We start from the raw sequence: 57,671 nt of genomic DNA, 5'->3' as shown, positions 1-57,671 counted from the left end.
GCGTTCTGCGTGGAGCAGTTGCCGCAGGAGCGGACCAGCTTGCCGAAGTCGTCGACCTGGAAGTTCTTGACGACCAGCGTGCCGACGCCGTTGTGCTGGAAGACCTTGTCCTCGGCCAGCTTCGCGCCGCCGCCGTCGATGGTGCGGACCGTCGAGGAGGAGCCGCCGCGGAAGGTCGCGGCGTCCTCGCCCACGTCCTCCCACCAGACGTTCTTGAGGGTGCAGGTGCCCGCGCAGTGCACACCGTCCGCGGCCGGGGCGCCGAGGATGACGTTCTGCAGGGTGGCGCCGTCCGCCAGTTTGATCATCGGGGGCTGGTCCTCGTCCTGACCGCCACTGCCCAGGTCACCGGTGCCGTACAGGCGCTTCAACCCACCGTCGTACGTGCCCGAGACCTCGATCGTCGCGGAGACGGCCTGGCTGCCGTTGGCCGTCGGCCACGACGGCGGCGAGTCCGGGTCGGTCGGCGGGTCGGTGGGCGGGTCGGTCGGGTCGGTGGGCGGGTCCGTGGGAACCGTGCCCGAGGCGGTGAAGGTCCAGTTCTTGCTGGTCACCGAGTCGCAGGAGTTCTGCTGGATCAGCGCGCCCGACGCGGTCGAACTGTCCTTCACGTTCAGGCACTTGCCGCCGTTGCTGTTGACCACCCGGTAGGTGCTGCCGCTGACCGCCGTCAGCGTCCAGACCTGGGTCGCGGCACCGCTGCAGGTCTGCTGTTCCACCGCCTTGCCGGCGCTGGTGGAGGCATCCTTCACCCCGGCGCACTTGGAGCTGTGCGCGGCGGCCAGCGTGTAGCCGCTTCCGGAAGCGGTCAGCTTCCAGGTCTGGCTGGTGGCCGCGTTGCAGGCGCTCTGGGCGAGCTGCACGCCGGCGGAGGTGCTCGATCCGGGCACGCCCAGACACAGTCCGCTGGCCGCGTTCTTCAGTGTGTACGAGCCGGTCGCCGGGGCGGCTGTCGCCGAACCCGTCGCGAACAGCGCGGTGAGGCCTGCGGCGATCACGGAGGTGATGGCGACGAGTGAGGCGGCCGCGCGGCCGCCTCGTCTCCTGACGTGCTGATTCCTTGTGCGCACTAGGTATTCCTTTCACCGCCTGCGGCATCGTCCGCAGGCACCTGTCGGGGGTGTGGTGCGGTGGTGAAGGCCGTTCCCGATTCCAGAAGAGAATTCAGTACATGAATCAGGTTCGTGTATGTGAACTGCGGTGACGGTACGTCACCCGCTCCGAGCGGTCAAGAAGTTGGGACGAAGGATCAGTCGGCAGGGTGCGCCGGGGCGGCTGTGGAGTCCCGGACGACCAGGGAGGTCGCCAGAGTGGTCTGTGCCGTGGCCGGACCGCCGCCCGATGTCTCCACGGTCTGGATGAGCAGATCGACCGCCGTGCGACCCGCCGCTGCTGTGGGCATGGCGACGGTGGTCAGCCGGGGGCGGTTCAGCCGGCCGGCCACGGTGTCGTCCACGCCGATCACGCTGATGTCCCCGGGTACCCGTACGTTCCGGTCGTCGAACCCTTCGATGAGCCCTATGGCGACCAGATCGTTGTAGGCGATCACCCCGGTGGCTCCCGTCCTCAGGACGGCGGGCGTCGCCGCGATACCGCCGTGCTGCGTCGGCCGGTTGGGGCCGAGCACGTCCAGCCTGACCCCCTGGTCCGCAGCCGCCCGCCCGGCGGCCCTGCGCATCTGCGCGCTGGTCCACGAGCCACGGGGGCCGCCGACCAGGGCGAGATGCTCGTGGCCCAGCCCGGCCAGGTGTTCCACCGCGAGCGTCGCACCGTGCGCCACGTCCATCAGTACGGCGGACAGCCCCGTCACGGACCGGTTGACCAGGACGAACGGAAGTTCCCCGCTCAGTCGGCCGATGACGTCGTTGGCCAGCCTGGGGCTGACCAGGACCACTCCGTCCACCTGGCGGGCCAGGGTCTGGATCAGTTCCTCCTCGGCGGCCACGTCCTCGTCGGTGTCGGCCACGAAGACCTGGTAGCCGCGGACCCTGGCGTACGCCTGGGCGGCCTTGATGAGCGGCGGGTAGAAGGGGTTGGCGATATCGGAGACGATCAGCCCCAGATTCCGGGTGCGCCCCGTGGTCAGGGCGCGCGCGGTCTCGTTGGGCTGGTAGCCCAGTTCCGCGGCGATGGCGAGGACCCGGTCCCGGGTCTCCCGCTTGACCAGGTGGGAGGCCGAGAAGGCCCGGGAGACGGTCGAGACATGAACCCCGGCTGCCTGTGCGACGTCACGGATGGTCATGGCCACGGTTGTCTTCCCCTTGCCCGCCCTGCGCCGCCGCCCGCTCTGTTCCTCGCCGCGTGCCGGTCGACACTTCTCCCCAGGATCCTCAGCCTAGTCCGCGCGGTCCGGCCCGTGCGGATCAGGGGGCGGCCCCGGGATATGTGCAACCGGTTGCACAACTGGGCAGCCGTCAGGTGGCCGGCTCGACCTCGGCGGTGAAGGCCGGACCGGAGCGGGTGGGCGAGCGTGGTGTGCCGGACATGAACAGTCCTCTCTGCGGGTGAGGTCGGGGGTGGGCGCGAGGTGGTGGGGCCTGGTACCTCGCTCCTGCGGTGTGCGGCTCGTGCTGGCGGAATGCAACCGGTTGCATTCGCGGCTGGCAATCAGCGTGGCGGTGGGTTCTGAACATGTCAATGCTTCGGGCAACACCCGTTCCATGTAACGGTCTTGTTCCCCGTAGCCGGGCGGTCCCTGGGCGAGGCAAAGGAAACGGGCGGACAGGAAGAGCTCCTGTCCGCCCGCTCCGTCGCCTCAGCGCTTACGGCCGCCCCGGTCGGGACCCGTCAGCCCCGCACGCCGCAACGCGTCGGCCATCGCACTGTTGGCCGGTGCGGCCGCCGGACGGGGGGCAGCGCCCTGGCCGTCGCCCCGCCGGTCACGGCCCTGGCCGCCACCGCCCTGACGGCCTCCCTGCGCCTGCCGCTGTCCCTGGCCGCCCTGCCCCTGTCCCTGCCGCTGTCCCGGGCTGCCCTGCCGCTGGCGCGGAGGCCGCTCGCCGTCGCCCTGCCCGTTCCTCTCGCGCCGCAGGCCCTGCCCACCGCCCTGCCCGTCCGAGGCCTCGTCGTCCAGCCGCAGCGTCAGCGAGATCCGCTTGCGCGGGATGTCGACCTCCATGACCTTCACCTTCACGATGTCGCCCGGCTTGACGACATCCCTCGGGTCCTTGACGAACGTCCGCGACATCGCCGACACATGCACCAGGCCGTCCTGGTGGACGCCGATGTCCACGAACGCGCCGAAGGCCGCGACGTTCGTGACGACACCCTCGAGCACCATCCCGGAGGCCAGGTCGCCGATCTTCTCGACGCCCTCCTTGAACGTGGCCGTCTTGAAGGCGGGGCGCGGGTCGCGGCCCGGCTTCTCCAGTTCCTTGAGGATGTCCGTGACCGTCGGCAGGCCGAACTTCTCGTCCACGAAGTCATCGGCCCGCAGCGAGCGCAGGACGCCCGTGTTGCCGATGAGCGAGGCGACGTCCCCGCCCGTCGTCTTCGCCATCGTCCGCACCACGGGGTAGGCCTCCGGGTGCACACTCGACGCGTCCAGGGGGTCGTCGCCCCTGATCCGGAGGAAGCCCGCGCACTGCTCGTACGCCTTCGGGCCCAGCCGTGCCACATCCTTCAGCGCCCGGCGCGACCGGAACGGGCCGTTGGTGTCCCGGTGCGCCACGATGTTCTCGGCGAGCCCGGAGCCGATGCCCGACACCCGCGAGAGCAGCGGCGCCGACGCGGTGTTGACGTCGACACCGACACCGTTCACACAGTCCTCGACCACCGCGTCCAGCGAACGCGACAGCTTCACCTCGGACAGGTCGTGCTGGTACTGGCCGACGCCGATCGACTTCGGGTCGATCTTCACGAGCTCGGCCAGCGGGTCCTGCAGGCGGCGCGCGATCGAGACCGCGCCGCGCAACGACACGTCCATGTCCGGGAGTTCCTGCGAAGCGAAGGCCGAGGCCGAGTACACGGACGCGCCCGCCTCGGACACCATCACCTTGGTGAGCTTCAGCTCCGGGTGCTTGTCGCACAGTTCACCGGCGAGCTTGTCGGTCTCGCGGGACGCGGTGCCGTTGCCGATCGCGATCAGATCGACGTCGTGCTCCTTCGCCAGCCGCTCGAGCGTGGCCAGCGACTGGTCCCACTTGTTCGCCGGAACGTGCGGGTAGATGACGTCCGTCGCGACGACCTTGCCGGTGGCGTCCACCACGGCGACCTTCACACCCGTGCGGAAGCCGGGGTCGAGCCCCAGCGTCGACCGGGTGCCGGCCGGTGCGGCGAGCAGCAGATCGCGCAGGTTCGACGCGAAGACGCGTACCGCCTCGTCCTCCGCGCCCGTACGCAGCCGCAGTCGCAGATCGATCCCGAGATGGACGAGGATCCGCGTCCGCCAGGCCCAGCGCACCGTGTCGCCCAGCCACTTGTCACCCGGCCTGCCGCGGTCGGCGACACCGAAACGGCGGGCGATCATGTTCTCGTACGTCGACGGGCCGGGCTGCTCGGTGCCCGCGGGCTCCTCGGGCTCCAGGACCAGGTCGAGCACGTCCTCCTTCTCGCCCCGGAGCATCGCGAGGACCCGGTGCGAGGGCAGCGCGGTGAACGGCTCCGCGAAGTCGAAGTAGTCGGCGAACTTCGCACCGGCCTCCTCCTTGCCGTCGCGGACCTTCGCGGCCAGCCGGCCGCGCGACCACATGCGCTCACGCAGCTCACCGGTCAGATCGGCGTCCTCCGAGAACCGCTCGGTCAGGATGGAGCGGGCGCCGTCCAGGGCCGCCGCCGGGTCCGCCACACCCTTGTCCGCGTCGACGAACGCGGCTGCCGCGGCGAGCGGGTCCTTCGACGGGTCACCGAGCAGTCCGTCCGCCAGCGGCTCCAGACCCGCCTCGCGAGCGATCTGCGCCTTCGTCCGGCGTTTCGGCTTGAAGGGCAGATAGATGTCCTCCAGCCGCGCCTTGGTGTCGGCCGCGCGGATCTGCGCCTCCAGGGCGGCATCGAGCTTGCCCTGCTCGCGTACGGAATCGAGGACCGCCGCTCGACGGTCCTCCAGTTCCCGCAGGTACCGCAGTCGTTCCTCGAGCGTGCGCAGCTGCGCATCGTCGAGCATCTCGGTCGCTTCCTTGCGGTAGCGCGCGATGAACGGCACGGTCGACCCGCCGTCGAGCAGCTCGACGGCCGCCTTCACCTGACGCTCACGTACGCCGAGTTCCTCGGCGATCCTGCCTTCGATGGACGTCGTCACGGTTTTCCCGACTCGCCTTCTCGTACTGGCTGTGCTGGCTGTGTGCCACGGAGTGGTCCACATCCGGTGTGGTCACCTTCGCCTGCATTGTGCCGGGTGGCCGGGTGCCGTGTCGCGTGACCTCGTCGGGCGGGCCCGCGGACCGCCCGCTCAGGCGCGCCGGGCCCGGCCGCCGCGCGACGCGCCACCGAAGACCTTGGCCACCAGCCGGAAGGGGAGCGTCACCACGGTGCCCACGGCGGAGCCGATGGTGCGGAAGACGTCTGCGATCGTGCGCATGGTGTTCTCCTTCGTCGGGGTCTGTGTGCCCTGTGCGCCTGACCCCGACCGCGGCCCGTAAACGTTCCGGGGCTCAGCCCTTTCCGACGAGGTCGTCCGGGAACGCGCCGGCGGCTGCCGCGGCGAACAGGTATCCGCGCCCCAGCTCGGTGAGCCGTTCCACGCCCTCCGCGCCCAGGTGCTCGTACGGTGCGGCGTCCATGCGGTCCGTCGCCTCCTCCAGGCCGGCCCTGAGGGCGGTGCCCGCGTCCGTCAGCTCGCCCGCGTCGTCCAGCAGGCCGCGCCCGCGCAGCCGCGCCACCGCCGCGTCCCAGTCGGCGCGCCGCCAGCCGCGGGTGCCCATGATCCAGCGGGGCGCCATGCCCTTGCCGGTCGCGGTGTGGCTGACCAGGGCCTCGACCGGGTCGAGACCGGCCGAGAGCAGGGCGGCGAGGTGGGCGTCGCCCCGGTGCTCGCGCAGCAGCGTCGCCGCGTGCCAGAACGCCAGGTGCGGCTCGTCCGGCACCGGCAGGTCGGCGTGCGCGGCGTACAACGGCCGGGCGTGGCGGGTGCAGGCCTCCGCGGCGCGCAGGGCCAGCGCGGCAGCCTCCGCCATCTCGGGGGAGGCGACGACCTCCTCGCCGAGCAGCCGGCGCAGTGTCGAGTCGGCGGCGCGCAGACGTGCGTCGAGCGCCGCCTGGGGCGAGGCCACGGACCACACGGCGGGCAGATGGCGGGACACCAGCTCGTGGTTGAAGTTGTAGAAGGTGGACGTGACCGCTCCGGCCCCGACGGCGCCCAGCGCGGCGCCGCGGGCGGCGAAGTAGGCCGCGCTCGCGTCGTCGATGCCGAGCTTGCCGAACTCCTCGCCCAGGTCGGGGGAGAAGTAGACGCAGGAGTGCAGGGGGTTGACCGAGTTGTGGCAGCGGCGCCCGGCGCGGGGCGGAAGAGTACTCATGCCGGTACGTTACCGACTGGTCAGTACGCCGCGAAACCCCGGCGCGGGGGTGACATGGCCCGCGCCCCCGGTATGGCAGGAAAGGTGGGGAACCCGTCATTGCAGCCATCGGGCCGGACCGCCCAGGATGGCAGACATGAAGCAGCGATCCGTACTCGTCGTCCTCTTCGAGGACGTGCTGAGCCTCGATGTGAGCGGCCCGATGGAGGTCTTCGCCGGGGCCTCCCATACCCCCGGTGTCTCCTACGGGCTGCGCACCGCCTCCCTGACCGGTGCGCCGGTCCGCTGCTCCAACGGCCTCACCCTGATCCCCGACGGTTCTCTCGCCGAGGCGGACGTGCCCGACATGCTCCTCGTCCCCGGCGGGTCCGGGACCCGAGCACCCGACCCGGCGCTGATCGACTGGCTGCGTGAGAACGCCCCGCGCGCCGGGCAGTTGGTCTCCGTCTGTTCCGGGGCCCTGCTGCTCGCGGAGGCCGGGCAGCTCGACGGCCACCGCGTGACCACCCACTGGTCCGTCTGCGAGACCCTCGCCCGTGACCACCCGGCGGTCGAGGTGGACCCGGACCCGATCTTCGTACGTGACGGAAGGCTGGCCACCTCGGCCGGTGTCACCGCCGGCATCGATCTCGCCCTGGCCCTCGTCGAGGAGGACCACGGCCGCGACGTGGCGCTCGCGGTGGCCCGCCATCTCGTCGTGTTCCTGCGGCGCCCCGGGAACCAGGCCCAGTTCAGCGCCCAGCTCACCGCCCAGACGGCCGTCCGCGAACCCCTGCGGGCCGTTCAGCACTGGATCACCGAGCACCCGGACGCCGACCTCTGCGTGGAGGCACTGGCGGCCCGGGCCAGGCCCTCACCCCGCCACTTCGCCCGGGCCTTCCAGGCCGAGACCGGTCTGACACCGGGCCGGTACGTCGAGCGCGTCCGCCTCGAACAGGCCCGCCGGCTCCTGGAGGACACCACCGACGGCGTCGCGGGAATCTCCCGCGCCAGCGGCTACGGCACCCCGGAGGCCATGCGCCGCGCCTTCGTCAAGGCGCTCGGTACGGCGCCCGCCGAATACCGCCGCCGCTTCCACTCCCCGCCCGTGTGCATCAACCCGCCCGCAACGTAAGGAACACCGTGCAGATCGCCATCGTGCTCTTCGACCGCTTCACCGCCCTCGACGCCGTGGGCCCCTACGAGATCCTAAGCCGCACTCCCGGCGCCGAGACCGTCTTCGTCGCCGAGCGGACCGGGGCCGTGCGCAACGACAACGGGAGCCTCGCACTCCACGCCGACCGCTCGCTCGCCGAAGTCCCCGCCCCCGACCTGGTGATCGTGCCCGGCGGTCCCGGACAGAGCGCCCAGATGGAGAACGAGACCCTGCTCGACTGGCTGCGCACCGCCGATGCGACCAGCACCTGGACGACCTCGGTGTGTACCGGTTCACTGCTGCTCGCCGCTGCCGGACTGCTCGACGGCCGGCGAGCCACCTCGCACTGGCTCGCCCTCGACATGCTCAAGACGTACGGGGCCGAGCCGACCGGCGAGCGCGTCGTATTCGACGGCAAGTACGTCACGGCCGCCGGGGTGTCGTCCGGCATCGACATGGGCCTCACCCTGCTCGGCCGGATCGCCGGGGACGAGCACGCCCAGGCCGTCCAGCTGCTCACCGAGTACGACCCCCAGCCGCCGTACGACGCCGGATCCCCCGAAAAGGCCCCGGCCGCCCTGGTCGAGGAGTTCCGTGGGAGCAGCCGGTTCAGCCTGAAGTAGGAGCGGCCCGGGCAGATCCCGTCACCCAGGTGAAGCGGGGCGTACGGCGCTCCATGAAGGCGGCGACACCCTCCGCGGTGTCGCCGCTTCCGCGCGCCTGCTCCGACCAGTACGCGTCCCGGTCCTCGCGGCCGTCGGCGAACTCCTTCGCGGCGGCCTGGGTCAGCTGCGAACGCGACGCCAGTACCTGCGCGAACGACCGCACCCGGGCGTCCAGTCCGCCCGTCGGCAGCACCTCGTCCACCAGCCCCGTGCGCAGGGCCCGTTCCGCGGCGATCAGCTCGCCGGAGAAGAGCAGGAACTTCGCGGCGGCCGGGCCGACCAGGGCGACCAGCCGCCGGGTCGACGACGCGGGGTAGACGATCCCGAGCTTGGCCGGAGTCACACCGAACGACGCCCCCTCCTCGGCGAACCGCAGATCACAGGCGGCCGCGAGCTGGCTGCCGCCGCCCACGCAGTATCCGCGCACGGCGGCCAGCGTGGGCCGGGGAAAGGCGGCCAGCGCCTCCTCCGCCCGCACGGCGAGCTCCTGCGCACGGCTGCCCGGCTCCCGGAGCGAGGTGATGTCGGCGCCGGCGCAGAAGGTGTCCCCGGCGCCGGTGAGCACCAGCACCCGTACCGCCGGGTCGGTGGCCAGCTTCTCCAGCAGTCCGGGCAGCGACCGCCACATGTCCGCGGTCATCGCGTTCCGCTTGGCGGAGTTGCTGATGACGACGGTGGCGACGCCGTCCGCGACGGTGTGCTCCAGCCGCGCCTGCTCCCTGGGATCCATGCGCCGGATGCTATCCGTACGGCCCGTACCTAAGATCAAGAAGGGGTCGCGAAGCGGGCGCACCATGAGGTGCTGTCGATGCTCTGATCGGCGGCCGACGGATCGTCAGCCTGGTGACGGACCAGATGACGCCCGAAGAAGACGAGAAGTAGTCCAATCACCTGACGCTGTCATACCCACTCGGTCACATTGCTTCTATAACCGACTACTTATGGTCAGAAGCCCGGTCCGGACCAAGCTGTTCCCGACACTCATTACTCGATAGTCAGTGACGTGCGAGTCGAGAGCGGGTACCGGTCTATGGAGAGCCGCGGGAGTGTACCGGCCCATCCCGTGCCGTACGAGGGGGTGTGGCGATTCACCGCCCCCGCCGTCGACGTCTCGGTACCGCAGGCCCGGCACGCGGTACGGGACCTGCTGAACCGGCAGGGCGTGCCCGTGGAGGACGACGTCCTCCAGGGCCTGCTGCTGATCGTCTCGGAACTGGTCACCAACGCGGTGAAGCACGCCGCACTGCTCTCGCCCGAGCTCGCGGTCGAGGTCGCCATCGGGGCTGAATGGATCAGGGTGTCCGTCGAGGACAACCACCCCTACCGCCCGACCGCCCTGGTGACCGACTACGCGCAGACGGGCGGGCGTGGACTGCTGCTGGTCCGGGAGGTCACGGCGGAGGCGGGCGGCACCTGCGACGTGGAGCACACGGCGGGTGGCGGGAAGATCATCTGGGCGGCGCTGCCGCTGAGGGCCCAGTTCTGACCGCCCCCGCACCCGCCGGGCGGCGTCTCACCAGCCCGCGGACGGCCCCGTCAGCTCCCTGATCGCGGGCCGCGCGGCATCCAGCACCGTCATGAACCAGGCCGAGAACGGCGCGGCGGCGTGCCGCTCCGCGAGCTCACCCGCGGTCACGAAGGCCGTCTCGCCGACCTCCTCCGGATCCGGCCGCAGCTGCTCCTGCGCCATCCCGACGAACAGATGGTTGAACTCCTGCTCCACCAGGCCCGAGACGGGGTCCGGATGGTTGTAGCGGACCGTGCCCGCGGCCGCGAGCAGCGAGGGCGAGATCCCGAGCTCCTCGTACGTACGCCGGGCGGCGGCCGCGAAGGGCGCCTCGCCGGGGTACGGATGACCGCAGCAGGTGTTGGACCACACGCCGGGGGAGTGGTACTTGCCGAGCGCACGGCGCTGCAGCAGCAGACGTCCCTGTTCGTCGAAGAGGAACACGGAGAACGCCCGGTGCAGCTGGCCCGGTGCCTGGTGGGCGGCGAGTTTCTCCGCGATGCCGATGGTGGTGCCGTCCTCGTCGACCAGTTCGAGCATGATCGCTTCTGCTGTGCCGTTCGACGAGCTGTGCGCCGCGGTGGCTGGTGTGGTCGGCATACCCATCCTTCGCTTTGGTTCCCGGCCTCGTGCGCCGGACCCCTCGAGTCCGGTCAAGTCTGCCGCACAAAAGCCGCTTGTCCGTACTTCGGGTGCTGGCATGTCCGGCCCGCCGCACCCTGACGGCGCGGCGGACCGGACACCGCGTCAGACTCCGAAGGCGTCCGGATACTGGATGCTGCCCATGGGCACCGGCGCGGAATCGTCGAGCCGCAGGGCCATCAGGGCCTCGTCGGGAACATCGAAAGCGACCCCGATCCCGAACCGCGACGCCGGTACGAAGCCGAACGCCGGGTAGTACCGCGGATGGCCGAGCACCAGCACGAGCGGCTCACCCCGCAGCCGGGCCGCGTCCAGCACGGCACGCACCACGGCACGGCCCGCGCCCCCGCGCTGATGCGAGGGCGAGGTCGCCACCGGGGCCAGCGCCAGCGCCGGCGCGTCCCCGACCCGGCACCGGGTCAGCAGCGCGTGCGCGGCGACGGAACCGTCCGGTGCCTCGGCCACGTACGAGAGACCGGGCAGCCAGGCGCCGGGATCCAGGCGCAGGGCATCGACCAGATCGGCCTCGGCCCGCGTCGGGAACGCCGCCGTGTTGACGGCGTGCACGGCATCGCGGTCCGCGGAGGTCTCCGGACGGGTCCGCCACCGGGAGTCGGCCGGCCGCAGGACGTAGCCGGCGTAGCCGTACTCCTTGCCGTGGTCGCGGCGCATCGCCAGCTCCTCGGCGGTGGCCGCGAGGGCCTGCGCCATACCGGGAGCCGTGGGATCGGTGGCCGCAGCCCGTTCGGCGAGGGGGACGTAGTACTCGTCCCAGTCGCTCCCCGGCTGCAGCAGCACGCCGAGCACATGGCAGCCCGCCGCCACGGCAGCAGCCGTGTTGGCGGCGACCGGGCGCAGGGAGCCGTGCCGCTCCCAGAACGCACGGGCTTCGTCGGCCGGCGCGTCCGTGGTCCAGACGCACTCGGTGATCACCATCGAGCCACCGGGAGCGAGCAGCCGCTGCCAGTCACGCAGCGCCGTGTCGAACCCGATGATGTACGCGGAACCCTCGGCCCAGACCAGGTCGAAGGAGCCGTCGGCGAACCTGCCGAGGTCCGCCATGTCGGCCCTGACGGTGTGGATCCGGTCACCGAGGCCACGCGCCTCGGCCGCCTCGCGCAGTTCGTCGAGGAACGGCTGGTGCAGATCGACCGCGGTCACCTCGGCACCCGCCTCGGCGGCGAGCAGGAGGGCGGCCCTGCCGGGACCGCAGCCCAGGTCCAGGACGCGCGGGCGGTCCGGCTGCGGGCCCGCGAGGGCGAGCAGCCGCCGGGTGGTCGCGTCCGAGCCCGGACTCTGCCGGGGCAGGCGGTGGTGCAGTGCGAAGAAAGCGTTGAATGTGTGGTCGGTCAACGTGGGAAACCCTTGGGTGAGAGGGCTCCGGCCGACGCGGCGACGTGGAGACAGCCGAGCAGCTAGCCGAGAACCCGGGAGATGAGGAAGGACCGATTGCTGCGCGGGGCAGCCGTCGTCGCGACAGTCATCAACCTCAGCTCCTTCTCTCCCACGGGCTTCGCACTCGAAGCACTCGAAGCGCTCGAACGTACGCCGGAGACCCTAACACCCGGTCCCGCTCAGTGGCAGAGCCTCGCCTCGTGCTCCGCATGCCCGCTCGGCTCCAGCTGGAAGGTGCAGTGCTCCACGTCGAAGTGATGGCCGAGGCAGCCCTGCAGGTCGTGCAGGAGCTTCTCGTGGCCGATCGAGTCCAGCATCTCCTGGTGCACGACCACGTGCGCGGAGAGCACCGGCATCCCGGAGGTGATCGTCCAGGCGTGCAGGTCGTGGACGTCCAGCACCCCGGGAAGGGCGGTGATGTGGGCGCGCACCTCCGCCATGTCGACACCCTTGGGCGCCGACTCCAGAAGCACGTCGAGCGTCTCGCGCAGCAGTTTCACCGTACGGGGGACGATCATGAGACCGATCAGCAACGAGGCGATCGGGTCGGCGGCCTGCCAGCCCGTGGCCATGATGATGCCCGCCGACACCAGGACGGTGACCGAGCCGAGGGTGTCCGCGACGACCTCGAGATAGGCGCCCCGCACATTGAGGCTGTCCTTCTGTCCGCGCATCAGCAGGGACAGCGAGACGATGTTGGCGACCAGACCGACGGAGGCGAACACGATGGCCAGACCGCCCCTGGTCTCGGCCGGGGTGATGAAACGGTCGACCGCCTCGAAGACCAGGTAGCCGCCGACTCCCAGGAGCAGCAGGCAGTTGGCCAGCGCGGCGAGGATCTCCGCGCGGGCGAGGCCGAAGGTGCGGTTGGGCCCCGAGGGTCTGTTGGCGAAGTGGATCGCGAGCAGGGCCATGCCGAGGCCGAGTGCGTCCGTGGCCATATGGGCCGCGTCGGCGATCAGTGCGAGCGAGTCGGAGAGCAGTCCGCCGACGATCTCCATGACCATGACGCCGAGCGTGATGCCCAGGGCGACCTTGAGCCGGCCCCTGTACGCGGCGGCGGCCGTGCCCGTCGGGGGCGGCCCTCCGTGCGTATGCCCGTGATCGTGGCCAGCCCCCATGGGAACGCCTCCGGAACGCGTCGTACCACTCGGGCGCCGATCGCCCGATGTGGCCAGTGAACTACGGGCGGGGGGTACCGGGCAACACGGCACTGAACACCGTTGTCATGTGCCCTGACCTGCGGAAACGTTCGCAGGTCAGAGGCGTCGGCAGAGTGCCGCGGACTACTTCGCGCGGGCCTCGGGGTGGCGCAGGCACCAGCCCTCCCAGGCCGACTCGACCATCTCGCGCATCCCGCGCCGGGCCGTCCAGCCCAGTTCCTCGGTCATCCGCGCGGCAGAGGCGACGGCCCTGGCCGCGTCACCGGGCCTGCGCGGTTCGATCACGGGCTCCGTGGGCAGGCCGCTGACCTCGCCCACCAGATCGGCGAGCTCTCGCACCGAGACGCCTTCACCGCGGCCGATGTTCACGGTCAGATCCCCGGCGAAGCCGGGCTCCGCCAGCTTCCGGGCCACCGCGAGGTGCGCGTCTGCGAGGTCGGCGACGTGGATGTAGTCGCGGACGCAGGTGCCGTCGGGCGTCGGGTAGTCGTCACCGAAGATCCGCGGGGCCTCGCCGCGCGTCAGCCGGTCGAAGATCATGGGCACGACGTTGAAGACGCCCGTGTCCGACAGCTCGGGCTCCGCGGCCCCGGCCACGTTGAAGTAGCGCAGACAGGCGGTCGAGACCGAGTGCGCCCGGCCCGTCGCCCGCACCAGCCATTCACCGGCCAGCTTGGTCTCGCCGTAGGGGTTGATCGGGGCGCACGGAGTCTCTTCGGTGATGAGCTCCGTGTCCGGAACCCCGTACACCGCGGCCGAGGAGGAGAAGAGGAAACGCCGCACACCGGCCGCGACCACCGCCTCCAGCAGCACGGCGAGGCCGGTCACGTTCTCCCGGTAGTAGACGAGGGGCTTCTCGACGGACTCGCCGACCTGCTTCTTCGCCGCGAGGTGCACCACACCGGTCACCTGGTGCTCGGCCAGCACCCGGTCGAGCAGCGCACGGTCGGAGGCCGAGCCGCGCACCAGGGGAACGTCCGCGGGCAGGCGCCCCTCGATGCCCGTGGAGATGTCGTCGAGCACCACGACTCTCTCGCCGGCCCCCGTCATGGCCTTCGCCACATGTGCTCCGATGTAACCGGCCCCGCCAGTGATCAACCACGTCATACGTGTCAGCTTATGCGCTGACCCTGCGCGGTTTGTGGGGCGAGGTGTTGATCGACGATGATGATCGCGAACAGCGCCGCATGATGGCCGGTTCGCCCGAACGGAGCACAAACGGGCGGTGAACTCGGTCTTCCGTTCATCCGATAGCCTCAGCCGACGCGCCGCCGGCCCGCCCGAGGGCCGCACTGTCGCGCGCCTTTCCCGTCAGCACCAAGGAGTGAGTTCGTCTGTCGACCGCCATCCTCACCGGTGCGCCGGTACCCGGATCGTCGCTCGAGGACGATCTGCGGTCACTCGGCTTTGACGTACGGGCAGCCGCCGACGCCTCCGAGGCCGCCGAGCTGCTCGCCGCGGTCCCCGCGAGCCGTCGCGTCGCGCTCGTGGACCCACGCTTCGTCGGCCACGTCCATGCCCTCAGGCTCGGACTGACCGACCCCCGCTTCGCCGCCGCCACCGTCCCCGGAGCGCTCACCGCGCAGCCCGAGGCGCGGGACGCGCTGCTCCGAGCCCTGCGCAGGGCCGTGGCAGCCGTGGGCGCGGGAAGCCCCGTCGCGCCCGCCGGCGCCGAACCCGTCGCCGAGGACCGCACGGTCCCCGGCCGGCTCGCCGTCGCCCTGGACGCCGAGGGCACCGCCGTGCAGCGCCCCGAGCTCGGTTCGCTCACCGCCGAGGTGCCCACCGGCCCCGAGGACCGGAGTGCCGCACAGGCCGCCGTCGACGCCGTCGACGACGAGGCCGTACGGCTGCGCAGCGCGGTGAAGGCCCACGACGGCTTCTTCACGACGTTCTTCATCAGCCCGTACTCGCGCTACATCGCCCGCTGGTGCGCCCGCCGGGGCTTCACCCCGAACCAGGTCACCACCGCCTCGCTGATCACCGCCCTCATCGCGGCCGGCAGCGCGGCGACCGGCACCCGCGGCGGCTATGTCGCGGCCGGGGTGCTGCTGCTCCTGTCCTTCGTCCTGGACTGCACCGACGGGCAGCTCGCCCGCTACTCGCTGCAGTACTCGACGATGGGTGCCTGGCTGGACGCCACCTTCGACCGGGCCAAGGAGTACGCGTACTACGCGGGCCTCGCCCTCGGTGCCGCCCGCGGCGGCGACGACGTATGGGTCCTCGCGCTCGGCGCGATGGTGCTCCAGGCCTGCCGGCATGTCGTCGACTTCTCGTTCAACGAGGCCAATCACGACGCGGTCTCCAACACGAGCCCCACCGCCGCGCTCTCCGACCGGCTCGACAGCGTCGGCTGGACCGTCTGGCTGCGCCGGATGATAGTCCTGCCCATCGGTGAACGCTGGGCCATGATCGCCGTTCTCACCGCGGTGACCACCCCCCGGATCGTCTTCTACGCCCTGCTCGTCGGATGCGCGCTGGCCGCCAGTTACACCACGGCGGGGCGGCTGCTGCGCTCGCTGACCCGCAAGGCGCAGCGCACCGACCGGGCCGCCGTCGCACTGGCCGACCTCGCCGACTCGGGACCCCTCGCGCAGGCCGTGGCCGGCGCGGTCCGCCGCCCGGGCGGCGGTTTCACCGCCCCGCTGCTGGCCCTCGTCGGCGCAGTGGTGATCGTCGCCACCGCCCTGTTCGCTACGTACGGCAGCTGGCTGACCGTCGGCGCGGCAGCGGTGTACGCGGTCGTCTCCGGCCTGGCGGTCTCGCGGCCGCTCAAGGGCGCGCTCGACTGGCTCGTGCCCCCGGTCTTCCGGGCCGCGGAGTACTGCACGATTCTGGTGCTGGCGGCCCGCAGTGACGTGCCGCACGCCGTTCCCGCGGCATTCGGCCTCGTTTCGGCCGTCGCCTACCATCACTACGACACGGTGTACCGCATCCGAGGCGGTACCGGCGCACCGCCCCGGTGGCTGGTGCGCGCCATCGGCGGGCACGAGGGCCGGACCCTGGTCGTGGCCGTACTCGCCGCCGTACTGACCCGGAGTTCAGGATTTACCACGGCTCTCACCGCGCTCGCGGCAGCCGTGGCTCTGGTGGTGCTCGTGGAGTCCATCCGCTTCTGGGTGTCCTCCTCGGCCCCCGCTGTACACGACGAAGGAGAACTCGCATGATCGGCCTCGTACTGGCTGCCGGTGCAGGACGACGTCTGCGTCCGTACACGGACACGCTGCCCAAGGCACTCGTGCCCGTGGACGGCGAGAAGACGGTCCTGGACCTGACGCTGGCCAACTTCGCCGAGGTCGGACTCACCGAGGTCGCGATCGTCGTCGGTTACCGCAAGGAAGCCGTCTACGCCCGCAAGGCCGAGTTCGAGGCGACGTACGGCGTGACCCTGACGCTCATCGACAACGACAAGGCCGAGGAGTGGAACAACGCCTACTCCCTCTGGTGCGCCCGTGACGTCCTGAAGAAGGGCGTCATCCTCGCCAACGGCGACACCGTGCACCCGGTCTCCGTCGAGAAGACCCTCCTGGACGCCCGCGGCAAGGGCCAGAAGATCATCCTCGCCCTCGACACGGTGAAGAACCTCGCCGACGAGGAGATGAAGGTCATCACGGACGGCGAGAAGGGTGTGCAGCGGATCACCAAGCTGATGGACCCGGCCACCGCGACCGGCGAGTACATCGGCGTCACGCTGATCGAGCCCGAGGCCGCCGAGGAGCTCGCGGACGCGCTGAAGGTCACCTTCGAGCGCGACCCCGACCTCTACTACGAGGACGGCTACCAGGAGCTCGTGAACCGCGGCTTCACGGTCGACGTGGCCCCCATCGGTGAGGTCACCTGGGTCGAGATCGACAACCACGACGACCTCGCCCGCGGCAGGGAGATCGCGTGCCGGTACTGACCCGCCTCATCCCGTCCCCGGTCGTCGTCGACATCCGGCGCGGCGCCATGGACGATCTGGCCGGTCTCCTTGCCGACCAGCGGATCTCCGCGTCGGGCAAGCTCGCCATCGCGATCAGCGGCGGTTCCGGGCGCGCCCTGCGCGAGCGGCTCGCTCCGGTGCTGCCGGGGGCCGACTGGTACCCGGTCACCGACGGCACGATCGACTCCGCGGTGCGGCTCGCCGACGGCATCAAGGGCAACCGCTACGACGCCGTCGTCGGCCTCGGCGGCGGCAAGATCATCGACGTGGCGAAGTACGCCGCGGCGCGGGTCGGCATGCCCATGGTCGCCGTCGCGACGAACCTGTCCCACGACGGGCTCTGCTCCCCGGTCGCGACCCTTGACAACGACAACGGGCGCGGCTCCTACGGGGTCCCCACCCCGATCGCGGTGGTCATCGACCTCGACGTGATCCGCCAGGCCCCCGCACGCTACGTGCGCTCGGGCATCGGCGACGCGGTCTCCAACATCTCCTGCGTCGCCGACTGGGAGCTCGCCCACGAGATCCAGGGCGAGGAGATCGACGGACTCGCGGCGGCCATGGCACGACAGGCCGGCGAAGCCGTACTGCGCCACCCCGGCACCGTCGGCGACGACGCCTTCCTCAAGGTGCTGGCCGAGGGACTCGTCCTGACCGGCATCTCGATGTCGGTCGCCGGGGACTCCCGGCCCGCCTCGGGCGGCTGCCACGAGATCAACCACGCCTTCGACCTGCTGTACCCGAAGCGTGCGGCCAGCCACGGCGAGCAGGTCGGCCTCGGCGCCTGCTTCGCCATGCACCTGCGGGGTGCACGCGAGGAGTCGCTGCACATGGCGTCCGTACTGCGGCGCCACGGGCTGCCCGTGCTGCCCGACGAGATCGGCTTCACCGCCGAAGAGTTCGTCCGGGCCGTCGAGTACGCCCCGCAGACGCGCCCGGGACGCTTCACGATCCTGGAACACCTCAACCTGTCCACCGACCAGATCAGGGACGCGTACGCCGACTATGCAAAAGCCATCCATAGCTGAACTCCGTCCGGTCGTGCACCCTCCGGGTGTGAAGGACCGGCGCAGCGGCGAGCACTGGGCTGGTCGGCTGTACATGCGCGAGATCTCGCTGCGCATCACCCGCCGCCTGGTGACCACCAAGGTCACGCCCAACCAGCTGACCTACGTGATGACGGTCGCCGGCGTGCTCGCGGCGCCCGCCCTGCTGGTCCCGGGCATTCCCGGGGCCCTGCTCGGCGTGCTCGCCGTCCAGCTCTACCTGCTGTTCGACTGTGTCGACGGCGAGGTGGCCCGTTGGAAGAAGCAGTTCTCGCTGGGCGGGGTCTACCTGGACCGGGTGGCCGCCTATCTGTGCGACGCGGCGGTGCTGGTCGGCTTCGGCCTGCGTGCCGCCGACCTGTGGGGCCCGGGACGCATCGACTGGCTGTGGGCCTTCCTGGGCACGCTCGCCGCGCTGGGCGCCATCCTGATCAAGGCCGAGACCGACCTCGTCGGCGTCGCACGCCACCAGGGCGGGCTGCCGCCCGTCAAGGAGTCCGCGTCCGAGCCGCGCTCCTCCGGCATGGCGCTCGCCCGCCGGGCCGCCGGTGCGCTCAAGTTCCACCGGCTGATCCTCGGCATCGAGGCGTCGCTGGTCATCCTGGTGGTGGCCGTACTCGACACGGTCAGGGACGACCTCTTCTTCAGCCGTCTCGCCGTCGCGGTCATGGCCGGCATCGCCCTTCTCCAGACCGTCCTGCACCTGGTGTCGATCCTCGCGTCCAGCAGGCTGAAGTGAGCTCCCCCATGAAACTCGGCGCGGTCATCATCACCATGGGCAACCGTCCGGACGAGCTGCGCGCCCTCCTCGACTCGGTCGCCAAGCAGGACGGCGACCGGATCGAGGTCGTCGTGGTCGGCAACGGCGCCGCGGTCCCCGACGTCCCCGCGGGCGTGCGAACCGTGGAGCTGCCCGAGAACCTGGGCATCCCCGGAGGCCGCAACGTCGGTATCGAGGCGTTCGGCCCTTCCGGCGCCGACGTGGACGCCCTGCTCTTCCTCGACGACGACGGGCTGCTGCCGAACACCGACACCGCCGAGCTCTGCCGGCAGGCGTTCGGGACGGATCCCGAGCTCGGCATCGTCACCTTCCGCATCGCCGACCCGGACACCGGGGCCACCCAGCGCCGGCACGTGCCGCGGCTGCGTGCCTCCGACCCGATGCGCTCGTCCCGGGTGACGACGTTCCTGGGCGGTGCGAACGCCGTACGCACCCAGGTGATCGCCGAGGTCGGCGGACTGCCGGACGAGTTCTTCTACGCGCACGAGGAGACCGATCTGGCCTGGCGTGCCCTGGACGCCGGCTGGATGATCGACTACCGCGCGGACATGGTGCTCAACCACCCCACCACCGCTCCCTCGCGGCATGCCGTGTATCACCGCATGGTGGCCCGGAACCGGGTCTGGCTCGCACGCCGGAACCTGCCCGCGCCGCTCGTGCCCGTGTACGTCGGTGTCTGGCTGCTGCTCACCCTGGTCCGCAGGCCGTCCGTGCCCGCGCTCAAGGCGTGGTTCGGCGGTTTCCGGGAAGGCTGGGCGAAGCCCTGCGGTCCCCGGCGCCCCATGAAATGGCGTACGGTCTGGCGGCTGACCAGACTGGGCCGACCACCGGTGATCTGAGAAGCTCTTCTCTGAGACCATGAGGCGTATTTTTCGTACGGGACCCTGTCCGCCTTGGCCGCGCCCGCGACCGGCTGCGCATTGTGAAGACGAGAGTTTCAACTTGTGAGTGAGACAACCCACGACGGTGGGGTCGCGTTGAGCACCCCACCGTCCGCCGACGAGGGACTCAGCGCGTCCCAGGTGGCCGCCAAGTACGGCCTGACCGTGAGCGGCGCCAGGCCCGGGCTGTTCGAGTACATTCGTCAGCTCTGGGGCCGCCGCCACTTCATCCTGGCCTTCTCCAGGGCGAAACTGACCGCGCAGTACAGCCAGGCCAAGCTCGGCCAGCTGTGGCAGGTGGCCACGCCCCTGCTGAACGCGATGGTCTACTTCCTGATCTTCGGGCTCATCCTGGGCACCGCGAGGGGGATGAGCCAGGAGGTCTTCATCCCGTTCCTGGTGACGGGGGTCTTCGTCTTCACCTTCACCCAGAGCTCGGTCATGGCGGGGGTGCGGTCCATCGCCGGCAACCTCGGCCTCGTCCGGGCCCTGCACTTCCCCCGCGCCTCACTGCCCATCTCCTTCTCGCTGCAGCAGCTCCAGCAGCTGATGTACTCGATGATCGTGCTGGTGGCCGTGGCGGTGGGATTCGGCAGTTATCCCTCGCTCTCGTGGCTGCTGGTGATCCCGGCGCTGGCCATGCAGTTCCTGTTCAACACGGGCCTGGCCCTGGTCATGGCGCGCATGGGCAGCAAGACTCCCGACCTGGCGCAGCTGATGCCGTTCGTCATGCGGACCTGGATGTACGCCTCGGGCGTCATGTTCTCCATCCCGGTCATGCTGGCGGACAAGCCGCAGTGGATCGCCGACGTGCTGCAGTACAACCCGGCGGCCATCTACATGGACCTGGTCCGCTTCGCGCTCATCGACGGCTACGGCTCCGAGAACCTGCCGCAGCACGTCTGGGCCGTCGGGCTCGCCTGGTCGCTCCTGGTGGGCGTCGCGGGCTTTGTGTACTTCTGGAAGGCAGAGGAACGGTACGGCCGTGGCTGAGGAAACGTCCCAGGGGCACATCCCCACCGTCATCGCCGACGACGTGCACATCGTGTACCGGGTCAACGGCACGGGCGGCGGCAAGGGCAGCGCCACCGCGGCGCTGAGCCGGATCATGCGCCGGGGCAAGGGCGAGCCGCGCGGCGTCCGCAAGGTGCACGCGGTGCGGGGTGTCTCCTTCACCGCGTACCGGGGCCAGGCGATCGGCCTCATCGGCACCAACGGCTCGGGCAAGTCCACTCTGCTGCGGGCCATCGCCGGACTCCTGCCCACGGAGCACGGCAAGGTGTACACGGACGGCCAGCCGTCCCTGCTCGGGGTCAACGCCGCGCTCATGAGCGATCTCACCGGTGAGCGCAACGTCGTGCTCGGCGGTCTCGCGATGGGCATGAGCCGTGAGGAGATCCGCGATCGGTACAACGACATCGTGGAGTTCTCCGGGATCAACGAGAAGGGCGACTTCATCACGCTGCCGATGAGGACGTACTCCTCGGGCATGGCGGCGCGACTTCGTTTCTCGATCGCCGCGGCCAAGAACCACGACGTCCTCATGATCGACGAGGCTCTCGCCACCGGTGACCGCAAGTTCCGGGTCCGCTCGGAGGAGCGGATCCGTGAGCTGCGCAAGGAAGCGGGCACCGTCTTCCTGGTCAGCCACAACAACACCACCATCCGGGAGACCTGTGACCGGGTGCTGTGGCTGGAGAAGGGCGAGCTCCTGATGGACGGCTCCACCGACGAGGTCCTCAAGGCCTACGAGCGGGAGACCGGCAAGTAGTCCCGTACGACCGAGTGGCCCCCGCCGGAGCGCAGCGGCGGGGGCCACTGCGGCGTCCGGCTCCCGGGCAGCGGGGACGTACGACGGGTCCCGGGGGCATCTCCTCCCGTCGGATGACGTCAATTGCCCTGAATCCGGGGAAGGTTGGCGGAGATCGAAGTGTTGTACCGGGGTGCGTCGCACCCCTGCGCGGGCTTGTGCGCTGTACAACGTAAGCTGTACCGGTGCTGATTCGCGGCAATGTGGGGGGATACGCCCCCCGCGCATCGCCCCTGGTGAGCCCGTCGCACTCGGGAGAATGAGCGGCGTGTCCGAAAAGGGATGTTTTGGGTCAGCAGTGTAGAACGGGAGATATGACGGCAATGATGGAAAATCTCCAGCTCCGACGTGGTTTCGCCGTCCCCGCGTCGGGCGGTACGCAGTGATCCGTACCCAGCAGGCGCGTACCGACGCCGCCGCAACCGGCACGCTCGACAAGGCCGCGGACGAGAACTTCCCCGTGGCCCCCTTCTTCCTGCCCCGCGCCTGGCGCGACGACCTGATGGCGGTCTACGGCTTCGCCCGCCTCGTCGACGACATCGGTGACGGCGACCTCGCCCCCGGCGGCGCCGACGCGCGCCACCTCGGCCTCGAGCCGGGGCAGACCGAGGACCGGGTCGCCATGCTCGACGCACTCGAAACCGATCTGCACCGGGTCTTCGCCGGCTCGGCCGAAATGCCGCGCCACCCCCTGCTGCGTGCCCTGCGCCCCACCGTGCGAGCCTGCGCGCTCACCCCCGAACCCTTCCTCGCACTCATCGAGGCCAACCGGCAGGACCAGAAGATCCGCCGCTACGGGACGTACGCGGAGCTCCGGTCCTACTGCGAGCTCTCCGCCAACCCCGTCGGCCGGCTGGTCCTGCAGATCACCGGCACCGCGAGCCCGGAGCGGATCCGGCGCTCCGACGCCGTCTGCACCGCGCTGCAGATCGCCGAGCACCTCCAGGACGTCGCCGAGGACCTCGGCCGCGACCGGATCTATCTCCCCGCCGACGACATGGCCCGTTTCCATGTCCGTGAATCAGACCTGGCCGTACCGTCCGGGGGCGCATCGCTGCGCGCCCTGGTCGCGTTCGAAGCGGAACGCGCTCATGCCCTGCTGGACGAAGGCATTCCCCTGGTGGGTAGTGTCAACGGCAGGCTCAAGCTGCTGCTCGCCGGATTCGTCGCCGGAGGGCGAGCCGCCCTCACCGCGATCTCGGCCGCCGGGTTCGACGTACTGCCCGGACCGCCCAGGCCCACCGCGCCCAGACTGCTGCGCGAAGTGGGAGTTGTCCTGCGAAGAGCGCACAGAGAGGGGTGAGCCGGACCGTGGAGGGACAGACGACGTACATGTCGGCACCGGTACAGGCCGCATACAGCTACTGCGAGGCCGTCACCGGACAGCAGGCCCGTAACTTCGCGTACGGCATCAGGCTGCTGCCGTACGACAAGCGGCAGGCCATGTCGGCGCTGTACGCCTTCTCCCGTCGGGTCGACGACATCGGCGACGGAGAGCTGGCCCCGGAGACCAAGCGGTCCCGGCTGGAGAGCACCCGCGAGCTGCTCGACCGGGTCAGGAGCGGCGCGGTCGACGAGGACGACACCGACCCGGTGGCCGTAGCGCTCGCCGACGCGGCGCGCCGGTTCCCGCTGCCCCTCGGCGGGCTCGACGAACTCATCGACGGCGTGCTGATGGACGTGCGCGGCGCGAGCTACGAGACCTGGGACGACCTCAGGACCTACTGCCGGTGTGTCGCGGGTGCCATCGGGCGGCTCAGCCTGGGCGTTTTCGGGACGGAACCGGGCGCACCGGGTGCCGACCGTGCCGCGGAGTACGCGGACACGCTCGGCCTGGCGCTCCAGCTCACCAACATCCTCCGCGACGTCCGCGAGGACGCGGGCAACGGGCGTACGTACCTGCCCGCGGACGATCTCGCCAAGTTCGGCTGCTCCGCCGGATTCCACCGGGCCACCCCGCCGGCCGGCTCCGACTTCGCCGGCCTGGTGCACTTCGAGGTCCGGCGCGCCCGTGCCCTGTTCGCCGAGGGCTACCGGCTGCTGCCGATGCTGGACCGGCGCAGCGGTGCCTGTGTCGCCGCCATGGCGGGCATCTACCGCCGGCTCCTCGACCGGATCGAACGCGACCCCGAGGCCGTACTGCGCGGCAGGGTCTCCCTGCCCGGGCACGAGAAGGCCTACGTGGCGGTACGCGGACTGTCGGGCCTCGACGCGCGGTACATCTCACGCCGGACGGCCAGGGGGCGGGTCTGATGTGCCCCATGAGCGGTACCGGGCGGCGGGCAACCCTCCGCCCGCCTGCTGCGTCCCTGACTGCGATGTTTCCGATCTCCGTGACCCGGGCCCGTACGGCCCGGACTCCCGCCCGGCGAAAGGGGGACGCATGAGTGGCCGGAACCTGGACCGCTCACGCGCGGTCGTCGTCGGCGGCGGCCTGGCCGGAGTCACCTCGGCCCTCCGCCTCGCCGACGCCGGGCTTGACGTGACCCTGCTCGAAGGCCGGCCCAGGCTCGGCGGGCTGGCCTTCTCCTTCCGCCGCGGCGAGCTGTCCGTCGACAACGGCCAGCACGTCTACCTGCGCTGCTGCACCGCCTACCGCTGGTTCCTGGACCGGATCGACGGCGCCCACCTCGCCCCGCTCCAGGACCGCCTCGACGTGCCCGTACTCGACGTCGGAAGGCAGGCAGGGCCGCGGCTCGGACGGCTGCGCCGCACCGGACTTCCCGTACCCCTGCACCTCGCCGCCGGACTCGCCGCGTACCCGCACCTCTCGCTCGCGGAGAAGGCGGGCGTCGCGCGGGCGGCACTGGCACTCGGCCGCCTCGACCCGGCCGACCCCGCGCTCGACGGCATCGACTTCGCGACCTGGCTGCGACGGCACGGCCAGTCCGGGCGCACCATCGAGGCGCTCTGGGACCTCGTCGGTGTCGCCACCCTCAACGCGACCGCGCCCAACGCCTCCATGGCACTGGCCGCCATGGTCTTCAAGACGGGACTGCTCTCCGAGCCGGGCGCCGCGGACATCGGCTGGGCCGCGGTCCCGCTCGGCGACCTGCACGACACCCTCGCCCGCAAGGCGCTCGACTCGGCCGGTGTCAGGACCCAGCTGCGCACCCGGGTCGGCTCGCTCACCCGGACCGACGACGGCCGCTGGGCCGTCGGGACGGACAGCGAGCTGATCGAGGCGGAGACCGTCGTGCTCGCCGTACCGCAGGGCGAGGCACACGGGCTGCTGCCCGACGGGGCGATCGACTCTCCCGGACGTCTCCTGGACATCGCCGACGCGCCGATCCTCAACGTTCACGTCGTCTACGACCGCAAGGTGCTGCGCAGGCCGTTCTTCGCAGCCATCGGATCGCCCGTGCAATGGGTCTTCGACCGCACCGAGCAGTCGGGACTCCAGGGCGAGGGGCAGTACCTCGCCCTCTCCCAGTCCGCGGCCCAGGACGAGATCGACCTGCCCGTCGCCGAACTGCGCAAGCGCTACCTGCCCGAGCTCGAACGGCTCCTCCCGGCCGCACGCGGTGCCGGGATCCGCGACTTCTTCGTCACCCGGGAGCGCACCGCGACCTTCGCGCCCGCCCCGGGAGTGGGACGCCTGAGGCCGGGAGCGGGCACCCGCGCCCCCGGCCTCCACCTGGCGGGGGCATGGACCGCCACCGGCTGGCCCGCCACGATGGAGGGCGCTGTCCGCAGTGGCTTCAGCGCCGCGGACGGCGCACTCCAGGCTCTCGGGCGGCCCCACGAACATCCGCTGCAGGAGGCGGCATGAGCAGTACCACCGGAACAAGAGGAGAGTCTGTGACCCCGGCGAATCCGGCTTACGACACCGTGGCGGAAACCACGGACGTCACCGCGCTTCTGGAGCGCGGAAGGGCCCTGTCAGCGCCGGTGCTGCGAGCTGCCGTGGACCGGCTGGCGCCGCCCATGGACACCGTCGCGGCCTATCACTTCGGCTGGATCGACGCCCAGGGACTGCCCGCCGACGGCGACGGCGGCAAGGCCGTGCGCCCCGCGCTCGCCCTGCTGTCCGCCGAAGCGGCGGGCGCCCCGGCCGAAGCCGGGATCCCCGGCGCGGTCGCCGTCGAACTCGTGCACAACTTCTCGCTGCTGCACGACGACCTGATGGACGGCGACGAACAGCGCCGCCACCGGGACACCGTGTGGAAGGTGTACGGCCCGGCCCAGGCGATCCTCGTCGGCGACGCGCTCTTCGCGCTGGCCAACGAGGTCCTGCTGGAGCTCGGTACCGTCGAGGCGGGCCGAGCGGCCCGCCGCCTGACCACCGCCTCCCGCAAGCTCATCGACGGGCAGGCCCAGGACATCTCCTACGAGCACCGCGAACGGGTCACCGTCGAGGAGTGCCTGGAGATGGAGGGCAACAAGACGGGCGCCCTGCTCGCCTGCGCCGTCTCCATCGGTGCCGTGCTCGGCGGCGCGGACGACCGCACCGCCGACATCCTGGAGGCGTACGGCTACCACCTCGGCCTCGCCTTCCAGGCGGTCGACGACCTGCTCGGGATCTGGGGCGACCCGGAGGCCACCGGAAAGCAGACGTGGAGCGATCTGCGCCAGCGCAAGAAGTCCCTGCCCGTCGTCGCCGCGCTCGCCGCGGGCGGACCCGCGTCCGCCCGGCTGGGCGACCTCCTCGCCGCCGACGCCAAGAGCAGCGACTTCGACAGCTTCTCCGAAGAGGAGTTCGCCGCGCGAGCGGCACTCATCGAGGAGGCGGGCGGTCGCGAATGGACCGCTCAGGAAGCCCGCCGTCAGCATGCGGTAGCCATCGAGGCGCTGCATGGTGTCGACATGCCGGAACGTGTGCGGGCGCAGCTCACCGCGCTCGCCGACTTCGTTGTCGTCCGAAAGAGATGATCACCATCCTCATATGAATCGCAGTCGCCGGCGGGCGCCCGAACAGGACGCCCGCCGACGGAGACCCCAGCACAGCAGAGGACCAACTGCACGAAGGGGAAGCCATGACAGCGACGACCGACGGAAGCACCGGGGCCGCGAACCTCCGCGCAGCCTCGGCCAGCGATCCGACCGACACAACCACTGCCGCGGACGACGGTCTGGCCGCCGCGCGGCGGGCCGCGGAACGCTCGGTGGAGCACCTCCTCGGCAGACAGGACGAGCAGGGCTGGTGGAAGGGGGACCTCGCCACCAACGTCACGATGGACGCCGAGGACCTGCTGCTCCGTCAGTTCCTGGGGATCCAGGACCCGGCCACGGTGCAGGCGGCAGCCCGTTTCATCCGCGGCGAACAGCTCGGCGACGGCACCTGGGCCACCTTCCACGGCGGCCCCGGCGACCTCTCCGCCACCATCGAGGGGTACGTCGCCCTCAGGCTGGCCGGAGACCGGACCGACGACCCGCACATGATCCGGGCGGCACGCTTCGTCCGGGAACAGGGCGGCATCGCGGCGGCCCGGGTCTTCACCCGGATCTGGCTGGCCCTCTTCGGCTGGTGGAAGTGGGACGACCTGCCCGAGCTTCCGCCCGAGCTGATGTTCTTCCCGAAGTGGGTCCCGCTCAACATCTACGACTTCGGCTGCTGGGCCCGCCAGACCATCGTCCCGCTCACCATCGTCTCCGCCGAACGGCCGGTACGTCCCGCTCCGTTCGCCCTCGACGAGCTCCACACCGACCCGGAGCACCCGAACCCGCCGGGGCGCATGGCGCCGGTGGCCAGCTGGGACGGTGTCTTCCAACGGCTCGACAAGGCCCTGCACGCCTATCACCGGGTCGCCCCGCGCCGGCTGCGCCGCATCGCCAAGAACGCCGCGGCCCGCTGGATCATCGAGCGCCAGGAGAACGACGGCTGCTGGGGCGGCATCCAGCCACCCGCCGTGTACTCCGTCATCGCCCTGCACCTGCTGGGCTACGACCTCGACCACCCGGTGATGAAGGCAGGGCTGGCCTCGCTCGACCGGTTCACCGTGTGGCGCGAGGACGGCGCCCGCATGATCGAGGCCTGCCAGTCGCCGGTCTGGGACACCTGCCTCGCCACCATCGCGCTCGCCGACGCCGGTTTGCCCGCCGACCATCCGGCGCTCGTGAGGGCAGCCGACTGGATGCTCGGCGAGGAGATCGTACGACCCGGCGACTGGTCCGTCCGCAAGCCCGAACTCGCCCCAGGCGGCTGGGCGTTCGAGTTCCACAACGACAACTACCCCGACATCGACGACACCGCCGAGGTCGTGTTGGCGCTGCGCCGGGTCCGGCACCCGGACCCTGCCAGGCTCGAGGCCGCCATCGAACGCGGGGTGCGCTGGAACCTCGGCATGCAGTCGCGCAACGGGGCCTGGGGCGCCTTCGACGCGGACAACACCAGCCCCTTCCCGAACCGGCTGCCGTTCTGCGACTTCGGTGAGGTCATCGACCCGCCGTCCGCCGATGTCACCGGGCATGTCGTGGAGATGCTCGCCATCGAGGGCCGCTCCGACCACCCCCGTACCCGGCGCGGCATCGAGTGGCTGCTCGCCGAACAGGAGGCGTGCGGCGCATGGTTCGGCCGGTGGGGTGTCAACTACATCTACGGCACCGGCTCCGTGGTGCCCGCCCTCGTGGCGGCGGGGCTGCCGGCCGCCCATCCTTCGGTCCGCCGGGCCGTCGGGTGGCTGGAGTCGGTCCAGAACGACGACGGCGGCTGGGGCGAGGACCTGCGCTCCTACCAGGAGGAGAAGTGGATCGGCCACGGCACGTCGACCGCCTCCCAGACGGCCTGGGCGCTCCTCGCGCTCCTCGCCGCCGGGGAGCGTGAGAGCAGGTCCGTGGAGCGCGGCATCGCCTGGCTGGCCGAGACCCAGCAGGCGGACGGCTCGTGGGACGAGCCGTACTTCACCGGGACCGGTTTCCCCTGGGACTTCTCCATCAACTACCACCTCTACCGTCAGGTCTTCCCCCTCACCGCACTCGGGCGGTACGTCTACGGAGACCCGTTCGCGAACGGCACGACCACCGGCGCCGCCACGGGCAAGGGGGCCTGATGGGCGAGGCCCAGGGGCCTCCCGGCCCCGTCACGCCGCTGCTGATCGCCTGCGCACTGGGCATCGAGCACCTGGCCCTGCGCAGCGGCAGGGCCGGCGGCGGCGCCGGCCCCGTGACCGTCATCAGGACGGGCATGGGGCCCAAGGCCGCCGAGAGCGCCGTCATGCGTGCGTTGGGCCGGGACGGAGCCGGGGGCGCGGCGGTCATCGCCTCCGGCTTCTGTGCCGGTCTGGCCCCCGGAATGCACCCCGGGGACCTCGTGGTGGCGGAGGAGACCCGGGACCCCGGCGGCACCACTGCCTGCACGGGCGCCGGTCTGCTGGTCGATGCCCTGGCCAGGGCCGTGCCGGGACGCAAGGTCCACACGGGCCCGCTGACCGGCTCCGACCATGTGGTCCGGGGGCCGGAGCGCGCCGCGCTGCGGGCCACCGGCGCCATCGCGGTGGACATGGAATCCGCCGCCACACTCCGTACCGCTGTACGGAGCGGACCACGCCCGGTTGCGGCCGTACGGGTGGTCGTGGATGCTCCGGAGCATGAGCTCGTCCGCATTGGCACAGTGCGCGGTGGAATATCAGCTTTCCGCGTTCTTCGTGCTGTCCTTCCGGCTTTCCATGAATGGCACCGATCTTTGCTGCTCCCCAGGAGGTGAGCCCAGATGGCCATGCCGCTCCGTCAGTCCATCAAGGTTGCGACGTATCTCATCGAACAGAAGATCCGCAAGCGGGACAAATTTCCGCTGATTGTCGAGCTGGAACCCTTGTTCGCCTGCAATCTGGCATGCGAGGGATGTGGCAAGATCCAGCACCCCGCCGGGGTGCTCAAGCAGCGCATGCCCGTCGCCCAGGCGGTCGGGGCAGTGCTCGAATCAGGTGCCCCGATGGTGTCCATCGCCGGCGGCGAGCCGCTGATGCACCCTCAGATCGACGAGATCGTGCGCCAGTTGGTCGCGAAGAAGAAGTACGTGTTCCTCTGCACCAACGCCATGCTGATGCGCAAGAAGCTCGAGAAGTTCACGCCGTCGCCGTACTTCGCCTTCGCCGTGCACATCGACGGACTGCGCGAGCGGCACGACGAGTCGGTCGCCAAGGAAGGCGTGTTCGACGAGGCGGTGGAGGCGATGAAGGAGGCCAAGCGGCTCGGCTTCCGGGTCACCACCAACTCCACCTTCTTCAACACCGACACCCCGCAGACCGTCATCGAGGTCCTCAACTACCTCAATGACGAACTGAAGGTCGACGAGATGATGATCTCGCCCGCCTACGCCTATGAGAAGGCACCCGACCAGGAGCACTTCCTGGGCGTCGAACAGACCCGCCAGCTCTTCAAGAAGTCCTTCGCCGGCGGCAACCGGAACCGCTGGAGGCTGAACCACTCGCCGCTCTTCCTCGACTTCCTGGAGGGCAAGGCGGACTTCCCGTGCACGGCCTGGGCCATTCCCAACTACTCGCTCTTCGGGTGGCAGCGGCCCTGCTACCTGATGAGCGACGGGTACGTGCCGACGTACCGTGAGCTCATCGAGGACACCGACTGGGACAAGTACGGCCGGGGCAAGGACCCGCGCTGCGCCAACTGCATGGCGCACTGCGGCTACGAGCCCACCGCCGTACTCGCCACGATGGGGTCCCTGAAGGAATCCCTGCGAGCGATGCGGGAGACCGTCGGCGGGAACCGGTGACGTCATGACCACTGGAGAGCCAGTCGCACTGGGTCTCCCCGAGCTGCCGGCCCGGCCGCTCGCGGTGCGCCGCCCTTCGCGGCGCATCCAGGTCGGGTCGGTGGCGGTCGGTGGGGACGCACCGGTGTCGGTGCAGTCTATGACGACGACGCGTACGTCGGACATCGGTGCGACGTTGCAGCAGATCGCGGAGCTGACTGCGTCGGGTTGTCAGATCGTGCGGGTGGCGTGTCCGACGCAGGATGACGCGGATGCGCTGTCGACGATCGCCCGGAAGTCGCAGATCCCGGTGATCGCGGATATTCATTTCCAGCCGAAGTACGTGTTCGCGGCGATCGACGCGGGCTGTGCGGCGGTGCGGGTGAACCCGGGCAACATCAAGCAGTTCGACGACAAGGTCAAGGAGATCGCGAAGGCGGCCGGTGACGCCGGTACGCCGATCCGGATCGGCGTGAACGCGGGCTCCCTGGACGCGCGGCTGCTGAAGAAGTACGGCAAGGCGACGCCGGAGGCTCTGGTGGAGTCGGCGCTGTGGGAGGCGTCGCTGTTCGAGGAGCACGGCTTCCGGGACATCAAGATCTCGGTGAAGCACAACGACCCGGTCGTGATGGTGAACGCCTACCGTCTGCTGGCGGCGCAGTCCGACTACCCGCTGCACCTGGGTGTGACCGAGGCCGGCCCCGCGTTCCAGGGGACGATCAAGTCCGCGGTGGCGTTCGGCGCGCTGCTCTCCGAGGGGATCGGGGACACGATCCGCGTCTCGCTGTCGGCTCCGCCGGCGGAGGAGGTCAAGGTCGGTCTGCAGATCCTCGAGGCCCTGAATCTGAAGCAGCGGCGTCTGGAGATCGTGTCGTGCCCGTCGTGCGGGCGTGCGCAGGTGGATGTGTACAAGCTGGCCGACCAGGTCAGTGCGGGGCTGGAGGGCATGGAGGTCCCGCTGCGGGTCGCCGTGATGGGCTGCGTCGTGAACGGTCCCGGCGAGGCCCGTGAGGCGGACCTGGGTGTGGCGTCCGGCAACGGCAAGGGCCAGATCTTCGTGAAGGGCGAGGTCATCAAGACCGTCCCGGAGTCGAAGATCGTGGAGACCCTCATCGAGGAAGCCATGAAGATCGCCGACGGTATGGAGGAGGCGGGAGTCCCCTCAGGGGCTCCGGCCGTGACCGTGAGCTGAAACAGGACCAGAGAGGGGGCCCGAGCGTGACGATGCTGGAATCCATCAAGGGGCCGCAGGATCTCAAGGGCTTGAGCGGACCGGAACTCGACGAACTCGCCGGTGACATCAGGGCGTTCCTGATCCGGGCCGTCACGAGGACGGGAGGCCATCTGGGGCCCAACCTGGGGGTGGTCGAGCTCACCATCGCCCTGCACCGGGCCTTCGACTCACCCGTCGACCGCATCCTGTGGGACACCGGGCACCAGAGTTATGTGCACAAGCTCCTGACGGGACGTCAGGATTTCTCCAAGCTGCGGAGCAAGGGCGGTCTGTCCGGCTACCCCTCCCGGGAGGAGTCCGAGCACGATGTCATCGAGAACTCCCACGCCTCCACCGTGCTGGGCTGGGCCGACGGACTGGCCAAGGCCAACGAGGTACGCGGCAGCCACGGCCACGTCGTCGCGGTCATCGGCGACGGGGCACTCACCGGCGGCATGGCCTGGGAGGCGCTCAACAACATCGCCGCGGCCAAGGACCGTCCGCTGATCATCGTGGTGAACGACAACGAACGCTCGTACGCCCCGACCATCGGCGGCCTCGCCAACCACCTCGCCATCCTCCGTACGACCGACGGGTACGAGCGCTTCCTGAGCTGGGGCAAGGGAGTGCTCCAGCAGACACCGGTCATCGGGCAGCCGCTGTACGGGTCGCTGCACGGTGCGAAGAAGGGGTTCAAGGACACCTTCGCCCCGCAGGGCATGTTCGAGGACCTGGGGCTCAAGTACGTGGGCCCGGTCGACGGACACGACACCGCGGCGGTCGAGTCCGCGCTGAACCGGGCGAAGCGCTTCCACGGTCCGGTGCTGGTGCACTGCATCACCGAGAAGGGCCGCGGCTACCCGCCGGCGCTGGCCGACGACGCCGACCGCTTCCATACGGTCGGCGCGATGGACCCGCTGACCTGCGAGCCGCTCGTGGTGCCCGCGGCGCCTTCCTGGACCTCGGTGTTCGGTGACGAGATCGCACGGATCGGGGCCGAACGCCCGGACGTCGTCGCGATCACCGCGGCGATGCTGCACCCAGTCGGTCTGACCCGCTTCGCCGAGGAGTTCCCCGACCGGGTCTGGGACGTGGGGATCGCCGAACAGCACGCGGCCGTTTCCGCCGCGGGACTGGCCACCGGCGGTCTGCACCCGGTCGTGGCCGTCTACGCCACCTTCCTCAACAGAGCCTTCGACCAGTTGCTGATGGATGTCGCCCTGCACAGGTGCGGGGTCACCTTCGTGCTCGACCGGGCGGGTGTGACCGGCGTCGACGGACCCTCGCACAACGGCATGTGGGACATGTCCCTGCTGCAGGTCGTTCCCGGCCTGCGGATCGCGGCACCGCGCGATGCCGACCGGCTTCGCGAGGAACTGCGCGAGGCCCTCGACGTGGACGACGCGCCGACCGTGATCCGCTTCCCGAAGGAGTCGGTGGGGGAGCCGGTCGCGGCCATCGGCCGGATCGGCGGTATGGACGTCCTGCACCGGGCCGAGAACCCCGACGTACTGCTGGTCGCGGTAGGTGTGCTCGCCCAGGTCTGTCTGCACGCGGCCGACCTGCTCGCGGGAGCCGGAATCCGCTGCACGGTCGTCGATCCGCGCTGGGTCAAACCGGTCGACGACCAGCTGCCCGCGCTGGCCGCGCAGCACCGGCTGGTGGCCGTCGTCGAGGACAACAGCCGGGCGGGCGGCGTCGGTTCGGCCGTCGGGCAGGCACTGCGGGACGCGGGAACCGACGTACCGCTGCGGACGTTCGGCATCCCCGAGCAGTTCCTGGCGCACGCCAAGCGCGGTGAGGTGCTGGCCGATATCGGGCTGACTCCCGTGGAGATCGCCGGACGGATCGGTGCGGCGCTCGCCGGCCGCAAGCCAGAAACGGAGCACGTGGTGCCGAGGGAGAACAGGCCGTGAAGGACGACGGGCCCAAGGGCTTCGATCTGGCGCAGCTCCTCGCGGAACGTGGCGCCGAGCGCTACGAGCTGCACGCCAGACACCTGAACCACCAGCTTCCGCGCATGCTCCGCACCATCGGGTTCGACAAGGTCTACGAGCGGGCCGAGGGTGCGTACTTCTGGGACGCGGAAGGCAACGACTACCTCGACATGCTGGCCGGCTTCGGCGTGATGGGGCTCGGCCGGCACCACCCGGTCGTACGCAAGGCCCTGCACGACGTCCTCGACGCCTCGCTCGCCGACCTGACCCGCTTCGACTGCCAGCCGCTGCCCGGACTCCTGGCCGAGCGGCTGCTGGCGCACAGCCCCCATCTGGACCGGGTGTTCTTCGGCAACAGCGGCACCGAGGCCGTCGAGACCGCGCTGAAATTCGCCCGGTACGCCACCGGCAAGCCCCGGATCCTCTACTGCACCCATGCCTTCCACGGCCTGACGACCGGCTCGCTCTCGGTCAACGGTGAAGCGGGGTTCCGGGACGGCTTCGCACCCCTGCTTCCCGACACGGCGATCGCCCTCGGTGATCTGGATGCCCTGCGGCGCGAGCTCAAGCGCGGAGACGTGGCGGGCCTGGTGGTCGAGCCGATCCAGGGCAAGGGGGTGCACGCCTCGCCACCGGGCTTCCTGCGGTCCGCGCAGGAGCTGCTGCACCGGCACAAGGCGGTGCTCATCGTCGACGAGGTGCAGACCGGTCTGGGCAGGACCGGCGACTTCTACGCGTATCAGCACGAGGAGGGCGTCGAACCCGATCTCGTCTGCGTGGCCAAGGCGCTCTCCGGCGGCTACGTGCCGGTCGGCGCGACGCTCGGCAAGGACTGGATCTTCAAACGCGTCTACTCCTCCATGGACCGGGTGCTCGTGCACTCGGCGAGCTTCGGCTCCAACGCCCAGGCCATGGCAGCCGGGCTCGCGGTCCTCGCGGTGATGGAGGACGAGGAGACGGTCGCGAACGCCCGCCGCACGGGTGACCTGCTGCGCGAGCGGCTCGCCGCGCTCGTCGGCCGCTACGAGCTGCTGCACGAGGTGCGCGGGCGGGGGCTGATGATCGGGATCGAGTTCGGCCGGCCGTCCTCGTTGAAGCTCCGCAGCCGCTGGACCATGCTGCAGGCGGCCAGGAAGGGGCTCTTCGCCCAGATGGTGGTCGTGCCGCTGCTGCAGAAGCACCGGATCCTCACGCAGGTCTCCGGCGACCACCTGGAAGTGATCAAGCTGATCCCGCCGCTGGTCATCGGTGAGCCCGAGGTGGACCGCTTCGTGTCCGCCTTCACGGCCGTCATGGACGACGCTCACAGCGGTGGCGGGCTGATGTGGGACTTCGGCAGGACGCTGGTCAAGCAGGCCGTCGCCAACCGCTGACTCTTTGCCTCGGAGGCAAGAAAGTTGCCTCCGAGGAAAGTTCCTGGCCCAATGGAGTCATGAATCCTCCTGACGGAGGGGCGGCCGACGAACTGCCCGGAGTCGCGCCGCGCCTGCGTGAACTGCGCCGCGACCGGGGTCTGACCCTGGAGGCCGCCGCTCGGCGGGCCGATCTCTCCCCGGCCCACCTCTCCCGGCTCGAGACGGGCCGCAGACAGCCCTCGCTGCCGATGCTGCTCGGGCTCGCCCGCATCTACGGTACGACGGTTTCCGAGCTGCTCGGAGAGATGCCGCCCGAGCGTGACGCGATCATCCGCGGCGGCCCGTTCGCGGGCGCTCCGGTCGGCGCATTCGGCGGGACACCGGGTGGTGCCTCGGGTGGCGCTTCCGGCAGTGCCTCCGGTGGCGCCGAGGCCGACGGCTGGGTGTACCAGCAGGCCGGTGGCTCAGGCCGGGCGATGCAGGCGTTGCGTGTCCTGGTTCCCCACGGGGCACAGGGTGATCTTGTACGCGTCCATCCCGGCGAGGAGTGGCTGTACGTCCTCGACGGGCGGCTGCGACTGAGCCTGGGGGAGACCGTGCACGACCTCGACCCGGGGGACAGCGCGCACTTCGACTCGCTCACCCCGCACCGGATCGCGGCACTCGACCGCGGTGGCGCCGAGCTGCTCTTCGTCCACACCCTGCTGCAGAGCCCCTCGGCGGAGCTGTGCCTCGGCAGTGGGACGCGCCTTCGCTGACCTCCCACGCCCCACCGCACCTGCCGCACACCGGCCACCTCGGCCCGAGGGCCGAAAGAGAGGACTGCCATGTCCGATTCGGAGCACTACGACCCGCTCACCCCGCGCCTGCGGGAGAACAAGGACACGCACGAGCGGAAGATGCCCCGTGGTGTCGTCATCCGGCTCGTCGCCTATCTGGTGGCCGGCCACGTCGTCGCGGCCTTCCTCTTTCTCCTGTTCACCGTGGCGGGCAAAGGCTGACCGCCTGCGCTACGCCTCCTCGACGAGGCGCTCGCGCAGCCTCTCGCGGGTTTCGGGCGCCAGCTTCAGCCCCTCGCTGAGGTAGCGGTCCGTACCGCCCCAGGTCTCCTCGATCGCGGCGAAGGCGGCGGCGAGGTAGTCGGAGTGCGCACCGAAGAGCGGGTTGAGGAGCTCCATCACCTCGTCCGACATCCCCGCCGACGACGTGTCGCTGCGCCGCACCTTGTAGCGGCGGTGGGCGTCGTTGGACTTGAGGTAGTCGGCCTCGACGGCCTCCTTCTCGACGCCGACGGCCAGCAGCGAGATCGCGATCGACAGACCGGCCCGGTCCTTGCCCGCCGCGCAGTGCATCAGCGCCGGCACGCTGTCCTCGGCCAGCGCGTGCAGGACCCTGCTGTGCTCCGCGGTGCGGTCCGTGATGATCGACCGGTAGGACGCGATCATGCGGGCCGTCCCCTTGCCGTCGGCGAGGATCGAGCGCAGCTGCTGGATGTCGCCGTCGCGCACCAGTCGCCAGAACTCGGCGCCGTCGGCCGGGTCGGAGAGAGGAATGCTGACATTCCGGACACCGGGGAGTTCCACGTCAAGGCCGTCGAGCTTGTGGTCGGCGGCATTGCGGAAGTCGAAGACCGTGTGCAGGCCGAGTCCGGCCAGGAATGCCGCGTCCGTCTCGGTGGCGTGCGCCAGGTGGCCGCTGCGGTAGAGGCGCCCGTAGCGCACCCTGCCGCCGTCCGTGGTCGGCAGGCCGCCCACGTCGCGGAAGTTGCGGACACCGGTCAGCTCGGCGTCTGTCGACGGAACCTCTGGCAGCTGCTGCGTCACAAGGACTCCTGGAGTGTCTGGCGTCGGCGCCGCTCGCCGACAGGGGCACGCCCGCGACGATACGACATGGATTCATCGGGCAATCGTTTCGCCCTCCGGTGCCTTCCCGGTCGCGGTGGCCGGGGGTGGCGGCCATGACATGTCCGTATTGGTGTATTTAGCAGAACATGCCCCGCTTATACGGGAGATGGGATGCGACAGGTGAGCGGGATCATATCCGTGACGGTGTGTGGCGAATCTGCCGAGAGGTAATCCATACGCCGCGCGGAAAGCCAAGATCCGTAATCCACGGAGTGTGACCGGAATTCGGAAGCGGAATTGAACCGCCCATTCCGGTACGCAACCGGTGGCTTGTTCCCGGCGTCCTGACTCGCTTACGGTCACCGTCAATCCGGACGGAACGCCTAATCCTGCCGCCGCCCGGAATCCGCACCGACTCACGTGTGGCAGGAGCGGGGGAACCAGGTAAGCCGCCGACCGGAGTGATCCGGAACGGCTTGGGGTCAAGACGCGCTCAGCGCGGCCGGGCATCTCCAGTCCGAACCCGACAGCTCACCTCGCAGGCGCCGGAGAGGAATTCCCCATGCCCGCAAAGGGTAAGCACCGTCGTACGAAGGCCAGCCCGATCTCCCGCGGCGTCCTCGCCGCAGGGACCGGCGGCGCCGTCCTCGCCCTTCCGCTGATCGGCGCCACCGGCGCCTTCGCCGCGGAGCAGTCCGCGCCCGCCGCCAAGCCCGCGGCGGCCAGTGCGGCGCACCACGCGCCGGCCGCCTCCGTGGCGAAGAAGCAGAGCGCATCCAAGACCTACTCCGTGGTGGCCGGTGACTATCTGGCGAAGATCGCGGCCGAGAAGAAGGTCAAGGGCGGCTGGGAGAAGCTGTACAAGGACAACCGTGAGGTCGTCGGCGACAACCCGAGCCTGATCTTCCCGGGCATGAAGCTGACCCTCGGCGTCAAGGCATCCGGCTCCACCACGGAGTCCGCGCCCAAGGCCGCTCCCTCCAAGGCCGCCCCCTCGAAGGCGGAGTCGGCCCCGAAGGCCGCCGCTCCGGCCGAGAAGGCGTCGACGGCCACCAACGCCGCCGACACCACCGGTGCTTCGGAGAGCAACAGCTCCGGCTACACCACCCCGGTGGCCAACGCCAGCGTCTCCACCCAGTACCGCGTCGCCGGTGCCAGCTGGTCCAGCGGTTACCACACCGGCTCCGACTTCCAGGCCGCCTCCGGCACCAGCGTCCGGTCCATCGGCCCGGGCACCGTGGTCTCCGCGGGCTGGAGCGGTGCGTACGGCAACGAGGTCGTCATCCAGCACGAGGACGGCATGTACTCCCAGTACGCCCACCTGTCGTCCCTCGGCGTCTCGGCCGGCCAGACCGTCACCGGCGGCCAGCAGATCGGCCTCTCCGGGTCCACCGGCAACTCCACCGGCCCGCACCTCCACTTCGAGGTCCGCACCGGCCCGAGCTACGGCTCGGACGTCGACCCGATCGCCTACCTGCGCTCGCACGGCGTCTCCATCTGACGCAATCGGGCGGCTCGGTGAGCTCAAGAGGGGCGGTGCGCGGCGGCGCACCGCCCCTCTGCTTATTCCGGCTTTACCAAAACCTGACCGGGTGGTCTATCTCACCACCCGTCAACCCCTTATTACGGTCGCGTAGGTCACATTCGAAGGTGCAGGATATGCGCTTGTGGCAGACGATTCGAGAAACAAACAACGAGGCACCATCGGGTCGTACGCAGCGATTGGCGACAGCTTCACCGAGGGCGTCGGAGACCCCGGCCCCGACGGGACGCTCGTCGGCTGGGCGGACCGCTTCGCGGTCATTCTGGCGGACCAGCTCCCCCTCCCCGATGCAGCGGCCGGCCCCGCGGACGGCCCGCACGGGAACTTCCGGTACGCCAATCTCGCCGTACGCGGACGCCTCCTCGACCAGATAGTCGAGGAGCAGGTCCCCCGCGCCAAGGAACTCGCACCGGATCTGGTGAGCTTCTGCGCGGGCGGCAACGACATCATCCGGCCCGGTAGCGATCCGGACGACGTGGCCGAGCGCTTCGAGCGCGCGGTCGCCGACCTGACCCGTTCGGTCGGCACCGTCATGATCACCACCGGCTTCGACACCCGCGGCGTTCCGGTGCTCCGGCACCTGCGGGGCAAGATCGCCACGTACACCGCCCATGTACGGTCCATCGCCGACCGCTACGACTGCCCGGTCCTGGACCTGTGGTCGCTCCGGTCCGTGCAGGACAGGCGTGCCTGGGACAACGACCGGCTGCACCTCTCGGCGGAGGGACACACCCGGGTCGCCTTGCGCGCCGCCCAGGTCCTCGGCCTCGATGTGCCGGCCGACCCCGACCAGCTGTGGCCACCGCAGGTACACCGCGGGGCACTCGAGGTGCGCCGCGACGACATGGCCTGGGCCCGCGAGTACCTCGTACCGTGGATCGGCCGGCGCCTACGCGGTGAGTCCTCCGGTGACCACGTCGAGGCCAAGCGCCCCGACCTGCTCCCGCTCTGAGCACCTCCGAGCGCACTGATCACACGCGTTTCCGACGCCTGTGATCAGTGCGCTCAGCGCACTCGGTTCGCTCAGCGAGTGACGACGGGCAGCGAGCGCCGCGGTACCGCTCCACGGAGCGTGTCCGCGGTAGGTACCCGTACCGGGCCCGCGGGTATCCGCTCCAGCACTCCGCCCGCGAAGACGTCGTACAACGGCAGCGTCTCCAGGTGCACATAGCCGATGTGGCAGTCGCACACATCGAGCGGACAGCCACGCGGACCCAACGAGCGCCGGAAGCTGCCGTCGTAGAGGTTGCCGAGCTCGGCGCGGACGAAGTGGCAGCGGCGCACCGTGCCGTCGCCGTCCACCGAGACGACCGACTCACCCGTCCGGCAGGGCATCCCGGCCGAGCGGTGCGGATGCCGGCTGTACGGGAACAGGGGGTCCAGGGCCGTCCAGCGGTCCGCCTCCTCGTCCGTGTACGTGTGCCCCTCGGCGGCGTTGACCCAGAGGTACACCTCAGGGGGCAGCGTCTCGCGCAGTCGCCGGGCCTCGTCGAGATGGGCGTCCAGCCCCACGACACCGACGCTGTAACGGACCCCGAGGGCGGTCAGCTCCCGGCACCTGCCGAGGAACCGCTCGTACGGCGTCTGGCCCGGGTGGTACGTGCACCACAGGGCGACCTTGTCCCGTGCGGCATCGGCCAGCCAGCCGGTGCGGCCGCCGAGATTGGTCTGGATGGCGACCCGGCCGATGTGCGGGAGCCGGGACAGCTCGACGAGAGCGTGCCGGTACCAGGACCGGACCAGCCCCTCGCCCCACGGCGTGAAGAGCACCGACAACCGCTCGCCGGTCTGAGCGGCGGCCCACGCCGTGAACCGTTCCAGAGCCGCACGGTCGGCGCGCAGTTGCTCCCCGCTGTCCCGCCGCTTGGCGAACGGGCAGTAGGGGCAGTCGTAGTCGCACGACGCCAGCGGGCCCCGGTACAGGATCGTCAGGTCCGCAGGCGTCGGCGTCACAGGGCTCATTTCACTTCGTACGCGGCCATCGCGGCCCGTACGGCGGGGGAGAACAGCTCGGGGCCCAGCGCGTCGGAGTGGGCGAGGCCCTCGGGGGAGAGCCGCAGCAGGCCGGGGCCCGCGGCCCCGTCCAGCCAGCCGCGCTCCTCGAAGGCGCCGAGTTCCCCCGGGAAGTCCCCGAAGGGGTCGGTGCCGAAGCGCTCGCGGTATCCGTCGTGGTGCATGCCCTCGGCCTGGAGCAACGACTGCAGGAGGTGGCGCCTGCGCGCCTCGTCGCCGTCGACGTACCGTCCGACCTCGGCGCGCGAGAAGTCCTCGGTGGCCGTGAAGCCGTCGATGATGCCCCGGATCTCGCGCATCTCCACCGCGTAGTCGAAGGAGTAGTGCAGCGAGGAGGTGTACGAGCGGGCGCCGCAGCCGAGCCCGATCATGCCGTCGGTCTGGCAGGCGTAGTCGTCCGGGCCCGCCGGGTGCGCGCCCGTGCGGCGGAACATCCTCATCGACACCTGCTCGTAGCCGTGGGCCAGGAGGTGGTCGCGGCCCGCGCGGTAGAGGCGCAGCCGCTGCTCGTCCCAGGCGGGGTCCGCCCCGTCCGCTGCCCCGGCCGCCGCTCCCTGCCGCCCGAGACCGGTGAGGGCGCGCACGTACAGCGGGTAGAGGTAGAGCTCCTCGGGACGCCAGGCCAGGGCGGCGTCCAGTGAGGTGCGCCAGCTCTCCTCGGTCTGTCCTTCGATGCCGTAGATGAGATCGATGTTGAGGACCGGGATGCCGGCGTCGCGGATCCGGCCGAGGGCGGCCTCCACGTCGGACCGGTGCTGCGGGCGGACCGCGGCGCGGGCCTCCGCGTCGACGAAGCTCTGCACACCGATGCTGATCCGGGTGGTCCCGCGATCGGCGAGAACGGCCAGCCGGTCCGCCGTCGCCGTCGCCGGCGAGGTCTCGACCGACAGCGGTACGGACCGCAGGTCGGCGCCCATCCGCTTCTCCGCGATGTCGCAGAGCCGCTCCAGCTCGCCGGCGGTGAGGAACGTGGGAGTGCCACCGCCGAACGCGGCGGCGGCGAAACGTACTTGCTCCTCGTCGCCCAGGGCGTCCCGGACCGCGGTGGCCTGCCGGTCCAGTGCGTCGAGGTAGCGCGTCGTCAGCTCATCGGGGGCGCCGATCCGGGTGAACAGGTTGCAGAAGCCGCAGCGGATCTCGCAGAACGGTATGTGGAGATAGAGGGAGAGCGCGTCCTTCGGCTCGGCCGCCCACAGCTCGCGCAGCAGGGGCCGCCCGGCCGGGTGACCGGCGAGCGGGCGGTAGGCCGTCTTGTGCGGATAGGCGTAGACGTAACTCCGGTAGGGCCCGGTGCTGTTGGTGAAGGTCATCGAGATGCCCCCGGATCGAGGAGGAAATGGGCGTACGGCACGGTCCAGACCGCTTCGTGACCGAGCCGGTGACCGGTGTACCCGTCGTCACCGTAGGCCGTGCCGTGGTCGGAGCAGACGATCGCGAAGCACCGGCGGCGGCTGCTCGCGGCGGCGAAGAGACGCCCGATGTGCCGGTCCACGTGCTCCAGGGCCGCGGCATGGGTGGCCCGGGAGTCACCGGCATCGGCGGTGGCCCCGGGGAGGTGGAACCAGTTCGGCTGGTGCAGTGCCGACACATTGACGAAAAGAAACAGCCGCTGGTCCTCGGGGAGTTCGGCGACGACCTGTTCGGTGCGTGCCACCTGGGCCTCGAAGGAGGTGGGTGAGGCGACACCGAACTCCGGCTCCCAGTGGCTCTCCTGGAACATCCCGGGCAGCACCGAACCGAGGGGCGGGCGGCGGTTGAAGAAGCCGACTCCGCCGATGCACACGGTGCGGTAGCCGACGGCGGCGAGACCGGAGAGCAGGTCGGGGGTGTCGTGGACGAACGTGCCGTCCGCCGTGGACTCGCTGCCGGCGAAACGCGCCGCGAACAACCGGGGGTGCGGGCCCGGCGAAGCGGGCGTCGGCAGGAAACCGGCGAAGATCGCCTGGTGCGAGGCGTAGGTGAAGCTGCCCGGTGCATGCCTCTTCTCCCACGTGCCCCCGGGCAGGTGCCGGACCAGGTTCGGGATGCGGCCGGCGGCGGCGAGCTCCTCGGCGACGTCGTACCTCAGCGTGTCCAGGGTGACGAGCAACAGATCGTGGCTGCCCACGATCTCGTTCATGTCGACGGCGGACGTGGGTTCAGGGGGCAGTGACGGCACGGTCGTTCCTTGCTCGGTCCAGTACGGCGGCGACCTGCGCCGCATAGGTGTCCAGGCCTTCGGCGCCGCTTCCCGGCAGCCCGGTGAGGCGTGGCAGGAGATCCCCGAAGGCGTTGACCTCGCCGACGGAGAAGCGCCGCCAGCCGGTGGCGGGCAGCAGATCGACGCCCACGCACAGCGTGTCCGGGAAGCAGGCGGCGGCGCGTTCGCACACCGCGAGGGCCTCGCTCCAGTCGGCGCCGGCCGCTTCGACCGCGGCCCGCGCCTCGTCGAGATCGCCGCGTGCCCCGCCCAGATGCAGATTGGTCATGGGGGAGCGGCTGGTCCGCACGACGGCGTGCGTCGCACGGCCCGCGACGACCACGACCCGGAGGTCGGCCACCCGTCCCCGCAAGGACGCCTTGGGCAGCCAGCGCTCGATGTGCAGCCCGTCGGGCGCGAGCGTGTCGACGATCGCCGCCACCTCGCGCTCCGTCGTGCAGCGCCGCACCCGCAGCGAGTTGAAGAGCCGTCCCTCCTCGTCCCGCTCGACGGAGGTCGTCGCCCGCACCCGGCCGCGGCCCGCCGTCTCCAGGGCCAGTACCCCGGAGGCGGAGGATCCGTGCGCGGGCTTCAGGAAGACGCGCGGCATACGGTGCCCGGCCATCAGGTCACGCACATCCGCCCAGCCGCGCACGGCAGGTGCCATCGGCCCGGACGTCGGCGAAGCCGGCACGGGTACCCCGGCAGCCTCCATCACGCCGTGGCAGAGGCGCTTGTCGAACATGACCGCGATGTCCTCGGGGTCGTCCAGCAGAACAGCGCCCGCCGCTGTCGCCGCGCGGGCCACGTCCCGAACGGCGGAGGTGAACCCGGCGTACCAGCGGGCCGACCCCTCCACCCTCGTCGGGTCGTCGACCCCGCGCAGCAACCGCTCGACCTCGGCGTCCTCACCGGGCGAGTCGATGCGCACGGTCTCGCCGGGAAGGAAGACCGCGTCCTTGCCCAGCACCTCCAGCCAGGACACGGTGCGCGCCCTGGGCAGTCCGGCAGCACGAACGGCGTCGTGGAAGAGGCTGACCCTGCGGTTGCCGGGATTGCCGACGACCGCGAGGCGCGGCGGCGCGCTATTCACTGACCGCGACATAGCGGGGCTCGTCCTCGTCCTCCGGATCCCATTCCTCCGCCTCGTCGAGATCGACCTGTACGCCGGAGCGGGCGCACAGTTCGCGGACACGGGAGGCCATCGGCTCGGTGAGGTAGTGGTGGTGCAGGTCGATCGAGGACAGATGGGTCAGCGGCTGACCGTCGAGGAGGGCCTGCGCTCCCGCGTCACTGAGGGTGCCCATCGAGAGCGAGAGTGACTCCAGCTGGGCGACGACCGGAGCGGAGGCGACCGCAGCGGCGATCTCGTCCTGGATCTCGCTGTTCTGCAGTCCCAGATGGCGCAGCCGGGGGAACGCGCCGCCCGACAGCACGGGCCGCATGTCCTCGACCGTGGCGTCGCCGCCGTACCAATCGGCGCCGAACCAGAACTCCAGCCGCTCCAGGGCGGGCAGTTCGGAGGCGCCGACCGCTCGTACGACGTGGCCGGGCAGGCCGCCCGACTCGAACCTCAGCGACTTGAGTGCCTGGTGCCGCACCGGCCGCAGCCGCAGCTTCTCCTGCTCCGGGACGGAATCGCCGCCGCCGCGGACGGTCAGCTCCTCCAGGAGGGGGAAGGCATCGATCAGCGGCGTGATGTCGGACATCTCCAGCCAGGAGACCTCGCACTCCTCGCCGACGACATCGGCGAAGAACAACGCGCGCAGGGCCGTGAAGCGACCCGCGTCCGCGGCGATCCGCTCCACCACCGGTGCGAGGGAGGTGTAGTCGTCCGGCCACCAGGGGCCGATGACCAGCGCCCGGATCCGGGACGTGTCCACCGTGTCGAGGAAGTGCTGCCAGAGTTCCGGAAAGGTCAGTCCCTCCCAGCCGCAGTCCAGCCGCCAGGCCACGGAGTCCGCCGGGGGCAGTACCTCAGCACGCGACTCGTCGGGACGGGGCAGGGTGAGGACGGGAAGGCCGTGGAAGGTGTCGGGGTGCTCGATATCGCTCATCGCGCCATCACTCCGCGACCGCGGTGTAGCGGCCTTCGACGCCCCGGTCGCCCCACGGCTCGTTGCGCCCCGTCAGATCGACCCGCACACCGTGCGGTTCGAGGGCTTCGGCGACGCGGCGCTCCATCGGCTCCGTCAGGAAGTGATGGTGCAGATCGAGAGTGGTGAGATGGGTGAGGGGCTGGCCTTCGAGCAGCGCGGCCGCGCCCTCGTCCCCGAGCGTGCCGCAGGACAGGTCGAGCGTGCGCAGCCGTGCCACGACCGGGGCCGAGGCGACTGCGGCCGCGATCTCGTTCTGCAGTTCGCTGTTGCGCAGGCCGAGGTGGTGCATCAAGGGGAAGCGGGTGCCGGTGAGCAGCGGCGCCAGATCCGCCACATCCGCGTCGCCCCCGTACGCGGAGACCCCCAGCCAGAGGTCGAGGCGCTCCAGCGCGGGCAGTTCGCTGTCCAGCACGCCGCGCAGCGCATCCGCGGGCAGGCCGCCCGTCTCGATGGTGAGCGCCCGCAGACACCCGTGCTTGGCAGGCGGGAACAGCAGACCGGTGCCACCACGCACACCCAGCTCGGTCAGGGCGGGAAAGGCCGTGAGGAGAGCGGTGACGTCCGACTGCTCGATCCAGGAGATCTCGGCGTCCTCCATCTCCAGGTCACCGACGAAGACGGCTTCGAGTGACGTCAGCCGGTCGGCCGCCGCGACGACGAGTCCGACGGGGTAGGAGGAGTCCTCCTCGTACGTCTCGCCCCACTGCCCGATGATCAGTGCCTTCACCCCGGCCGGATCGACGGCGTCGAGGAAGGCCGTGAACTCCTGCTCCCAGGTGTGGGTCTCGTCCGGATCGAACGGGTTGACGCTGATGCGCCAGGCCGCCTCATCAGCTGCCGGCAGCACGGCGGCGTCGGTCTCGTGCTGGAAATCGACGGCCGGTAGGCCGAGCAGTTCGGGCAGATAGCTCACCTGGGACATGGTGCTGAGCTCCTGAAACTGAGGACGGACGGTTGATGTCCGCCAAGGTGTATCAAGCCCCACTGACAGCCGCGTGAGCGGGCCCGCCGCACCACCGGGCGGCGGCCGACTGTCAGACCCGCGCCGTAGCGTTTTCACCGTGGCCGGCACAGCGGGTGCCGTCACGGAGGGGAGACTTCTGTGTACCGGCAGGGCGATGTACTGATCGTGGCACTGGACGAGTCCGCGGTGCCCGCACGCTTCGTCGACGCACCGGGTGAACTGCGCGACGGGCGGGGGCGGCTGGTCCTAGCGCTGGGTGAAGTCACCGGTCACGCGCACGCGGTGCAGGGTCCCGGCCGGCTCATCCGGGAGGCGGGACCCTTCGGCCCGATGCTGCTCCATCTCCCCGACGGGGGACGCGTGGTGCACGAGGAGCACGCCGTGATCGCGCTGCCGAAGGGCTGGTTCCGCGTCGTGCGTCAGCGTGAGTACGCACCGGGGGCCGTCCGTGTCGTCGCGGACTGAGGCGCGCGGCGCCGCACTGCGGTGACGGGTGTCGGGTGACGGGTGACGTGGGACAGCGGGAAACAGGGACAGGGGACGGGGAAGACCGATGAGTTACGTGAATTCTTGGCGGGCCGTTGCGGCGGCGACGGGCGAGGCGGACCGGGGCGCCGCCGAGGACGGTGTGCGGCGTGCCTACCGCAGCGCAGGACTTGCCGAACCCGAGCACATCATCTGGGCACAGTCGCCCAGGGCGGCCGTCGAGGCGGTCGAGAAGCTCGTGGACGCGGGGCGCTCGGTGCGTGAAGAGGTCCGCACCCGCCCCTGGGCGGACGAACGGCGGCGGATGTACGACGAGCTGGGCCCGGCCGGCTGGTCCGCCCTGTGGTCCGCCACCGGGGCTCAGCTCTGGGAGACCACGGCCGCGCTGGCCGAGCGGATACGGACCGGCATCGTCACGGACCTTGCCACGCGGCCCGAGGACGAGTCCGCCGTACGTCTGGTACTGCTCGACGCGGTGCTCGGCCAGCACGACGCGGCCTGGCTCGCCGCCTTCGACGGCCGGGGCGAGCGGCTGACGGGACTGGCGGAGGTCGCGAGGAACGCGGGCTGGTGGTGGCCCTACGAGCGTGCCGTGGTGATCAGCGAGCGGCCGGTGGCGCTCCACCGCGACGAGGCGGGCCGGCTCGACCGCGGCGACGGCCCGGCGCTCGCCTATCGCGACGGCTTCGCACTCCATGCCTGGCGAGGCATGCCGGTGCCCGCCGAATTCCTGGACGGACTGGCGACCCTGACCCCCGATCGGATCCGGAACGAGGAGAACGCGGAGCTGCGCCGCGTGATGCTGGAGTACTACGGCTACGACAGGTACCTCACCGAGTCGGGAGCCGAGCCCGTGCACCGCGACGAGACCGGCATCCTCTGGCAGATCGCGCTGGAGGGCGACGAGGACGTCGTGATGGTCGAAGTCGTCAACTCCACTCCCGAACCGGACGGGAGCCACCGCACGTACTGGCTGCGCGTGCCGCCCCGGACCAGGACCGCGAAGGAGGGCGTCGCCTGGACGTTCGGGCTCGACGGCGAGGACTACGCCCCGTTGCGCCAGACCTGACCCGCCCGGGAGGCGGACCCCGGTCAGGCCGTCAGGGCCTCGTGCTCGATGCCGAGTTCGCGGGCGAGCGCCTCCTCGGTCCACCGCAGCATGGTGGTCCGGGAGAGCGGACCCGCGTACGACGTCATCTGGACGGCCAGTCCGTCCAGGAGAGCGGTCAGCCGCCAGGCCACCGACATCGGATCGTCGCAGTCGAACTCACCGGCTGCGGCGCCCTCCTCGATGACCTCGGCCAGCTCCGCCTTCCACTGCTGGTCGAGATCGCCGGCGACCTCGCGCAGCACCGGATCGCGCAAGGAGGCCGCCCAGCCCTCGATCCACAGCCGCCAGCCCTTGGCCTGGCCGGTCGGCGCGTACCAGCGAACCGCGGACCGAAGACGCCGGACCGCGGTCGTGCGGCGTGACATCAGCCCGCGCAGATGGGCGAGATCGGCCTCTGCCGCGTACGCGAACGCTGCCGCCACCAACTTCTCCTTGGACGAGAAGTGGTACAGCACGAGTGCGTTGCTCACTCCGAGGACCGATGCCACATCGGCGATCCGCACAGCGGACACGCCCCGGACCTCGATCTGCTCCACGGCAGCGCGCAGGAGGTCCTCACGTCGCTCCGACACGCTCAGCCGCACTCTTGCCACACCGTCACCCTAACCAACGCCCTGATCATGGCGGGAAGGGGACGGGCCCGCGCGGGCCCGTCCCCTTGCTGATCTCGGTCCGTAGTCGGGCAGCGGACCGGCCGTGGCGCGGTCAGCCGGCGCCGGTCAGCACCAGATGTCGGCGCAGCCCGAGCTGTACGCGTCGGTCAGCGTCTCCGTCAGGGACGCGCCCCACGGGTCCGTCACCGTCGTCCGGAGGTCGACCTTGGCGGTGCCGACAGCCGGTACGGTCACCTTCCACCGGCCATCCGCTCCACGGGACGCCGCAGCCGGCTTCCAGTCCGTGCCGTCGGTGGCGTACCAGACCTTGAGCGAGGCGACCGGAACCGCGCTCCGGCTGCCCTGCGCGGTGAGACCGACCGTATAGCCGAGGGGCTTGTCGGCCTCGGTGGCGTTGACCCCGGTCAGCGGCAGCCGGTAGTCCAGATCGAGCAGCCGGGCGGCTGCCGCGGTCCTCCCGGACTCGTGGCCGGAACGGAACCGCCACTCGCTGGTGACCCGCGAACCGAGCATCCAGGTCACCGGATCCGGGGAGGTACGGGTGGCGTCGACGGTGAGCCGGTACCAGCGGTCGCGCCGGTCCAGATCGAAGACGGCCCGGCCGGGCGCCGCGTTGCTCGCCAGTACGGTGCCGTCGTCGGCGGCGAGCACGGTGCTGCCGCTGTCCGCGCCGGGCGCTGTCTCCCCGCGGTGGCCTGCGGCGTCGGAGAACATGGGCAGGCCCACATTCAGCTTGTCGCCGGCCCTGGTGATCTGTGGGGAGCCGGCCCTCTCCCCGAGGGCGGGGTTGAAGGGAGCGGACATCCAGTCCTCCCCGTAGGTACGGCCCTTGCGGTAGACGGTGGGCGGGCCGCTCAGGGTCCCCAGCGGGTAGACGGAGTCGGAGACGTCGTACTGGTAGTGGAAGGTGGCGCTGGTCCAGGCCACATCCGGTGTGTAGTAGAGCGTCTGGTCCATCGGCGGGCGGTAGCCGACGGACTGCTGGAACAGCGTGAGCCCGTTCCAGCTGGTCCAGGCGTACATGCCCTTGGGGTCGTCGGGATACCCGTGGGTGCGGTGCTTCGTGGTGACCTTGGCGAGATTCTCGCGGCGGTCGAACCACTCCGCTCCGGCGGGCACCTTGCCGTCGACGGAGTGGTGGAGGAAGTACGCGTCGGCCGAGGAGTTCACGGCGTCCAGCTTCAGCGTGAGCGGCCCCTGGGCGAGCCGCTCGCGCAGCAGCGGAAGGCTGGAGCGGTCCAGGGAGAGAACGGGCGTGGGCCGGTAGACGGAGAGCCCGTACCCGGCGTAGACGATGGCGGCGGTCCCGGCGTCCGACAGCTTCTGGTAGAGCGCGTTGTTGGCCTCCGTCGGGCTGTTGGCCGGGGACCACAGCACGATCTTTCCCTCGAGGTCCATCGCGGCGGGATCGGTGTCCTGCCCGGTACCGATGTCGACGACCTGACCCGTGGCCGTACCCACCCAGCGGAAGATGCTGTACTGGGACAGCAGCAGCTTCAACTCCTGCGGCGACGAGCCCGGTTCCGAGGCGTCGACCTCCCGCTGCTGCCAGCTCAGACCGCCGAAGAACGTGAGCCCCTCCATGGTGCCGCCCGTCGTCGGAACCGCCTCGACGCGGTACTGGCCCGCGGAGCTCGGCGCGATCAATCCGGTGTCCGCCGCACCGATCCGTGAGGCGATGCCCGTTGCCGACTGGTACGCGATCCGGGCACGGCCGTCGTCGACGCCGATCCTCACCTCTCGGGCCGACTCCGTGCTGAGCGCGACGGCACGGTCGCCGCTGACCGTCACCCGCTGGGCGAAGTGGATCGCGGCCGTACCGACCGTGGTCGTGCCCACGTTGTCGTACTCCCAGATGTGCCCCATGAGCCGGTAGCTGCCTCGTGGCAGCGTCACCTTCTCAGGGGTGTTCCCGGTGAGCGAGACCGTGTACGAGGCACCCGTCCTCTCGTCCTGGAGCACGGCGGCCGTCCACGTGCGCTCCGCTCCCTCGCGCGGTGCGGGGCCGGTCAGGGTGAGGGTGTACGTCTCGGGGTCGGCCTCGATCGACACGGGCACGGTTGCCCGGCCGCGGCCCGGCCAGGTGGCGGTGACCGCGCCGCTGTACGTCGTGCCGGCCTCGACGCGCGAGGCGTCGAGAACGACGTCGGTCCGCGCGGTGGAGCGGGCGGGCACCGTCACGGAGTCCGTACCGGTCCTGACCGCGCCGCCCCGGCCCGTGGACAGCCGCAGTCTCACGGGTTTCGCGGTGGTGTTGGTCCAGGTGATCCGGTGCGTCTGGGGAGCGGCGGCGCTGTTCGGATACGTGGAGTGGGCGGCCAGCGTGGCCGGTTCGGCGAGAACGGCTGTGCCGAGCGCACCCGGCACATCGGTGAGGCCGGATCCCGTGTCATCGGTCGTCGTGCCGTCGACCGGGGCGGCGCTGCCGATCAGGGCGGACTTGAGCCGCGCACCGGACCAGTCCGGGTGCTTCTCGGCGAGCAGTGCGGCGGCCCCTGCGACGTGCGGGCTCGCCATGGACGTACCCGACAGGGAGGCGTACCGCTCGGTCACGGCCGAGTCGTCCAGGGTGCCGGCGGCGCGTGCCGCCACGATCGAGCTGCCGGGCGCGGAGATCTCCGGTTTCACGGCAGGCCTGCCCTGGCGGGGGCCGCGCGAGGAGAACTCCGACATCTCACCCGACTTGGTGACCGAGCCGACCGTCAGTGCCGCATCGGCGGCACCGGGCGCGCTGATCGTGCGGTCACCGCTGTTGCCCGCAGCGATGACGAACAGCGTTCCGTGCTCCTCGGACAGCCGGTCGACGGCGGAGGACAGCGGATCGGTGCCGTCCGAGGCGCGACTGGATCCCAGGCTCATGTTGACGACGCGGGCGTCCTGCGCGACCGCCCATTCCATCCCGGCGAGGATCCAGGAGTCGTAGCCGTAACCGTCGTTGGCGAGGACCTTGCCCTCGATCAGCTCCGCGCCGGGCGCGACTCCCGCGTACCGGCCGCCGGATGCTGCACCGGATCCGGCGATGATCGACGAGACATGGGTGCCGTGTCCCTGCAGATCCTGGACGTCACCGTCATCCGTGAAGTCCTGCGAGGCGGTGACAGCCTTCTTCAGGTCGGGATGGTCCCGGTCGTACCCGGTGTCCAGGACGGCGACCTTGGTCCCCTTGCCGGTGAGCCCGGCCCGATGCGCCTCGTCCGCCCCGATCTGAGGCACCGAGGTGTCGAGCGATGCCTGGACCCTGCCGTCCAGCCAGACCTTCCCGATGCCTTCGGAGCGGGCCGCCGATGCCGTACCGAGCTGCTTCCACACGGCGTTCGCCGACTTCTTCGGCACACTCAGCGCGGTGGTTCCGGCCGTCGGGAAGGTGCCGGCGACGCGGGCGCCCCGCGGTGCGCCGGGGCTGCCCGATGCGGAAGCCGCTCCAGCGACCAGGACGCGCAGGGTGTCGGCCGCTCCGTCGGCGTAGCCCGAAGCGACCAGTTCCGTGACGTCGAACAGCCGTTGGTCGACGCGGCCCTGAGAGACCTGGCCGGCGGCGTCGATCGGTACCGCGTACTCATGACCGTCGGACCGGAACCGGCTGAAGCCCATGCCTTCCCGGCCGGGACCCGGTGTGATCGCGGTGATCTGTACCGATTCGCCGTCACCCGAGTACGTCACCACATCGCCGGTCAGCAGGGTGACGGTGCGGCCCCGGCCATCCGTGGAAGGGGACACGGAAGGGGACGTGAACGGGGGTGCGCCTGTGGCCGCTGCGGGAAGACTCCCGCCGGCAAGTGCGGCGGCGAGCGCTGTGGCGCAGGCCGCCGCCCATCTGGTCCGTCTCATTCTCACCTCGTGAACTCGTGTGTTCCCAGGGGGTGGTGAGCCGAGAGTGACAGGGTCATGGCGGAGTGGTGGCGATTGGAGGTGGCGGGAAGCTGCCATGGCGTCAAATCGCCTCGACCGCCGACGCAGGCACCCCCTCCGGCGCCGAAGCCCCGGAGGGGGTGCGCCTCACACAGCTACCGCGCGTACCAGCCGAACCGCTCCGCCATGACCGGGAGCCGGTCCGCGACGATCGCGTGGGCCGCCTCCCGAGGGGTGCAGCCGTCGGCCTCGGCGCGGGCCAGCATCAGGTCGATCAGGGCGCGCATCGAGCGGCGGGTGTGCCCGAACGCCTCCTCCGCGTCGGCCCCGATGTCGCCGAACAGGGTCCACCACCACCAGGCGTTCGTACCGGAGTTGACGACCACATCGGGCAGGACCGTGATCCCGCGCGCGGCGAGCAGCTTCTCCGCTTCCGGCAGCACCGGCATGTTCGCCGCCTCGACCACCCAACGGGCCCTGATCCAGGCCTGGTTCACCTCGTCGACGGTGTACGAGACGGCCGCCGGAACCAGTACCTCCGCGTCGGTGGTCAGCCAGGCGTCGGCAGGCAGCTCGTGGTCCCCCTCCCGCAGGGCGCTCCGGTCGACCGTCCCGTACGCGTCCCGGGCGGCCAGCAGGCCTTCCACGTCCAGTCCCGCCGGATTGGCGATCGTGCCCCTGACGTCGGCGACCGCCACGACCCTGAGTCCGGCCCGGGAGAGGAAGCGCGCCGTCGCTCCGCCCATGGTGCCGAGCCCTTGCACGGACACCCGGGCACCGCTGTGGGCGACGCCCGCACGGTCCAGTGCGGCGAGCACGGACTCGGCCACCCCGCACCCGCCCACCAGCTCGTCCAGCCCGATCCCGTCCACCGTGACGGCGAAGGCGTCCGCCAGCCGCCCGCGGGCCGCCGCCTCGTCGTCGAGCAGCGGGAAGACCGCCTGGACAGAGGAGACGAGCCCGGCCTCCGCCGCGGCCCGGTCGACGAGGTCCTGGGTGAGGCCGAGATCCTCGCCGGTCGTCCAGACGCTCTCGACGTAGGGGCGCACCGCCCGCAGATAGCGGACCAGCACCCCGTACGCCTCGGGGTCCCGCGGATCGCAGTCGATGCCGCCCTTGGCGCCGCCCAGGGGGATGTAGCGCGCTTGTCCGTCGTCGGCGTCGTAGTGCAGTGCTTCCTTCATGGTCATGCCACGGGCGAGGCCCGTCACCTCGTCGAGGGTGCACCCCTTCCGCATGCGCAGCCCGCCGCTGGAAACTCCGCGCACCAGCCGGTCGACGACCAGGTGACCCTCGCGGCCCGTGACGTGATCCGTCCAGGTCAGGGAGATGAGCGGGGCGGGGGAGTGGGGTGTCATCCGGCGGCTCCTCGGTCGGTCGTACTGAATGGTCATTCAGTATTGGGAGCGGGTGGCACCCCTGTCAAAGATGATCTGACGCGGGGCGGTCGGGGTGCTCCCGTCGCGGCGGTGCGCCGCATGTGAGATCGAAGGCACCGCACTGCGGAATCCTGGGGCGGCGGCGGACGTTGGAGTCTGCATGACGGACATCGAACCCGGGCGCGAAGCGCTGCTCCGACTCGTCGGTGAGCACGACGGCGGGGTGCTGGTCACCCTCAAGCAGGACGGCAGGCCCCAGCTGTCCAATGTGAACCACGCCTACTACCCCGACGAGGGCGTGATCCGGGTCTCCATCACCGAGGGCCGGGCCAAGACCCGCAACCTCCGCCGGGATCCCCGCGCGAGCTACCACGTGACCAGCGACGACCGCTGGGCGTGGACGGTCGTCGACGCCACCGCCGAGCTGACCCCGTTCGCCGCCGATCCGCACGACGCGACCGTGGAACAGCTGATCACGCTCTACAGGGACGTCCGGGGCGAGCACCCGGACTGGGACGACTACCGACGGGCGATGGTCCAGGACCGCAGGGTCGTCCTGACGCTGAGGATCGAGCATGTGTACGGGCAGCCGCGTGCCTGACGCCGCACGCTCCGCCGGCGGTGTCGCCGGTATTGCTCCGTTCACCGCCATTTTCTTGCCCCGTCGTACCCCCCGACCATAATGGGACGACACCGACTCCCTCAGGAGATGTTGTGACCGGCGCCGACAATCAGCCTTCGCTCCGCATGAGACTCCGCTCGCTGCGGCCCGACGCCTTCGGAGCGGACCCGGCCGGAGCCAGGATGGAGCGCATCACGCGCTCACCCAATTTCGCCGACGGGGTCTTCCAGAACCCCGAGGGGGCGCGGACGCGGCCGTCGGGTTCCATGCTCGAATTCGCCAAGGTCTACTTCCGCAAGGAGGAGCGGGCCCGCAGGTCGCCGACCGGTACCGTCCCCCTCCACGCGACCACGCTCGCCGATCTGGCCGCGCCGCCGGCCACGGGGCTCCGGCTGACCTGGATGGGCCACTCCAGCGTGCTCGCCGAGATCGACGGGCGGCGGGTGCTCTTCGACCCGGTCTGGGGTGAGCGCTGTTCGCCGTTCGCCTTCGCCGGGCCGAAGCGGCTGCACCCCGTGCCCCTCCCGCTCGCCGCGCTCGGCCCCGTCGACGTCGTCGTGATCTCCCACGACCACTACGACCACCTCGACCTGCCCACCATCCGTACCCTGGCCGGCACCGACACGGTCTTCGCGGTCCCCCTCGGCGTCGGCGCCCATCTGGAGCGCTGGGGCGTGCCCCTCGACCGGATCCACGAGCTCGACTGGAACGAGACCGTACGGATCGCCGGGATCAGCCTGACCGCGACACCCGCGCGGCACTTCTGCGGGCGCGGGCTGCGCAACCAGCAGCACACGCTGTGGGCGTCCTGGGTCGTCGCGGGGCCGGAGCACCGGATCTACCACAGCGGTGACACCGGCTACTTCTCCGGCTTCCGGGACATCGGCGCCGAGCACGGACCGTTCGACGCGACGATGATCCAGCTCGGTGCCTACTCGGAGTACTGGCCGGACATCCACATGACACCCGCCGAGGCCGTGCAGGCGCATCTGGACCTGCAGGGCGGCGGGCCGGCCGGCACCCTGCTGCCGATCCACTGGGCCACCTTCAATCTCGCCCCGCACCCGTGGTCCGAGCCGGCGGAGTGGACGAAGGACGCCGCGGAGGAACTGGGGCAGGCGGTGGCCTTCCCGCGGCCCGGCGAGCCCTTCGAGCCGGCGGGGAAGCTCCCCGCGGAGCGCTGGTGGCGCTCGGTGTCCGGGCTCGCCGCGCGCCCGTGGCGTGCCTCGGCGGGGGCGGACGGCGCGTCGGCGGCGCCCCAGGGCGAACTCGACCTTGCGGGCGAGCGCTGACGGAAGGCCGGGGGATGGAACTCGCCTGGAGCGTCGGGACCTTCCTGCAGAGCGCGCTGTCCGTGCCCGCCGCGATGTGTGGCCAAGCCATGAGCTACTTGTGAACGAGCTGTGACCGAACCATGATTGTTACTGATAAGTAAATGTCGGACATGTGTTCTTGCGCAGCGCTCGGAACACGTGGCAAAGTCCCGTCCCACCTCTGTCGATCATGTGAATTGCACCCGGTCCCAGGACCGGGGGCGATGAAGCGGGGAGCTTCGTCGCGGCGTGCAACGCGGCCGGCCAGAGCGGGGGTATCAGTCAGGGGTCGCGAACGCTCGATGAGCGTCGTGCCGCAGGGGTGGGGGCTGGATCGATGGTTCTTGCAGGCAGACGGAGCGGCCGAATGGTCGGCGGGATGACGCTGGTGGCGGCATTAACACTGCTGGGCCCCCCGGCGCTGTCGGTTCCGCAGGCGGCCGCCGCCGCGGGCTGCGCCGGAGCGCAGCACGACTTCAACGGGGACGGCATTCGCGATTCGCTCATCGCCGACCCCGAGGCCACCGTCTCGGGCAAGGAACGTGCCGGGCAGATCCACGTGGTCTACGGGGGCGGCAAGGGGACGTTCGCGCTGTCGCAGGACTCCCCGAACGTCTCGGACAGCGCCGAGACCGACGACCGGTTCGGCTTCTCGTCGGCCGTCTACGACGCCAACCTCGACGGCTGCAGCGACATCGCCGTGGGCATCCCGTTCGAGGACATCAACGCGGCGGACGGGCCGGTCGAGGACGCGGGACTCGTCCACCTCATCTACGGCTCACCGACGGGCATCGCGCCCACAGGAGTCGCCACCATCGGTTTCCGGCAGGGAGCCGACGGCAGGCTGGGCGGCACCTACGAAGCGGAGGACTGGGCCGGACACGCCGTCGCCGCGGGCACATCGGCCACCGGCATTCCCTTCCTCGTGATCGGAGTGCCCGGCGCGGACAGCGACGAGGGCGTGGACACGGGGATGTTCCACCATGTCTACGGCACCGGCTACAACGTGGCCCACGTCTCGCAGGACTCGGCGGGCGTCTGGGAGGATCCCGAGCCCCATGACCGTTTCGGCGCGTCGATCGCCGCGACGGACCGTCACTTCGTCGTCGGTGCGCCCGGCGAGTCCATCGCCACGACGTCCCAGAACGTGGGGTTCGCCGGCGCGGTCGTCGTCTTCCGGCCCTCGATCAACACCGACGGCATCCCCGACCCCCTCTTCGGCATGGGCCAGGGCCGCAGCGGCAGCGCCGACACCACCGCGCAGGCCGGAGACCAGTACGGAACCTCGCTGGCGATGGCCCCCTACCGCCCCGCCGGCTCGACCACGAACAACGACTCGCTCCTCGCGGTCGGCGTCCCCGGTGAGGACCTGGCGGCCACTGTCGACGCCGGAGCCGTGCACACCTACGACATCCGGGCGGACGGAACCCTCCAGCATCTGAAGTGGATCGACCAGAACCACCCCGATGTCGAGGGGGCGGCCGAGGCCGGGGACTTCTTCGGACAGCGACTCGCCGCGGCCAACACCTCCCCGTCAGCCACGGGCACCGCGGCGACGATGCGCCTCGCGGTGGCAGCACCCGGTGAGGAGTCGACCGAGGAGTATCCGGAAGAGGGCGGCGTGCACGTTCTTCCGCTGCTCGGTGAGCCGGGCGCCGGTGACAGCTGGATCGCACCCGGCGACGGCATTCCCGCCGTGCGCGCGCCCCGCATGCTCACCGGCATGGGCCTGGGTTCGAGCCCGACGTCGCTGTACGTCGGCGTACCCTACGGTCCCGACGGGAGCAGAGCCGTCCACGCCTTCCCCTGGAACACCCCGAACGGCGGCGCACCCACGCAGAGTTGGCGCCCCGGTGAAGGTGGCATCCCGGCCGGCAGTGTTGCCTTCGGCGCGTATCTGAGCTGACCCGGACGGGCGCACGCATGCCGTGCGCACGATGCCGCGGTGGCCGGCGTACCAGCAGGACCCATCAGGCGGTGACTCCCGTGCGACCCGGGCGCCGCCCCGCCCGTCCAGGTACCGGCGTGCCCTCGCGCGCCGTCCGCACCTGCGAGCCCCGCCACATCCATGAATGCCGGCCGACGCCGTCACAAGCATGCCCGAAGACGTTTCGGGGACCTCCGGCCGACGAGCCGGAACGATCAGGGGAGGAACCATTTCCGTGACCAGTCCGATGCGCCCGCCGCGGCGCACGGCCAGAAGAAGAACAGCGCTCGCCGCAAGCGCAGTCGTCCTGACCGCATTCGCGCTGGGGTTCGGTCCGGGAGCGCCTTTCACCGCACCCGCCACCGCCCTCGCCGCCGGATGCTCGGGCGTGGACTCCGACTTCAACGGGGACGGCATCAGGGACACGGTGATCGCCGACCCCGAAGGGACGGTCAACAGTGTCCCGGGGGCCGGTCTGCTCCACATCGTCTACGGCGGTGGCAAGGGCAGCATGCAACTGTCCCAGGAGACGGCAAACGTTCCGGGGGGCGCCGAGCCCGACGACCGGTTCGGCTTCTCGTTCGCCGTCTACGACGCGGACGCCGACGGCTGCAGCGACATCGCCGTCGGCATCCCGTACGAGGACCTCGCCGTGGACGACGCCACGATCCGCGACGCGGGCCTGGTCCAGATCGTCTACGGTTCGGCGGCCGGACCCGCCGGCGGGAAGGCTGTCAAGGAGCACGCCCAGGGCTCGACCTCGTCGCTCGGCGGGGGCAGGGAGACCGGTGACTGGGTCGGATACGCCCTGGCCGGCGGCAAGACCGCGGCCGGAACCTCGTACCTGCTGATCGGCGCCCCCGGCGAAGCGCTGGGGACGGTCGAGGACGCCGGCGTCTTCTTCTACCTCTCCGCCGACGCGGCGACCGCCGTCGGCGTCAACCAGGACACGACCACCGCCGGGCCGGTGCCGGGAGAGATGGAGGTGGACGACCGGTTCGGCTCGTCGTTCGCAACCACCCCGACGCACTTCGCCGTCGGAACGCCGGGGGAGGCGATAGGCACCGTGCCGTTCGCCGGAGGTGTCGCGGTCTTCAGCCACACCCTCGTCTCCGGGCTTCCCAAGCCGCTGGTGGGCCTGGCGCAGGATCAGGACATCATCCAGGGCGCCGAGGAG

50 protein-coding genes and 1 riboswitch (2 of these 51 only partly in view) are annotated in these 57,671 nt (G+C 70.7%); of the genes, 30 read left to right on the top strand and 20 right to left on the bottom strand.

Annotated features, from left to right (window positions below; translation table 11 throughout):
- From OG257_RS05880 to OG257_RS05860, 5 genes are all read right to left on the bottom strand, one after another.
- Positions 1-1,070, bottom strand: the 5' portion of a protein-coding gene (locus tag OG257_RS05880; RefSeq protein WP_329205356.1) for a pectate lyase. Its footprint begins 244 nt before the window's first position; the window shows 1,070 of its 1,314 coding nt (coding positions 1-1,070); its start codon is at positions 1,068-1,070; its stop codon lies off the left edge, out of view.
- Positions 1,071-1,249: 179 nt separating this feature from the next.
- Entirely contained in the window at positions 1,250-2,242 is a 993-nt protein-coding gene (locus OG257_RS05875) for a LacI family DNA-binding transcriptional regulator (RefSeq protein ID WP_329205354.1), read from the bottom strand.
- Between the two features lie 513 nt (positions 2,243-2,755).
- The gene (locus OG257_RS05870; RefSeq protein ID WP_329205352.1) at positions 2,756-5,236 is read right to left on the bottom strand and encodes a Tex family protein; all 2,481 of its coding nucleotides are present in this window, start codon (positions 5,234-5,236) and stop codon (positions 2,756-2,758) included.
- A 150-nt stretch (positions 5,237-5,386) separates the two neighbouring features.
- Entirely contained in the window at positions 5,387-5,515 is a 129-nt protein-coding gene (locus OG257_RS05865) for an LPFR motif small protein (protein WP_329205350.1), read from the bottom strand.
- A 73-nt stretch (positions 5,516-5,588) separates the two neighbouring features.
- Positions 5,589-6,452: an SCO6745 family protein gene (locus OG257_RS05860; protein ID WP_329205348.1), complete on the bottom strand. Its 864-nt coding sequence runs from the start codon at positions 6,450-6,452 to the stop codon at positions 5,589-5,591.
- Between the two features lie 136 nt (positions 6,453-6,588).
- Between OG257_RS05860 and OG257_RS05855 the strand changes: the two genes are divergently transcribed.
- Both OG257_RS05855 and OG257_RS05850 read left to right on the top strand, forming a co-directional pair.
- A complete protein-coding gene (locus OG257_RS05855; RefSeq protein WP_329205346.1) occupies positions 6,589-7,566 on the top strand; it encodes a GlxA family transcriptional regulator in 978 nt (325 codons plus the stop codon).
- 8 nt (positions 7,567-7,574) lie between these two features.
- Complete coding sequence (locus OG257_RS05850; protein WP_329205345.1) at positions 7,575-8,210, top strand: DJ-1/PfpI family protein; 636 nt, start codon at positions 7,575-7,577, stop codon at positions 8,208-8,210.
- Here OG257_RS05850 and OG257_RS05845 read toward each other — a convergent pair.
- Complete coding sequence (locus OG257_RS05845; RefSeq protein ID WP_329205343.1) at positions 8,197-8,982, bottom strand: enoyl-CoA hydratase/isomerase family protein; 786 nt, start codon at positions 8,980-8,982, stop codon at positions 8,197-8,199. The genes OG257_RS05850 and OG257_RS05845 overlap by 14 nt on opposite strands.
- Before the next feature lie 300 nt (positions 8,983-9,282).
- Here OG257_RS05845 and OG257_RS05840 point away from each other — a divergent pair, with 300 nt between their 5' ends.
- The gene (locus tag OG257_RS05840; protein ID WP_329214925.1) at positions 9,283-9,738 is read left to right on the top strand and encodes an ATP-binding protein; all 456 of its coding nucleotides are present in this window, start codon (positions 9,283-9,285) and stop codon (positions 9,736-9,738) included.
- Positions 9,739-9,765: 27 nt separating this feature from the next.
- Here the strand turns inward: OG257_RS05840 and idi are convergent, their stop codons facing one another.
- From idi to galE, 4 genes are all read right to left on the bottom strand, one after another.
- Positions 9,766-10,359: an isopentenyl-diphosphate Delta-isomerase gene (gene idi / locus OG257_RS05835; protein WP_329205341.1), complete on the bottom strand. Its 594-nt coding sequence runs from the start codon at positions 10,357-10,359 to the stop codon at positions 9,766-9,768.
- Positions 10,360-10,506: 147 nt separating this feature from the next.
- Positions 10,507-11,754, bottom strand: a complete 1,248-nt coding sequence (locus OG257_RS05830) for a bifunctional class I SAM-dependent methyltransferase/N-acetyltransferase (protein WP_329205339.1) — start codon at positions 11,752-11,754, stop codon at positions 10,507-10,509.
- Between the two features lie 221 nt (positions 11,755-11,975).
- Complete coding sequence (locus OG257_RS05825; protein ID WP_329205337.1) at positions 11,976-12,917, bottom strand: cation diffusion facilitator family transporter; 942 nt, start codon at positions 12,915-12,917, stop codon at positions 11,976-11,978.
- A gap of 165 nt (positions 12,918-13,082) precedes the next feature.
- A complete protein-coding gene (galE, locus tag OG257_RS05820; RefSeq protein WP_329205336.1) occupies positions 13,083-14,066 on the bottom strand; it encodes a UDP-glucose 4-epimerase GalE in 984 nt (327 codons plus the stop codon).
- Between the two features lie 284 nt (positions 14,067-14,350).
- Between galE and OG257_RS05815 the strand changes: the two genes are divergently transcribed.
- The 19 genes from OG257_RS05815 (at position 14,351) to OG257_RS05725 (ending at position 35,552) form a co-directional block, all read left to right on the top strand.
- Positions 14,351-16,126 (top strand): DUF5941 domain-containing protein, encoded by a 1,776-nt coding sequence (locus OG257_RS05815; RefSeq protein ID WP_329214923.1) that lies wholly within the window; start codon positions 14,351-14,353, stop codon positions 16,124-16,126.
- Positions 16,123-16,860, top strand: a complete 738-nt coding sequence (locus OG257_RS05810; protein WP_329205334.1) for a phosphocholine cytidylyltransferase family protein — start codon at positions 16,123-16,125, stop codon at positions 16,858-16,860. The genes OG257_RS05815 and OG257_RS05810 overlap by 4 nt, the downstream gene beginning before the upstream one ends.
- The gene (locus tag OG257_RS05805) at positions 16,848-17,909 is read left to right on the top strand and encodes an iron-containing alcohol dehydrogenase family protein (protein ID WP_329205332.1); all 1,062 of its coding nucleotides are present in this window, start codon (positions 16,848-16,850) and stop codon (positions 17,907-17,909) included. Before OG257_RS05810 ends, OG257_RS05805 begins: the two co-directional genes overlap by 13 nt.
- Positions 17,887-18,666 (top strand): CDP-alcohol phosphatidyltransferase family protein, encoded by a 780-nt coding sequence (locus OG257_RS05800; protein WP_329205330.1) that lies wholly within the window; start codon positions 17,887-17,889, stop codon positions 18,664-18,666. Before OG257_RS05805 ends, OG257_RS05800 begins: the two co-directional genes overlap by 23 nt.
- Positions 18,667-18,674: 8 nt before the next feature.
- On the top strand, positions 18,675-19,547 hold the full coding sequence (locus OG257_RS05795; RefSeq protein ID WP_329205328.1) for a glycosyltransferase family 2 protein: 873 nt from the start codon (positions 18,675-18,677) through the stop codon (positions 19,545-19,547).
- Positions 19,548-19,652: 105 nt separating this feature from the next.
- The gene (locus OG257_RS05790; protein WP_329205326.1) at positions 19,653-20,582 is read left to right on the top strand and encodes an ABC transporter permease; all 930 of its coding nucleotides are present in this window, start codon (positions 19,653-19,655) and stop codon (positions 20,580-20,582) included.
- Positions 20,575-21,360 carry an ABC transporter ATP-binding protein gene (locus OG257_RS05785; protein WP_329205325.1) on the top strand — a complete coding sequence of 262 codons (786 nt, stop codon included), beginning with the start codon at positions 20,575-20,577 and terminating at the stop codon, positions 21,358-21,360. Before OG257_RS05790 ends, OG257_RS05785 begins: the two co-directional genes overlap by 8 nt.
- Before the next feature lie 421 nt (positions 21,361-21,781).
- Complete coding sequence (gene hpnC / locus OG257_RS05780; RefSeq protein ID WP_329205323.1) at positions 21,782-22,702, top strand: squalene synthase HpnC; 921 nt, start codon at positions 21,782-21,784, stop codon at positions 22,700-22,702.
- Between the two features lie 29 nt (positions 22,703-22,731).
- Positions 22,732-23,652, top strand: a complete 921-nt coding sequence (gene hpnD / locus OG257_RS05775; protein WP_329205321.1) for a presqualene diphosphate synthase HpnD — start codon at positions 22,732-22,734, stop codon at positions 23,650-23,652.
- Positions 23,653-23,782: 130 nt separating this feature from the next.
- A complete protein-coding gene (gene hpnE / locus OG257_RS05770; RefSeq protein WP_329205320.1) occupies positions 23,783-25,171 on the top strand; it encodes a hydroxysqualene dehydroxylase HpnE in 1,389 nt (462 codons plus the stop codon).
- Complete coding sequence (locus OG257_RS05765) at positions 25,168-26,271, top strand: polyprenyl synthetase family protein (RefSeq protein WP_329205318.1); 1,104 nt, start codon at positions 25,168-25,170, stop codon at positions 26,269-26,271. Before hpnE ends, OG257_RS05765 begins: the two co-directional genes overlap by 4 nt.
- 104 nt (positions 26,272-26,375) lie before the next feature.
- Complete coding sequence (gene shc, locus OG257_RS05760; RefSeq protein ID WP_329205316.1) at positions 26,376-28,388, top strand: squalene--hopene cyclase; 2,013 nt, start codon at positions 26,376-26,378, stop codon at positions 28,386-28,388.
- Complete coding sequence (locus tag OG257_RS05755) at positions 28,388-29,041, top strand: phosphorylase family protein (protein ID WP_329205314.1); 654 nt, start codon at positions 28,388-28,390, stop codon at positions 29,039-29,041. Before shc ends, OG257_RS05755 begins: the two co-directional genes overlap by 1 nt.
- 6 nt (positions 29,042-29,047) lie before the next feature.
- On the top strand, positions 29,048-30,067 hold the full coding sequence (hpnH, locus tag OG257_RS05750; RefSeq protein WP_329205312.1) for an adenosyl-hopene transferase HpnH: 1,020 nt from the start codon (positions 29,048-29,050) through the stop codon (positions 30,065-30,067).
- Between the two features lie 4 nt (positions 30,068-30,071).
- Positions 30,072-31,238, top strand: coding sequence for a flavodoxin-dependent (E)-4-hydroxy-3-methylbut-2-enyl-diphosphate synthase (gene ispG, locus OG257_RS05745; protein WP_329205310.1), 1,167 nt, complete (start codon positions 30,072-30,074; stop codon positions 31,236-31,238).
- 26 nt (positions 31,239-31,264) lie between these two features.
- A complete protein-coding gene (gene dxs, locus OG257_RS05740) occupies positions 31,265-33,175 on the top strand; it encodes a 1-deoxy-D-xylulose-5-phosphate synthase (RefSeq protein WP_329205308.1) in 1,911 nt (636 codons plus the stop codon).
- A complete protein-coding gene (locus OG257_RS05735; protein WP_329205306.1) occupies positions 33,172-34,569 on the top strand; it encodes an aspartate aminotransferase family protein in 1,398 nt (465 codons plus the stop codon). The genes dxs and OG257_RS05735 overlap by 4 nt, the downstream gene beginning before the upstream one ends.
- 59 nt (positions 34,570-34,628) lie before the next feature.
- On the top strand, positions 34,629-35,309 hold the full coding sequence (locus tag OG257_RS05730; protein WP_329205304.1) for a helix-turn-helix domain-containing protein: 681 nt from the start codon (positions 34,629-34,631) through the stop codon (positions 35,307-35,309).
- Positions 35,310-35,378: 69 nt separating this feature from the next.
- A complete protein-coding gene (locus tag OG257_RS05725) occupies positions 35,379-35,552 on the top strand; it encodes a DUF6126 family protein (protein ID WP_329205302.1) in 174 nt (57 codons plus the stop codon).
- Positions 35,553-35,561: 9 nt separating this feature from the next.
- Here OG257_RS05725 and OG257_RS05720 read toward each other — a convergent pair whose 3' ends face one another.
- Positions 35,562-36,374 carry a tyrosine-protein phosphatase gene (locus tag OG257_RS05720; RefSeq protein WP_329205300.1) on the bottom strand — a complete coding sequence of 271 codons (813 nt, stop codon included), beginning with the start codon at positions 36,372-36,374 and terminating at the stop codon, positions 35,562-35,564.
- 420 nt (positions 36,375-36,794) lie between these two features.
- Positions 36,795-36,953, top strand: a riboswitch (cyclic di-AMP (ydaO/yuaA leader).
- Positions 36,954-36,957: 4 nt separating this feature from the next.
- Between OG257_RS05720 and OG257_RS05715 the strand changes: the two genes are divergently transcribed.
- A complete protein-coding gene (locus OG257_RS05715; RefSeq protein ID WP_329205299.1) occupies positions 36,958-37,896 on the top strand; it encodes a M23 family metallopeptidase in 939 nt (312 codons plus the stop codon).
- A gap of 166 nt (positions 37,897-38,062) precedes the next feature.
- Positions 38,063-38,890 (top strand): SGNH/GDSL hydrolase family protein, encoded by an 828-nt coding sequence (locus OG257_RS05710; protein ID WP_329205298.1) that lies wholly within the window; start codon positions 38,063-38,065, stop codon positions 38,888-38,890.
- A 71-nt stretch (positions 38,891-38,961) separates the two neighbouring features.
- Here OG257_RS05710 and OG257_RS05705 read toward each other — a convergent pair whose 3' ends face one another.
- Genes OG257_RS05705 through OG257_RS05680 form a run of 6 tightly spaced genes read right to left on the bottom strand, consistent with a single transcriptional unit; the run spans position 38,962 to position 45,151 of the window.
- Complete coding sequence (locus OG257_RS05705; protein ID WP_329205297.1) at positions 38,962-39,900, bottom strand: STM4011 family radical SAM protein; 939 nt, start codon at positions 39,898-39,900, stop codon at positions 38,962-38,964.
- Positions 39,897-41,261, bottom strand: coding sequence for an STM4012 family radical SAM protein (locus tag OG257_RS05700; RefSeq protein WP_329205295.1), 1,365 nt, complete (start codon positions 41,259-41,261; stop codon positions 39,897-39,899). The genes OG257_RS05705 and OG257_RS05700 overlap by 4 nt, the downstream gene beginning before the upstream one ends.
- Positions 41,258-42,070 (bottom strand): STM4013/SEN3800 family hydrolase, encoded by an 813-nt coding sequence (locus tag OG257_RS05695; RefSeq protein ID WP_329214921.1) that lies wholly within the window; start codon positions 42,068-42,070, stop codon positions 41,258-41,260. The genes OG257_RS05700 and OG257_RS05695 overlap by 4 nt, the downstream gene beginning before the upstream one ends.
- A gap of 19 nt (positions 42,071-42,089) precedes the next feature.
- Entirely contained in the window at positions 42,090-43,235 is a 1,146-nt protein-coding gene (locus OG257_RS05690) for an STM4014 family protein (RefSeq protein ID WP_329205293.1), read from the bottom strand.
- Positions 43,216-44,187: an STM4015 family protein gene (locus OG257_RS05685; RefSeq protein ID WP_329205291.1), complete on the bottom strand. Its 972-nt coding sequence runs from the start codon at positions 44,185-44,187 to the stop codon at positions 43,216-43,218. Before OG257_RS05685 ends, OG257_RS05690 begins: the two co-directional genes overlap by 20 nt.
- Positions 44,188-44,194: 7 nt before the next feature.
- Positions 44,195-45,151: an STM4015 family protein gene (locus OG257_RS05680; RefSeq protein ID WP_329205290.1), complete on the bottom strand. Its 957-nt coding sequence runs from the start codon at positions 45,149-45,151 to the stop codon at positions 44,195-44,197.
- A gap of 180 nt (positions 45,152-45,331) precedes the next feature.
- Here OG257_RS05680 and OG257_RS05675 point away from each other — a divergent pair, with 180 nt between their 5' ends.
- Positions 45,332-45,658: a hypothetical protein gene (locus OG257_RS05675; RefSeq protein WP_329205288.1), complete on the top strand. Its 327-nt coding sequence runs from the start codon at positions 45,332-45,334 to the stop codon at positions 45,656-45,658.
- Between the two features lie 88 nt (positions 45,659-45,746).
- A complete protein-coding gene (locus OG257_RS05670; RefSeq protein WP_329205287.1) occupies positions 45,747-46,748 on the top strand; it encodes a DUF6745 domain-containing protein in 1,002 nt (333 codons plus the stop codon).
- Positions 46,749-46,771: 23 nt separating this feature from the next.
- Here the strand turns inward: OG257_RS05670 and OG257_RS05665 are convergent, their stop codons facing one another.
- The 3 genes from OG257_RS05665 to OG257_RS05655 all read right to left on the bottom strand — a co-directional run bounded on the left by OG257_RS05665 (position 46,772) and on the right by OG257_RS05655 (position 52,611).
- Positions 46,772-47,362, bottom strand: coding sequence for a TetR/AcrR family transcriptional regulator (locus tag OG257_RS05665; protein ID WP_329205285.1), 591 nt, complete (start codon positions 47,360-47,362; stop codon positions 46,772-46,774).
- A gap of 147 nt (positions 47,363-47,509) precedes the next feature.
- Positions 47,510-51,121, bottom strand: coding sequence for a S8 family peptidase (locus OG257_RS05660; RefSeq protein ID WP_329205283.1), 3,612 nt, complete (start codon positions 51,119-51,121; stop codon positions 47,510-47,512).
- Between the two features lie 287 nt (positions 51,122-51,408).
- A complete protein-coding gene (locus OG257_RS05655) occupies positions 51,409-52,611 on the bottom strand; it encodes a Glu/Leu/Phe/Val dehydrogenase dimerization domain-containing protein (RefSeq protein ID WP_329205282.1) in 1,203 nt (400 codons plus the stop codon).
- Between the two features lie 181 nt (positions 52,612-52,792).
- On the opposite strand from OG257_RS05655, the gene OG257_RS05650 reads away from it, so the two are divergent.
- From OG257_RS05650 to OG257_RS05635, 4 genes are all read left to right on the top strand, one after another.
- Positions 52,793-53,233, top strand: coding sequence for a PPOX class F420-dependent oxidoreductase (locus tag OG257_RS05650; RefSeq protein WP_329205280.1), 441 nt, complete (start codon positions 52,793-52,795; stop codon positions 53,231-53,233).
- Between the two features lie 113 nt (positions 53,234-53,346).
- On the top strand, positions 53,347-54,546 hold the full coding sequence (locus tag OG257_RS05645) for an MBL fold metallo-hydrolase (RefSeq protein ID WP_329205279.1): 1,200 nt from the start codon (positions 53,347-53,349) through the stop codon (positions 54,544-54,546).
- A gap of 400 nt (positions 54,547-54,946) precedes the next feature.
- Positions 54,947-56,473: a VCBS repeat-containing protein gene (locus OG257_RS05640; protein WP_329205278.1), complete on the top strand. Its 1,527-nt coding sequence runs from the start codon at positions 54,947-54,949 to the stop codon at positions 56,471-56,473.
- Between the two features lie 256 nt (positions 56,474-56,729).
- Positions 56,730-57,671, top strand: the 5' portion of a protein-coding gene (locus tag OG257_RS05635; protein WP_329205276.1) for an FG-GAP repeat domain-containing protein. Its footprint extends 642 nt past the window's final position; only the first 942 of its 1,584 coding nucleotides appear in the window; it begins with the start codon at positions 56,730-56,732; the stop codon falls past the right edge of the window.

The sequence above is a fragment of the Streptomyces sp. NBC_00683 genome (assembly GCF_036226745.1).
Taxonomy (GTDB): domain Bacteria; phylum Actinomycetota; class Actinomycetes; order Streptomycetales; family Streptomycetaceae; genus Streptomyces.
This window is presented reverse-complemented; position numbering and strand designations above follow the sequence as displayed.

Excerpts from the sequence above, each read along its gene's own strand:
- OG257_RS05765 (WP_329205318.1), top strand. The coding sequence starts at position 25,168 with ATGAGCAGTACCACCGGAACAAGAGGAGAGTCTGTGACCCCGGCGAAT.
- galE (WP_329205336.1), bottom strand. The coding sequence starts at position 14,066 with ATGACGTGGTTGATCACTGGCGGGGCCGGTTACATCGGAGCACATGTG.
- OG257_RS05650 (WP_329205280.1), top strand. The coding sequence starts at position 52,793 with ATGACGGACATCGAACCCGGGCGCGAAGCGCTGCTCCGACTCGTCGGT.
- OG257_RS05840 (WP_329214925.1), top strand. The coding sequence starts at position 9,283 with ATGGAGAGCCGCGGGAGTGTACCGGCCCATCCCGTGCCGTACGAGGGG.
- hpnH (WP_329205312.1), top strand. The coding sequence starts at position 29,048 with ATGGCCATGCCGCTCCGTCAGTCCATCAAGGTTGCGACGTATCTCATC.
- OG257_RS05690 (WP_329205293.1), bottom strand. The coding sequence starts at position 43,235 with ATGTCGCGGTCAGTGAATAGCGCGCCGCCGCGCCTCGCGGTCGTCGGC.
- OG257_RS05795 (WP_329205328.1), top strand. The coding sequence starts at position 18,675 with ATGAAACTCGGCGCGGTCATCATCACCATGGGCAACCGTCCGGACGAG.
- OG257_RS05700 (WP_329205295.1), bottom strand. The coding sequence starts at position 41,261 with ATGACCTTCACCAACAGCACCGGGCCCTACCGGAGTTACGTCTACGCC.
- OG257_RS05845 (WP_329205343.1), bottom strand. The coding sequence starts at position 8,982 with ATGGATCCCAGGGAGCAGGCGCGGCTGGAGCACACCGTCGCGGACGGC.
- idi (WP_329205341.1), bottom strand. The coding sequence starts at position 10,359 with ATGCCGACCACACCAGCCACCGCGGCGCACAGCTCGTCGAACGGCACA.
- hpnE (WP_329205320.1), top strand. The coding sequence starts at position 23,783 with ATGAGTGGCCGGAACCTGGACCGCTCACGCGCGGTCGTCGTCGGCGGC.
- OG257_RS05755 (WP_329205314.1), top strand. The coding sequence starts at position 28,388 with ATGGGCGAGGCCCAGGGGCCTCCCGGCCCCGTCACGCCGCTGCTGATC.
- ispG (WP_329205310.1), top strand. The coding sequence starts at position 30,072 with ATGACCACTGGAGAGCCAGTCGCACTGGGTCTCCCCGAGCTGCCGGCC.
- OG257_RS05685 (WP_329205291.1), bottom strand. The coding sequence starts at position 44,187 with ATGAGCGATATCGAGCACCCCGACACCTTCCACGGCCTTCCCGTCCTC.
- OG257_RS05800 (WP_329205330.1), top strand. The coding sequence starts at position 17,887 with ATGCAAAAGCCATCCATAGCTGAACTCCGTCCGGTCGTGCACCCTCCG.
- OG257_RS05725 (WP_329205302.1), top strand. The coding sequence starts at position 35,379 with ATGTCCGATTCGGAGCACTACGACCCGCTCACCCCGCGCCTGCGGGAG.
- OG257_RS05730 (WP_329205304.1), top strand. The coding sequence starts at position 34,629 with ATGAATCCTCCTGACGGAGGGGCGGCCGACGAACTGCCCGGAGTCGCG.
- shc (WP_329205316.1), top strand. The coding sequence starts at position 26,376 with ATGACAGCGACGACCGACGGAAGCACCGGGGCCGCGAACCTCCGCGCA.
- OG257_RS05680 (WP_329205290.1), bottom strand. The coding sequence starts at position 45,151 with ATGTCCCAGGTGAGCTATCTGCCCGAACTGCTCGGCCTACCGGCCGTC.
- OG257_RS05705 (WP_329205297.1), bottom strand. The coding sequence starts at position 39,900 with ATGAGCCCTGTGACGCCGACGCCTGCGGACCTGACGATCCTGTACCGG.
- OG257_RS05670 (WP_329205287.1), top strand. The coding sequence starts at position 45,747 with ATGAGTTACGTGAATTCTTGGCGGGCCGTTGCGGCGGCGACGGGCGAG.
- OG257_RS05875 (WP_329205354.1), bottom strand. The coding sequence starts at position 2,242 with ATGACCATCCGTGACGTCGCACAGGCAGCCGGGGTTCATGTCTCGACC.
- OG257_RS05860 (WP_329205348.1), bottom strand. The coding sequence starts at position 6,452 with ATGAGTACTCTTCCGCCCCGCGCCGGGCGCCGCTGCCACAACTCGGTC.
- OG257_RS05865 (WP_329205350.1), bottom strand. The coding sequence starts at position 5,515 with ATGCGCACGATCGCAGACGTCTTCCGCACCATCGGCTCCGCCGTGGGC.
- hpnD (WP_329205321.1), top strand. The coding sequence starts at position 22,732 with ATGTCGGCACCGGTACAGGCCGCATACAGCTACTGCGAGGCCGTCACC.
- OG257_RS05655 (WP_329205282.1), bottom strand. The coding sequence starts at position 52,611 with ATGACACCCCACTCCCCCGCCCCGCTCATCTCCCTGACCTGGACGGAT.
- OG257_RS05640 (WP_329205278.1), top strand. The coding sequence starts at position 54,947 with ATGACGCTGGTGGCGGCATTAACACTGCTGGGCCCCCCGGCGCTGTCG.
- OG257_RS05855 (WP_329205346.1), top strand. The coding sequence starts at position 6,589 with ATGAAGCAGCGATCCGTACTCGTCGTCCTCTTCGAGGACGTGCTGAGC.
- OG257_RS05825 (WP_329205337.1), bottom strand. The coding sequence starts at position 12,917 with ATGGGGGCTGGCCACGATCACGGGCATACGCACGGAGGGCCGCCCCCG.
- OG257_RS05695 (WP_329214921.1), bottom strand. The coding sequence starts at position 42,070 with ATGAACGAGATCGTGGGCAGCCACGATCTGTTGCTCGTCACCCTGGAC.
- OG257_RS05810 (WP_329205334.1), top strand. The coding sequence starts at position 16,123 with ATGATCGGCCTCGTACTGGCTGCCGGTGCAGGACGACGTCTGCGTCCG.
- OG257_RS05715 (WP_329205299.1), top strand. The coding sequence starts at position 36,958 with ATGCCCGCAAAGGGTAAGCACCGTCGTACGAAGGCCAGCCCGATCTCC.